General features: G+C 72.8%; 35 protein-coding genes and 1 tRNA gene (1 of these 36 running past the window's edge). 21 read left to right on the top strand and 15 right to left on the bottom strand.

Features of this window, described 5'->3' with window-relative positions; all coding sequences use genetic code 11:
• Together AC1DW8_RS10265 and AC1DW8_RS10260 are read left to right on the top strand one after the other, a co-directional pair.
• On the top strand, window positions 1-1,601 hold a 1,601-nt coding region (locus tag AC1DW8_RS10265), incomplete at its 5' end, for a RecB family exonuclease (protein WP_478093742.1).
• Window positions 1,598-5,098 (top strand): ATP-dependent helicase, encoded by a 3,501-nt coding sequence (locus tag AC1DW8_RS10260; RefSeq protein ID WP_478093740.1) that lies wholly within the window; start codon window positions 1,598-1,600, stop codon window positions 5,096-5,098. The genes AC1DW8_RS10265 and AC1DW8_RS10260, both read left to right, overlap by 4 nt.
• Window positions 5,099-5,270: 172 nt before the next feature.
• Here the strand turns inward: AC1DW8_RS10260 and AC1DW8_RS10255 are convergent, their stop codons facing one another.
• Complete coding sequence (locus AC1DW8_RS10255) at window positions 5,271-6,728, bottom strand: phosphotransferase (protein WP_478093738.1); 1,458 nt, start codon at window positions 6,726-6,728, stop codon at window positions 5,271-5,273.
• Window positions 6,729-6,846: 118 nt separating this feature from the next.
• On the opposite strand from AC1DW8_RS10255, the gene nudC reads away from it, so the two are divergent.
• Complete coding sequence (gene nudC / locus AC1DW8_RS10250) at window positions 6,847-7,824, top strand: NAD(+) diphosphatase (RefSeq protein WP_478093736.1); 978 nt, start codon at window positions 6,847-6,849, stop codon at window positions 7,822-7,824.
• A gap of 19 nt (window positions 7,825-7,843) precedes the next feature.
• Here nudC and AC1DW8_RS10245 read toward each other — a convergent pair whose 3' ends face one another.
• Window positions 7,844-8,113 carry a mycoredoxin gene (locus tag AC1DW8_RS10245; RefSeq protein ID WP_020143062.1) on the bottom strand — a complete coding sequence of 90 codons (270 nt, stop codon included), beginning with the start codon at window positions 8,111-8,113 and terminating at the stop codon, window positions 7,844-7,846.
• A gap of 83 nt (window positions 8,114-8,196) precedes the next feature.
• Here AC1DW8_RS10245 and ppk2 point away from each other — a divergent pair, with 83 nt between their 5' ends.
• The 6 genes from ppk2 (at window position 8,197) to AC1DW8_RS10215 (ending at window position 12,813) form a co-directional block, all read left to right on the top strand.
• A complete protein-coding gene (ppk2, locus tag AC1DW8_RS10240) occupies window positions 8,197-9,036 on the top strand; it encodes a polyphosphate kinase 2 (protein ID WP_235508577.1) in 840 nt (279 codons plus the stop codon).
• A complete protein-coding gene (locus AC1DW8_RS10235) occupies window positions 9,033-11,162 on the top strand; it encodes an ATP-dependent DNA helicase UvrD2 (protein ID WP_478093754.1) in 2,130 nt (709 codons plus the stop codon). Before ppk2 ends, AC1DW8_RS10235 begins: the two co-directional genes overlap by 4 nt.
• Window positions 11,163-11,317: 155 nt before the next feature.
• Window positions 11,318-11,581 carry a hypothetical protein gene (locus AC1DW8_RS10230; RefSeq protein ID WP_056824147.1) on the top strand — a complete coding sequence of 88 codons (264 nt, stop codon included), beginning with the start codon at window positions 11,318-11,320 and terminating at the stop codon, window positions 11,579-11,581.
• Window positions 11,582-11,870: 289 nt separating this feature from the next.
• On the top strand, window positions 11,871-12,158 hold the full coding sequence (locus AC1DW8_RS10225; protein WP_020143058.1) for a WhiB family transcriptional regulator: 288 nt from the start codon (window positions 11,871-11,873) through the stop codon (window positions 12,156-12,158).
• A gap of 74 nt (window positions 12,159-12,232) precedes the next feature.
• Window positions 12,233-12,367, top strand: coding sequence for a hypothetical protein (locus AC1DW8_RS10220; protein ID WP_255358381.1), 135 nt, complete (start codon window positions 12,233-12,235; stop codon window positions 12,365-12,367).
• Between the two features lie 215 nt (window positions 12,368-12,582).
• Complete coding sequence (locus AC1DW8_RS10215) at window positions 12,583-12,813, top strand: hypothetical protein (RefSeq protein WP_056770712.1); 231 nt, start codon at window positions 12,583-12,585, stop codon at window positions 12,811-12,813.
• Window positions 12,814-12,868: 55 nt separating this feature from the next.
• Here the strand turns inward: AC1DW8_RS10215 and AC1DW8_RS10210 are convergent, their stop codons facing one another.
• From AC1DW8_RS10210 to AC1DW8_RS10200, 3 genes are all read right to left on the bottom strand, one after another.
• The gene (locus AC1DW8_RS10210) at window positions 12,869-14,200 is read right to left on the bottom strand and encodes an ABC1 kinase family protein (RefSeq protein ID WP_442275075.1); all 1,332 of its coding nucleotides are present in this window, start codon (window positions 14,198-14,200) and stop codon (window positions 12,869-12,871) included.
• Between the two features lie 170 nt (window positions 14,201-14,370).
• Window positions 14,371-15,345: a hypothetical protein gene (locus AC1DW8_RS10205; RefSeq protein WP_478093732.1), complete on the bottom strand. Its 975-nt coding sequence runs from the start codon at window positions 15,343-15,345 to the stop codon at window positions 14,371-14,373.
• Between the two features lie 250 nt (window positions 15,346-15,595).
• Complete coding sequence (locus AC1DW8_RS10200) at window positions 15,596-15,757, bottom strand: DUF5679 domain-containing protein (protein ID WP_020143053.1); 162 nt, start codon at window positions 15,755-15,757, stop codon at window positions 15,596-15,598.
• A 189-nt stretch (window positions 15,758-15,946) separates the two neighbouring features.
• Here AC1DW8_RS10200 and AC1DW8_RS10195 point away from each other — a divergent pair, with 189 nt between their 5' ends.
• Entirely contained in the window at window positions 15,947-16,498 is a 552-nt protein-coding gene (locus AC1DW8_RS10195) for a M48 family metallopeptidase (RefSeq protein WP_056772564.1), read from the top strand.
• Between the two features lie 73 nt (window positions 16,499-16,571).
• Here the strand turns inward: AC1DW8_RS10195 and AC1DW8_RS10190 are convergent, their stop codons facing one another.
• Window positions 16,572-17,195 carry an NUDIX hydrolase gene (locus AC1DW8_RS10190; protein WP_478093730.1) on the bottom strand — a complete coding sequence of 208 codons (624 nt, stop codon included), beginning with the start codon at window positions 17,193-17,195 and terminating at the stop codon, window positions 16,572-16,574.
• Between the two features lie 20 nt (window positions 17,196-17,215).
• Complete coding sequence (locus tag AC1DW8_RS10185; protein ID WP_478093728.1) at window positions 17,216-19,018, bottom strand: zinc-dependent metalloprotease; 1,803 nt, start codon at window positions 19,016-19,018, stop codon at window positions 17,216-17,218.
• Window positions 19,019-19,214: 196 nt separating this feature from the next.
• On the opposite strand from AC1DW8_RS10185, the gene AC1DW8_RS10180 reads away from it, so the two are divergent.
• Both AC1DW8_RS10180 and AC1DW8_RS10175 read left to right on the top strand, forming a co-directional pair.
• Entirely contained in the window at window positions 19,215-19,664 is a 450-nt protein-coding gene (locus AC1DW8_RS10180; RefSeq protein WP_056770703.1) for a molybdenum cofactor biosynthesis protein MoaE, read from the top strand.
• 14 nt (window positions 19,665-19,678) lie between these two features.
• On the top strand, window positions 19,679-20,797 hold the full coding sequence (locus tag AC1DW8_RS10175; protein WP_478093725.1) for a YlbL family protein: 1,119 nt from the start codon (window positions 19,679-19,681) through the stop codon (window positions 20,795-20,797).
• 26 nt (window positions 20,798-20,823) lie between these two features.
• On the opposite strand, the gene AC1DW8_RS10170 is transcribed toward AC1DW8_RS10175, so the two are convergent.
• On the bottom strand, window positions 20,824-21,354 hold the full coding sequence (locus tag AC1DW8_RS10170) for a PPA1309 family protein (protein ID WP_082588521.1): 531 nt from the start codon (window positions 21,352-21,354) through the stop codon (window positions 20,824-20,826).
• A gap of 294 nt (window positions 21,355-21,648) precedes the next feature.
• On the opposite strand from AC1DW8_RS10170, the gene AC1DW8_RS10165 reads away from it, so the two are divergent.
• The 3 genes from AC1DW8_RS10165 to AC1DW8_RS10155 all read left to right on the top strand — a co-directional run bounded on the left by AC1DW8_RS10165 (window position 21,649) and on the right by AC1DW8_RS10155 (window position 25,535).
• Window positions 21,649-24,666, top strand: coding sequence for a UPF0182 family membrane protein (locus AC1DW8_RS10165; protein WP_478093723.1), 3,018 nt, complete (start codon window positions 21,649-21,651; stop codon window positions 24,664-24,666).
• A 144-nt stretch (window positions 24,667-24,810) separates the two neighbouring features.
• Window positions 24,811-24,884: transfer RNA gene (locus AC1DW8_RS10160), tRNA-Met, on the top strand.
• Between the two features lie 144 nt (window positions 24,885-25,028).
• Entirely contained in the window at window positions 25,029-25,535 is a 507-nt protein-coding gene (locus AC1DW8_RS10155; RefSeq protein ID WP_156415377.1) for a hypothetical protein, read from the top strand.
• Window positions 25,536-25,598: 63 nt separating this feature from the next.
• Here AC1DW8_RS10155 and AC1DW8_RS10150 read toward each other — a convergent pair whose 3' ends face one another.
• On the bottom strand, window positions 25,599-26,159 hold the full coding sequence (locus AC1DW8_RS10150; protein ID WP_478093720.1) for a DUF1990 family protein: 561 nt from the start codon (window positions 26,157-26,159) through the stop codon (window positions 25,599-25,601).
• A 105-nt stretch (window positions 26,160-26,264) separates the two neighbouring features.
• Between AC1DW8_RS10150 and AC1DW8_RS10145 the strand changes: the two genes are divergently transcribed.
• The 4 genes from AC1DW8_RS10145 to AC1DW8_RS10130 all read left to right on the top strand — a co-directional run bounded on the left by AC1DW8_RS10145 (window position 26,265) and on the right by AC1DW8_RS10130 (window position 32,106).
• Complete coding sequence (locus AC1DW8_RS10145) at window positions 26,265-27,731, top strand: 3' terminal RNA ribose 2'-O-methyltransferase Hen1 (protein ID WP_478093718.1); 1,467 nt, start codon at window positions 26,265-26,267, stop codon at window positions 27,729-27,731.
• The gene (locus AC1DW8_RS10140) at window positions 27,728-30,304 is read left to right on the top strand and encodes a polynucleotide kinase-phosphatase (protein WP_478093716.1); all 2,577 of its coding nucleotides are present in this window, start codon (window positions 27,728-27,730) and stop codon (window positions 30,302-30,304) included. The genes AC1DW8_RS10145 and AC1DW8_RS10140 overlap by 4 nt, the downstream gene beginning before the upstream one ends.
• A gap of 381 nt (window positions 30,305-30,685) precedes the next feature.
• Window positions 30,686-31,087, top strand: a complete 402-nt coding sequence (locus AC1DW8_RS10135) for a hypothetical protein (RefSeq protein WP_478093714.1) — start codon at window positions 30,686-30,688, stop codon at window positions 31,085-31,087.
• 119 nt (window positions 31,088-31,206) lie between these two features.
• Entirely contained in the window at window positions 31,207-32,106 is a 900-nt protein-coding gene (locus tag AC1DW8_RS10130; RefSeq protein ID WP_478093712.1) for an NADP-dependent oxidoreductase, read from the top strand.
• Window positions 32,107-32,124: 18 nt separating this feature from the next.
• Here AC1DW8_RS10130 and AC1DW8_RS10125 read toward each other — a convergent pair whose 3' ends face one another.
• Both AC1DW8_RS10125 and AC1DW8_RS10120 read right to left on the bottom strand, forming a co-directional pair.
• Complete coding sequence (locus AC1DW8_RS10125) at window positions 32,125-33,825, bottom strand: aminotransferase class V-fold PLP-dependent enzyme (RefSeq protein WP_478093710.1); 1,701 nt, start codon at window positions 33,823-33,825, stop codon at window positions 32,125-32,127.
• Window positions 33,826-33,909: 84 nt separating this feature from the next.
• Window positions 33,910-34,248 (bottom strand): hypothetical protein, encoded by a 339-nt coding sequence (locus tag AC1DW8_RS10120; RefSeq protein ID WP_156415375.1) that lies wholly within the window; start codon window positions 34,246-34,248, stop codon window positions 33,910-33,912.
• Between the two features lie 151 nt (window positions 34,249-34,399).
• Here AC1DW8_RS10120 and AC1DW8_RS10115 point away from each other — a divergent pair, with 151 nt between their 5' ends.
• Together AC1DW8_RS10115 and AC1DW8_RS10110 are read left to right on the top strand one after the other, a co-directional pair.
• Entirely contained in the window at window positions 34,400-35,734 is a 1,335-nt protein-coding gene (locus tag AC1DW8_RS10115; protein ID WP_478093707.1) for a M16 family metallopeptidase, read from the top strand.
• Window positions 35,731-37,119: a M16 family metallopeptidase gene (locus AC1DW8_RS10110; protein WP_478093705.1), complete on the top strand. Its 1,389-nt coding sequence runs from the start codon at window positions 35,731-35,733 to the stop codon at window positions 37,117-37,119. The genes AC1DW8_RS10115 and AC1DW8_RS10110 overlap by 4 nt, the downstream gene beginning before the upstream one ends.
• Before the next feature lie 54 nt (window positions 37,120-37,173).
• On the opposite strand, the gene AC1DW8_RS10105 is transcribed toward AC1DW8_RS10110, so the two are convergent.
• The 4 genes from AC1DW8_RS10105 to aroA all read right to left on the bottom strand — a co-directional run.
• Window positions 37,174-37,800: an N-acetyltransferase family protein gene (locus AC1DW8_RS10105; protein WP_478093703.1), complete on the bottom strand. Its 627-nt coding sequence runs from the start codon at window positions 37,798-37,800 to the stop codon at window positions 37,174-37,176.
• A gap of 171 nt (window positions 37,801-37,971) precedes the next feature.
• Window positions 37,972-38,763, bottom strand: a complete 792-nt coding sequence (gene hisN / locus AC1DW8_RS10100) for a histidinol-phosphatase (RefSeq protein ID WP_056770676.1) — start codon at window positions 38,761-38,763, stop codon at window positions 37,972-37,974.
• A 65-nt stretch (window positions 38,764-38,828) separates the two neighbouring features.
• Window positions 38,829-39,875 carry a ribosome small subunit-dependent GTPase A gene (rsgA, locus tag AC1DW8_RS10095; protein WP_020143035.1) on the bottom strand — a complete coding sequence of 349 codons (1,047 nt, stop codon included), beginning with the start codon at window positions 39,873-39,875 and terminating at the stop codon, window positions 38,829-38,831.
• Window positions 39,872-40,729, bottom strand: the 3' portion of a protein-coding gene (gene aroA, locus AC1DW8_RS10090) for a 3-phosphoshikimate 1-carboxyvinyltransferase (RefSeq protein ID WP_056770675.1). Its footprint extends 525 nt past the window's final position; the window shows 858 of its 1,383 coding nt (coding positions 526-1,383); its start codon lies beyond the right edge, outside the window — the gene reads right to left on this strand; its stop codon occupies window positions 39,872-39,874. Before aroA ends, rsgA begins: the two co-directional genes overlap by 4 nt.

Below are 40,729 nucleotides of genomic sequence, written 5' to 3'. Positions count from 1 at the left end.
CCGCGGCGGCGCGCGTCGCCGACGACGGCCGGTGGGCGCGCGGGGTCACGGCCGAGTCCGTGCTCTGGGCCATCTGGCAGGGCGCGGGGGTCGCCGACGGGTGGCGGCGACAGGCGCTCTCCGGAGGCACGTCGGGCGAGCGGGCCGACCGCGATCTCGACGCCGTGCTCGCGCTCTTCGACGCGGCGGGCGCGTTCGTCGACCGGCTGCCGACCGCCGGCCCCGACAAGTTCCTCGAGCACATCCAGGGTCAGGACGTCCCCGGCGACACCCTGCTCGTCGGCGGTCAGTCCGGGGGCCGGGTCGCGCTGCTGACGCCGCAGACCGCCGCCGGCCGGCAGTGGCGCATCGTCGTCGTCGCGGGGGTCCAGGAGGGCGTGTGGCCCGACCTGCGCCTGCGCGGCTCGGTCCTCGGGTCCGAGGACCTCGTCGACGTCGTCGCCCAGCGGCCGCTCGGCTTCCGCGCCGCCCAGGCCGCGGTGCGCTACGACGAGACGCGCCTCTTCCTCGTCGCCGTCACCCGCGCCACCGAGCGGCTGCTCGTCACCGCCGTCGGCAACGAGGACGAGCAGCCGTCGGTCTACCTCGACCTCGTCGACCCGCCTGCCACGACGCGTCTGGCCGACGAGGTGCGCCCGCACTCCGAGGTGGCGCGCACCATGACCCTGCCGGGGCTCGTCGGAGAGCTGAGGCGCGAGGCCGTCAGCCCCGACCCGGGCGTCGCCGAGCCGGCCCTCAACCTGCTCGCAGCCGCGGCGCGCGAGGGCGTGCGCGGGGCCGACCCGACCTCGTGGTGGGCGCTCCGGTCGGTCACGAGCGAGCGTCCCGTGCGCCGACCCGACGAGCCCGTGCCCGTGTCGCCGTCGAAGGTCACCTACTTCGCCGAGTGCGGGCTGCGCTGGTTCCTGACGTCGGTCGGTGGCGAGGGCGTCTCCCTCGGCGCAGCCTCCGTCGGCACCTTCGTCCACGACATCGTCGCCGAGCTGCCCGACGCGCCGCTCGAGGAGCTGAAGCACGAGGTCGACGCACGGTGGGGACGCCTGGGGCTCAAGCCCGGCTGGGTCACCGACCGCACCCACCAGGAGGCGCACGACATGGTGGCGCGGTTCGGCGCCTACCGGTCCGCCGCCGAGCGCGACTGGGAGCGCGTCGGGATCGAGTCCGACTTCCGGGTCGAGGTGGGGCGCGCCGTCGTGGCCGGGCGCGTCGACCGCATCGAGCGCGACGCCGAGGGTCGCCTGCGCATCGTCGACCTCAAGACCGGCAAGACCAAGCCGACCAAGGCCGAGCTGGCCCAGCACGGCCAGCTCGGGGCCTACCAGGTGGCCGTCGAGGAAGGCGGGTTCCCCGCGCTCGGAGACCGCAGTGCCGGGGCGGCGCTCGCCTTCATCGGCAAGGGAGGGCTCTCCGGGCTCAAGCCGAGCGTGCTGCCACAGCCACCGCTCGCGAGCAGCGACGACCCGACGTGGGCACGGACGCTCGTGCAGCAGACCGCCGAGGGGATGGGGGCGGCCGAGTTCCGGGCTGCGCAGGGCAAGGCCTGCGAGACCTGCCCGGTGCGGTCGTCGTGCCCCGTCCAGCCCGAGGGAGACGCCCTGTGACGACGACCGAGGCGCGCCCCGCGACGGCGGTGGCGCACAGTGCGTTCGACATCGCGACGGCGCTCGAGATGCCGCCGCCCACGGCCGAGCAGGCCGCCGTCATCGAGGCGGGTGCCCGCCCGCTGCTCGTCGTCGCCGGCGCGGGCTCGGGCAAGACCGAGACGATGGCGGCGCGCGTCGTGTGGCTCGTCGCCAACGGCCTCGTCGACCCCGACCAGGTGCTCGGCCTGACTTTCACCCGCAAGGCCGCGGCCGAGCTCTCCCAGCGCATCGCCAAGCGCCTGCGAGGCCTCGAGCGGGCCGGCATCTGGAGGCCGCCCGCCGACGACGGCACGGGCGCCGAGGTGCTCGGCGGCACGCCGACCGTCTCCACCTACCACGCGTATGCCGGCCGGCTCGTCCGCGAGCACGCCCTCCGGGTGGGCATCGAGCCGGAGTTCCGCATCCTCACCGAGGCCGGGGCGTGGCAGCTGGCTGCCGAGGCGGTGTCGCGCTGGGACGGCCCGATGGACGACGTCGTCAAGAGCGAGGCGACCGTCATCCAGGCCGTCATGGCGCTCGCCGGCGAGATGGCCGAGCACGTGCGCACGCCCGTCGACGTGATGGACCACCTCGACGCCGTGCTCGCGCGCCTCGACGCCCTGCCCGACGGCGAGGGCCGTGGGTCGCTCACCGCCGCGCGAGACGCGGTCGCCGTCCTGCGCGAGCGCCGCACGGTCCTGCCGATCGTCGAGGCCTTCCTCGCGCTCAAGCGCGAGCGCGAGTCCCTCGACTTCGCCGACCAGATGGCCATCGCGGCCCGGCTCACCCGTTCGGTGCCGGCCGTCGGCCAGATCGAGCGCGAGCGGTTCCGGGCCGTGCTGCTCGACGAGTTCCAGGACACGTCCGAGGCGCAGCTCGAGCTGCTCCGCTCGCTCTTCCACCACCCCGGGGTGGCGCTGACCGCCGTCGGCGACCCCAACCAGTCGATCTACGGCTGGCGTGGCGCGAGCGCCACCACCCTGCTGCGCTTCCCGTCCGAGTTCGGCGGCGACGAGGGCCCCGCCGACGTCCTGCCGCTGTCGACGAGCTGGCGCAACGACTCGCTCATCCTCGATGCGGCCAACGCCGTGGCCGCGCCGCTCGCGACCGAGCACGTGCAGCCGCTGCGGCCTCGGCCGGGCGCCGGGGTGGGGACGATCGAGGTGGCCCGGCTCGGGACCGCCGAGGAGGAGGCCGACCACCTCGCCGCCTGGATCGCCGCGCACTGGTTCAGCCCGAGCGGCCGGCGCACCGGCCGCAGCGCGGCCGTGCTGTGCCGGCGACGCTCGACCTTCCCCGTCGTCCTCGAGGCGCTGCGCCGCCACCAGCTGCCCGTCGAGGTCGTCGGCCTCGGTGGCCTGCTCGTCACCCCCGAGGTCAGCGACCTCGTCGCCGCCCTCTGGGTGGTGCAGGACCCCAGCCGCGGCGACCAGTTGATGCGCCTGCTGACCGGGCCCGTCGTCCGCCTCGGCGCGGCCGACCTGGCCGGGCTGTGGGCGTGGGCGCGTGAGCTGCACCGGCGAACGCCCCGCGTCGGGGCCGCCACCTCGACCGCACCCGACCAGCCGGCGGCCGGCAGCCCCGGCGCAGTCGCCGCGCAGGGGAGCCCGGGATCCGGGCCCTCCGGAGGCCGGCCACCCACGGGCGACGGCGCCCCGGCGGACGGCGTCGTGGCGGAGGTGGCGGGTGCCGATGGCGGCACGGCATCAGCCGATGACCGCCGGGGCTCCGACCTCGCGGCCGACAGTGCCGACACCGCCACGCTCGTCGAGGCCCTCGACGACCTGCCTCGCGCCGGGTGGACCGGACGCGACGGCGCCCGCATCGGCGACGAGGCGCTGGCCCGGCTGCACGACCTCGGCGACGTCGTGCGGCGGCTCCGTCGGCTCACGGCGCTGCCCCTCGTCGACCTCGTCGCCGAGGCCGAGGTCGCCATCGGGCTCGACATCGAGGTGCTCTCGCGGCCCGAGCACACGGCCTCGACCGCCCGCGTGCACCTCGACGCCTTCGCCGACGTCGCGGCGCGCTATGCCACGACTGCCGATCGACCCACCCTGTCCGGCTTCCTCAGCTGGCTCGACGCCGCCCGCGACCAGGAGCGCGGCCTCGACGCCGGGCACACCGAGTCCGACGCCGACGCCGTCCAGGTCCTGACCGTGCACGCGGCCAAGGGGCTCGAGTGGGACGTCGTCGCCGTCCCGACCCTCGTCGAGGGAGTCTTCCCGGCGCACGGCGCGACCGCGGTGGCGCCCGTCGCCGACAGCGAGCCCACGGCATACTCCTGCTCGGGTGACGTCAAGGACAAGGGCTGGCTCATCGGGCTCGACTCGCTGCCCTACGACCTGCGCGGCGACCGAGCCGGCCTGCCGCACCTCGACTGGCGCGGGGTGCCCGACCGCAAGGCGCTCAGCGCTGCCATCGACGCGTTCGTCCTCGACGGCGGGCGGCATGCCGTGGCCGAGGAGCGGCGCCTCGCCTACGTCGCGCTGACCCGCGCACGCGCCTCGATGCTCCTGACGACCCACCTCTGGGGTGCCACGAAGAAGACCCTGTCGGTGCCGTCGCGCTTCCTGACCGAGGTCGAGGAGACCCTGCCCGGGTCCGTCGTGCGCACCGCCTGGGCGCCGGACCCCGAGCCGGTCCTCGACGACAAGGGCAAGGCGTCGGCGCCGACCAACCCGCACCTCGCCGTCCCGATCTCACAGCTGTGGCCCCACGACCCGATGGGGGCGAGGCGCGCAGGCCTGCTCGACGCGCACCGACGGATCGCCGCCCTCGTCGACGCGGGTCCAACTGTGCCGCAAGGGGATCCGCGCGTCGACGACCTCCGCATCCTGCTCGCCGAGCAGGCGGCCCGGCGGTCTCGTGATGAGTCCGTCGTCGACGTCCCGCGCCACCTCTCGGCGTCCGCGGTCGTCTCGCTGGCCCGGGACGCGGAGGCGTTCGCGATGTCCCTCCGGCGTCCGATGCCGAGCCCGCCGGCCGTCGCCGCGCGGCAGGGCACGGCCTTCCACGCGTGGATCGAGGAGCACTACGCTCGCGCCGCGTTCGTCGACCTGCTCGACCTCCCGGGCAGCGCCGACGAGGGGGCGGCCGACGACGGCGACCTGGACGGGATGAAGGAGCGCTTCCTCGCCAGCGAGTGGGCCGACCGCATCCCCGAGGAGATCGAGATGTCGATCGAGACGGTCATCGACGGGATCGCCGTCCGCGGCCGGGTCGACGCCGTCTTCCCTCGCGACGACGGCGGTTGGACGGTCGTCGACTGGAAGACGGGTGCCAGGCCGACCGGGCGCGACGCGACCGTCCGCGCGCTCCAGCTCGCGGCGTATGCCGTCGCCTTCGCCCGGCTGCGCGGCGTCGACCCGTCGCTCGTCGACGCGGCGTTCTACTACGCGGGCGAAGGTGTCACGGTGCGTCCCGACCTCCCGGGCGAGGCCGCCCTCGTCGACCTGCTCCGCACCCTCCCCGACTAGCCCCCTCGAGTGAGCGCCCCGTCCCACTCGAGTGAGCGCCCTGTCCCACTCGAGTGGCCCCGTCGTCACACTCGATCCGGTCCGTCGGTGTGGGACCGGTGGGGTTCCGGGGCCACTCGACGGGAGTGACGGGTGGGGTCTCGGGGCCACTCGACGACGCGGCTTGGGCCCGTCAGCTGCGCGCGTCGTGGGCGGGGTGCTCGGGACGGTGCTCGACCGGCACGAAGTCGGAGGCGCCCTCGTGGAGGTCGAGCACGCCGTCGGCGTCCTCGGGCAGGGCCTCGACCTCGTCGATCTCGAAGGTGGAGGCGTCGGCGTCCGCGGCCGTGAGCGGCACGGGCTGGGACTCCTCCACGGCCTCGGCGTGCCACGGTGACCGGTCCGGCCCGGCCGTGCCTCCGGGGACCGCTGGCACGTCGTCGGCGGCGACGGCGTCACCCGGTGCGGCATCGGCCGTCTCCGGCGACGTCGTGGGCGGCTCGGCGTCCCCGGCGGTCCAGTCATCGGGGACCTGCGGCTCGTCGAGCAGCGAGGTCATCGAGATCGCCTGGGTCTCGCCGAGCATCGGGAAGGGCACGTGCGGCTGGGTCGCGTCCCACTCGGGCTCGGGCCGCTCGGGGTCGTCGGGGTCGAGGACCGCTGCGGCACGCTCTCGCGACTGTCGGGTGCGCTCGCTGCGCTCGGCGTCATCCTGCGCGTGACGACGGTCGTCGTCCTCGACCCGGCCGTCGAGGGCGCGCAGCTCGTCGGCGGTGCGCTCGACGACGTCGAGCTGGCCCGACGCGAGGGCGTGGAGCAGGGTCCGCAGCGGCGCCATCTCGGCCGCGAGCCGGGCGCGGCGCACGAGGTGCACGTCAGGTCGCTCGATGCGCGACTCGGCGTAGGCCTCGAGCACGGCATCGAGCGTCTCGGCCGGCGCCAGGCTGGCGAGCTCGGCGAAGTCGTCCGCCGGGTCGCCGACGCGGCTTGCCTCCCAGGCCAGGACGCCACGCACGTGACCGCTCGACGAGTCGTCATCGTCGTCGAACGACGCGAGGACGTTCTCGCCGGTGAAGGTGCCGTGGACCGTGGTCGGGGCGAAGCGCCACAGCGAGACGTCCTCGAGTGCGTGCTCCCAGCGCGTGAGGAGCCCGGTGGGCACGTGCCCCGTCGCGGCGGCCCGGTCGAGCTCGGAGAGCTGGCGGCGGCGGTACGCCTCGGCGTCGTACGAGGGTCGCCCGGCCTCCTCGTAGAGCAGGTGCTCGACATTGTGGATGTGCGCGAGGGTGCGACCCACCTCGGCCGTCAACGGGCCCGGACGGAGCCCCGCGAAGTCGAGGGGTCGACCGGGGACGCGCAGGTAGACGGCCGCTCGGCCCTCCGGCACCTGGGCGAGGCCGCGGACCATGGGCATGGCCACGTCGAGCCGGCGCCCGAGCAGGCCGGACAGGGCGGAGATGTCGTCGAGCATCGCGCCGGCCGCCGACGTGCACGGCGCCTTGACGACCCAGCGGCGGTCCTGGCTGTCCTGGACGTAGGCGATCTCGAAGAGGTCGCCGGGACGGCCCGGGACACCCTCCACCGTCACTGGGTCGAGGCCCGGCACGGCCGAGCTCGCCAGGGCGGCGAGGAAGAGCGGGCTGCGCGTCACGTGTCCACCGTAGGTCGAGCAGCGCGCCGAGCGTGGGAGGCGACGCCCGCGCCGGTCGGTTCGGTGCAGGCTCGACACCGGTGCGCCGGTGCCGGCTCGCCGCCCTAGGGTGGGTCGCGTGGCAGTGACCGACGAGACCCTGGCCGACCTCGCGCTCTCGCGCAGCTCACTGGACCGGGTGGCGCTCGAGCGTCGGCGGCCCGAGGTCCTCACCGAGCTGCTCGACGACCCGCGGACCCGCGTCGCCGAGGTCCGGGGTGACCGCATGCAGGTGTCGGCCCCAGACGGCGCACAGGTGGCCGGTGACGACGGGCTGACGCTCGTCCTGCGCGCCCCCGAGCCCGAGGACCACGCCCGGCTCGGACTGCACCTCGGCCGCGACGGCGACGGGACGGCATACGTGGGCGTCGTCTCGACGGACGACGGGAGCGCGGCCGACGAGGACCGGCCGCCGGAAGGCTGGCTCACGCTGCGGCAGGCGGGCGAGGCGCTCGCACCCCGCGACGCTGGCGTCTTCACGACCGCGCTGGCGCTGGCCCACTGGCACGCGACGCACCGCTTCTGCCCCCGCTGTGGCGCCCCGACCCATCCCCGACAGGGTGGCTGGGTGCGGCGCTGCGAGCGCGAGGGCAGCGAGCACTACCCGCGCACCGACCCGGCGGTCATCATGTCGGTCGTCGACCCCGACGACCGGCTGCTGCTGGGCCGGGGGGCGCACTGGCCCGAGGGTCGTTTTTCCGTGCTCGCCGGCTTCGTCGAGCCGGGGGAGTCGTTCGAGTCCGCGGTCGCCCGCGAGGTCGCCGAGGAGGTCGGCATCTCCGTCGAGGCGGCGCGCTACCTCGGCAACCAGCCGTGGCCGTTCCCCTCGTCGGTGATGATCGGTTTCCAGGCGACGACGCGCGAGACCGAGCTGACGATCGACCCCGTCGAGATGGCCGAGGCGCGCTGGGTGAGCCGTGAGGAGTACCGCGACCTGCTCCGCGACGGCTCGATCCGCACGCCGAGCGGCATCTCGATCGCCAAGCGGATCATCGAGCACTGGCTCGGCCAGACGGTCGAGTCCGTCGTCGAGCCGGGCACGGGGACGAGCTTCTGAGCCTAGTCGGCGCGGCCCGTCAGCCCGCGAGGCGCGAACGGACCTCGGCGAGCGAGGGGTTCGTCGCGGCCGAGCCGTCGGGGAAGACGACGGTCGGGACCGTGCGGTTGCCGCCGTTGACGTGCTCGACGAAGTCGACGTGCTCGGGATTGGCCTCGAGGTCGATCTCGGTGAACGGCACGCCCTCGCGGGTCAGCTGGCCCTTGAGGCGTGTGCAGTAGCCGCACCACGTGGTCGTGAACATCGTGATCGAGCCCTCGTCGGGCGTGACCTGCGTGGACTGGGGCATCGGTTCCTACTCGTGTCGCGACGTCGTGCGTGGTGGTGGGGACGGCCCCCACGGGCGTCGTCCCTCGGTGCAAGGATGACCCCATGGCCAAGCGCGGCGCAAAACGATCCCCCAGGATGGACCTCGACGTCTACGAGACCGAGGTCCGTCGGCTGCAGGCCGAGCTCGTCGCGTTCCAGGAGTGGGTGCGTTCGACGGGTCAGCGGGTCGTCGTCGTCTTCGAGGGGCGCGATGCCGCCGGCAAGGGATCGGCGATCAAGCGGATCACCGAGTACCTCAGCCCTCGCGTCGCCCGGATCGCGGCCCTCCCGGCGCCGACCGACCGCGAGAAGACGCAGTGGTACTTCCAGCGCTACATCGCCCACCTGCCCGCGGCCGGAGAGATCGTGCTCTTCGACCGGTCCTGGTACAACCGCGCCGGCGTCGAGCGGGTCATGGGGTTCTGCACCGACGAGCAGTACGCCCGGTTCCTCGAGCAGGCCCCGCTCTTCGAGCAGATGCTCGTCGATGATGGTGTCATCGTGCGCAAGTACTGGTTCAGCGTCTCCGACGTCGAGCAGGAGCGCCGGTTCCGCAGCCGCGCCAAGGACCCCATGCGCCAGTGGAAGCTCTCGCCGATGGACCTCGAGTCCATCACCCGCTGGGAGGACTACTCCGAGGCCAAGGACATCATGATGGCCGCGACGAGCACCGACTGGGCGCCGTGGCACGTCGTCGAGTCCGAGGACAAGCGGCGCTCGCGGGTCAACGTCATGCACCACCTGCTCAGCTCCATCCCGCACGCCGCGGTGGCGCCCGTCGTGCCGCCCGTCCCCAAGCGCCCGGCTCCGCGCGGCTACGAGCGGCCGCCGCAGCACGAGCAGAACTACGTGCCGGACCACGCCGCGAGCGTGCTGGCCGCCTCGAAGGGTGATCGCTCCTGAGCGCAGTACCGTCCGCCGACGAGATCCTCGCCGGGCTCGACCCGGAGCAGCGCGAGGTCGCGATGGCCCCGCCGGGCCCCCTGTGCATCCTCGCGGGTGCCGGCACGGGCAAGACGCGCGCCATCACCCACCGCATCGCGTATGCCGTCCACTCGGGTGCGCAACAGCCGCAGCGGGTGCTCGCGCTGACCTTCACGGCCCGCGCCGCCGGTGAGATGCGCACGCGCCTGCGTGGGCTCGGGGTGCAGGGCGTCCAGGCCCGCACCTTCCACGCCGCCGCGCTCCGGCAGCTGCATTTCTTCTGGCCGCAGGCCATCGGCGGCGCCGCCCCCGAGGTGATGAGCCACAAGGCGGCGGCCGTCGCCGAGGCGGCGAGCCGGCTGCGCATGCAGTTCGACCGCACGACCGTCCGCGACCTAGCAGCCGAGATCGAGTGGGCCAAGGTCAACCTCCTGACGCCGCAGTCGTATGCCGCCCGCGCCCGTGAGCAGCGACGCGAGCCCCCGGGCCTCGACCTCACCGCCATGGCACGGCTCTTCGAAGCGTACGAGGACGTCAAGCAGCGTCGCGGCGTCATCGACTTCGAGGACGTCCTGCTCCTCACCGTCGGCATCCTCGACGAACGCGAGGACATCGCCCGCACCGTCCGCGGCCAGTACCGCCAGTTCGTCGTCGACGAGTACCAGGACGTCAACGACCTCCAGCAGCGGCTCCTCGACCAGTGGCTGGGGGAGCGCAAGGACCTCTGCGTCGTCGGCGACCCGGCCCAGACGATCTACTCCTTCACCGGGGCCAGCCCGCGACACCTCGTCGGCTTCCCCCAGCGCTTCCCGGGGGCGCAGGTCGTGCGTCTCGTGCGCAACTACCGCTCCACACCCCAGATCGTCGGGCTCGCCAACACCATCGTCGCGTCCGGCACCCAGGCGGCGCGCGACGGGTCGGTGCGCCTCCTCGCGCAGTCCGAGCCGGGTCCCGCGCCCGAGCTGACGAGCTATACCGACGACCCGGCCGAGGCTGCCGCGGTCGCCGACCGCATCCGCACGCTCGTCACCGGCGGGCACCAGGCGGCCGAGATCGCCATCCTCTTCCGCACCAACGCCCAGTCCGAGGCCTTCGAGTCGGCTCTCACCGACGCCGGGGTGGCCTACCTCGTGCGGGGTGGCGACCGCTTCTTCGCCCGCAAGGAGGTGCGCGATGCGGTCCTGCTGCTGCGCGGCGCCGCCCGCAGCGACGACGGCGAGAAGCCGCTCGGCGAGATCACCCGCGACGTCATCACCGGTGCGGGCTGGTCGCATCAGCCCCCGTCGGGCAGCGGGGCCACCCGAGAGCGGTGGGAGTCGCTGACCGCGCTCGCGACGCTCGCCGACGACATCGCGGCAGCGGCCCCCGACGCCCGGCTGCCCGAGCTCGTCGCCGAGCTCGAGCGGCGGGCGGCCGAGCAGCACGCGCCGGCCGTGCAGGGCGTGACGCTCGCCAGCCTGCACGCCGCCAAGGGCTTGGAGTGGGACACCGTCTTCCTCGTCGGCGCCTCCGACGGCCTCATGCCCATCTCGATGGCCGAGGGTCCCGACGCCGTCGAGGAGGAGCGACGTCTGCTCTACGTCGGGCTCACGCGCGCCCGCAAACAGCTCTTCCTGTCGTGGTCCGGCGCCCGCACGCCGGGAGCCCGGGCCACCCGCCGCGTCTCGAGGTTCCTCGCGCCGGCGGCCGACATCCTCGGTCAGGGCGCCCGCAGCGAGGCGAGGTCGGGCGGCTCCAAGCGGTCCGCGCCGAAGGTGGCACCCCTCGCGCACTGCCGCGGCTGCGGCGCCGAGCTCGTCTCCGCGGCGCAGCGCAAGACCGGCCGCTGCGACGACTGTCCGCCCACCTACGACGAGGCGACGTTCGAGCGGCTGCGCACGTGGCGCCTTGCCGTCGCGCGCGAGGCGAGCGTGCCGGCATTCGTCGTCTTCACCGACGCGACGCTCACCGCGATCGCCGAGGACGCGCCCTCCGACGAGGGTCGTCTGTCGGTCATCAGCGGCGTCGGTGCGCGCAAGCTCGAGCAGTACGGCAGCGACGTCCTTGCCATCCTGGCCGGTGCCGACCCGCAAGAAATCTTCGAAAGCCGTTCTGCGGCAAAGTAATCCGCGGGTTAGACGCATTGGCCCAAAATAAGTTCGGAAAACTTCGTTAAATCAGTTGTTCGCCCGCGAGGCGCACGCGTACCCTTGACGAAGTCAAGCCCAGTGGTCTCGGTGGCCGGCTGGGGCCCGTGAGCAGAAGTGAGGAGGTCGGCCTGATGGACAACACCACGATGACGATGAGCGCAGTCTCCTGCGTCCTTTCCGTCCGTCTGCGGCCGACCACCGGCGATGTCCGCCTGGCGGCCACGCGCGCTCCGGAGCAGGGGACCACTGTGTCCATCGCCGCCGTCATGGGCGGCCGTGTCGCCGACTTCCGCGCCCCGATCCAGGGAGACGTCTCGGTCACCGGCCTCACGTCCGCCCCCGCCTACAAGACCCTCGATGTCGTTCGCTCCCGTTCTGGGAGGCCACCGGTCTGACAAGACCCGAAGCCTCACCTCCAGGCCGCGAACCCGACATCACCGGGTCCGCGGCCTTCGTGTTACCCGGGGGAGTTCCCCGGCCGAATGCCGCTCCCACACCGCACCAACCGACACCGACAGATGAGCACCCGACCGGGTGCCTGACAGATCAGGGACACAGATGACTCCCCGGATGCCGAGCAGCAGGACCGAGACCCGCACCACCGGTGCAGGCCTGCGGACCAAGCCAGACACGAGTGAGCAGGGGCACCCCACCACGGGCGCCCAGGAGACGGAGGTGAGAACGATGCAGCTGAGCGAACTGATCGACATGAGAACCGAGGCGGAGCAGGTCGGCGAGACCATTCCGTGCCGCGACTACGACGCGGAGCTCTGGTTCGCCGAGCGACCCGAGGACGTCGAGTTCGCCAAGACGCTCTGCGGGCTCTGCCCGGCGCGGGTCCAGTGCCTCGCCGGCGCCCTCGAGCGCCAGGAGCCGTGGGGAGTCTGGGGCGGGCAGCTGCTCGTCCAGGGCGCCATCGTGGCTCGCAAGCGGCCCCGCGGCCGTCCGCGCAAGCACCCCGTGGCTGCCTGAGCCTGCGTGACCACGCATGACCCAGACGCCCACGGCCACCACCAGCACTTTTCTTCACAGACCAGGAGATCGTCATGAACCAGCTCGAGATGCTGGCTCGCGACCGGATCAACCAGCGCAGTCAGCGCCAGGAACGCAGCGGCATCCGTCGCAGCGCCCGGCTGATCGCCCAGGAGATCCGGGACAGTCGACGCCACAGCCAGAAGTGAACGACCGCGCCACGAGGCGCGTTGCAGGACAACTGAATCGAGTGAGCGAGCCGCGGGTGACGCGCACGTCACCCGCGGTTCCGCACGTCCGGGGCCGTTCGCCCAGCTCCTGAACCCCCTGCCCAGCTCCCTCCTTGCCCGGGCCGAGATCCCGCGTGGCGCCACGAACCACCCCCGCGTCGGCGGATACTCGAAGAAGGAGAAGGGAGAACCCCGTGAACACCTCTACCGAAGCGGCGAGCGAACCAGCTACCGACGCCGCAGCCAGTGACGAGTCCCTCGTCTGCTCCGGGTGCGGCACGACCCCGCGGCCCGAGGACCGGTCCGCAGCCCGGCTCACGTGGAGCCGAGGCGCCGACGCCGGGCGCACGACCTGGACGTGCGAGCGATGCAGCCGCGAGAACCTCCGCTCGATCGAGAGCAAGCTCGACCCCGTCTGGTGGTGACGAGCAAGGCCGTGTGAGCGCGACCGTCCGGGCGAACGTCCGTCAATGGCGTCCGTCAGTCGGCGTCGCCCACGGGCGGTAAGTCCGCCCCGGGGAGCAGCTCGTCGACGATGGCGCGCCCGTGGACGGTGCCGCCGAGCTGGCTGAGCACGCCGATCCCGCCACCCCACACCCGGTGGATGAGGAGGTATTCCGGCGGCAGGTTGAGCTTGTAGGCCACGGCGTAGTTGGGCTGGCGCGGGTCGTTGATGTGCGCGAAGACGCCCCGGAGCCAGTCCCGGCTGAAGGTGAACGTGTCGGTGCGGAACGGCGCCATGAAGGGCTCGAGGTAGTCGAGGAGCCGCTGGGGGTCGAGGTCGATGTTGTCCTTGACGAAGCCGATCCCGCGCAGACCCTCGAGCACGTCCTCGGCGCTGCCCTCGAGGCCGGTGGTGAGCAGCGGCCCGATCTCGGGCGGCATGCCGTTCGGGAGCCGGTTCACGGCCCCGAAGTCGATGACGCCCAGGCGCCCGTCGGGCGTCATGCGGAAGTTGCCGGGGTGCGGGTCGGCGTGCAGCAGCCCGGCTCTGGCAGGCCCCGCGAGCAGGAAGCGCAGGTACAGCTGCGAGGCGGTGTCGCGCTGCTCCTGGGTGCCCTCGGCGATGATCCGCGAGAGGGGGAGCCCGTCGAGCCACTCCGAGACGATGACGTGCTCGCGGCCGTCGACGACGTGCGGCACGGCGAAGTCGGGGTCGCCGTCGAAGGCGGCAGCGAAGGTCGCCTGGGACTCGGCCTCGAGGCGGTAGTCGAGCTCCTCGGCCATCCGGTCGCGCAGCTCGTCGAGGATCGGGCCGAGCTCGATGCCGGGCACCCAGCTCGCCGCGACCTTGGCGACCCGGCTGATCTGCCGGATGTCGCTCATCAGCGCGGCGCCGGCGCCGGGGTACTGGATCTTCACCGCGACGTCGCGACCGTCCTTCCAGACGGCCCGGTGCACCTGCCCGATCGAGGCGGAGGCCACGGGGTGGTCGTCGAAGGACTCGAACCTGCTGCGCCACCGTGTGCCCATCTGGGCGCGGAGCACGCCGTGCACGGAGGTGGTCGGCATCGGCGGGGCGCTGTCCTGCAGCTTGGTCAGCATGGTCCGGTAGTGCACGGCGAGGTCCTCGGGCAGCGCGGCCTCGAAGATCGAGAGCGCCTGCCCGAACTTCATGGCGCCGCCCTTGAGCTCGCCGAGGACCTGGAAGAGCTGCTGCGCCGTGCGGGCCTGCAGCTCCGCGGCCACGATCTCCGCCGGGCGACCACCGAGCCGTTTGCCGAGGCCGAGGGCGGTCCGACCGGCGAAGCCGAGCGGCACCGAGGCGAGCTTGGCCGAGCGTACGACGGCCTTGCGTGGCAGGTCGGTCACGGCGCACCTCCTCGGGCGGGTCGACGGTCTCGTGCGGGCGCGAGTGGTCGGTCCGGCGCCGGTGAACGAGACAACATCGCGCGGCGGCGGGTCGAGCCCACCCTCGACTCTATGTGTACCCGCCCGGGCGGGTACGCCCGACCATCTGTCCAGCCTTGGCCCTGCGTCGGTCACGCCCCGCGGCGGAGCGACGCATCCCCGGTGCCAGTCCACGCGCCGCCGTGGCCGCTCGTGCCGCCTGAGGCAGGGTGCGCCGGGCAGAGCGGGTGCGTCGGCCAGCGTCGGTGGTCCATCCGCGGCCACGGTGGGCTCACCTCGACCGAGACCCCGGGCGGGGGAGGGTGGCCCTCGAGGACCCCGTTCACGAGGAGCGTCACGCTGCCGACGACGAGATGGGACAGGCCCGGAGCGAGGCCGTCGTGCTCGCCCTCGGGCGACCCGGCCGGCGCGAGGGCCCGTGTCGGCGTCGCCTGGCTCATCAGTGTCGGCCACGCGTCGTCGCGGTCGGCCCGGTGCCGGTCGAGGCACCAGAGGCACGGCGCGCCGGCAGAGCCGTCGACGAGCGGACCGATCACCGTACGGGGCCCGGCCGGGGCCACGGGCAGGTGCGGGACGCCATGACGCAGCCAGAGATCGCCACGACGAGGGTCGACGACGGGCGACCCCACGAGGACGACGAGGTCGGGCCGTGGGCGCAGCGGCGCGGCGACCGCTCTGTCGACCGCGGTCCGGCCGTGCACGACGAGCGTGCCGGCGTGCGCCAGCGCCGCGGCGATGTCGGTGGCGACGTGGCCACAGCCATCGACGACGACCCGCCCGGAGGCGCTGGCGCGTGCAGGGGCAGCGGAGCCGGACGACGACACCCCCGCCGGGTGCCGGTCGGTGAGCACGCCGAGCTCGGCGACGAGCTCGAGCAGGGCACGCCATCGTGCTGGAGCGATGCCGGCGTCGGCCGCCACGCGCTCGGTCGAGACGAGGGGGAGGGCGCCGTCGAGACGGGCGAGCAGGGCGGCCTCGGTGTCGCTGACCCCCGTGACGACAGGACCGCCCGGGAGCACGCCGAACTGGACCTCGCCGCGTCGTCTCGTCAGCGGACGCAGCCAGACGGGCACGCGGGGGTGGGGTGGGACGGCAGCAGCGGACATCGGACCTCCAGACCCGGTGGCGCCACCAGCCTGCGCCACCCTCGGTCGTCAGGCTCGCAGCCGCCCGGGTGCGGCGGTGCTCGTCGTCCACAGCCCCTGACGGCGGGTCGAGGACCTGACGCCTCCGGTCGGGCGTCGGCGGGGCCTGAGTCGGCCCGCGGGCCGGCTCGAGGCGGGTACGCGCGAGGGGGCGGGACCGTGTGGTCCCGCCCCCTCGATCTGCAGCGTCAGCGACGCCGCCGCGACCTGGTCAGGCCTTGCCCAGAATGCGGTTCAGGTTCGTGCCACAGACGGGGCACTGTCCCTTGGCCATGCGGCGACCGTTGTCAGAAACGACAACCTTGCCCTCGGCCTCGCGCTTCTCCTTGCACTTCACGCAGTAGAACTCGCCCTTGTAGGTCTCGTCAGCCATTGATGTCTCCTTGTAGATGGCACCCATCCGACGGGTGCCTCGACTCGTTCAACCCTAGAGCACGCTGAGCACGAAATCATGCTCATCCCCGCTTGGCGCGCCCGTCCGCGATGAGGTATGACGCGCGAGCGCGGCCGTGTCGGGCCCGTGCTCCGGGGCGTTGTCCCCACGCTGGCCTACCCTGCCCTCATGGCGACGGTGCGACGTGAGGTGGTGCACACGGTGGTCGACGGGGTGACCGTCGAGGTCCGCCGCAGCGCCAAGCGTCGCCGCACCGTGTCGGCCTATCGCCAGGAGGGGCGCCTCGTCGTCCTCGTCCCGGCGCGGATGAGCCGCGCCGAGGAGGGGGAGTGGGTGCGCACCATGGTCGCTCGGGTCGCCGCGTCCGAGCAGCGCCGCCAGCGCAGTGACGGCGACCTCGAGCAGCGCGCGCTCGCCCTGTCGCGCGAGCACCTCGGCGGGCGCGCCGTTCCCGCGAGCGTTCGGTGGGTCTCCAACCAGAACTCCCGCTGGGGTTCGTGCACTCCGGCCGAGGGCTCGATTCGCTTGTCCGACAAGCTCCGTGGCATGCCGAGCTGGGTCGTCGACTACGTCCTGCTCCACGAGCTGGCCCACCTGCTGCAGCCGGGGCACGGCGCGGAGTTCTGGGCCCTGCTGCAGGGCTACCCGCGTCTCGAGCGTGCCCGCGGCTACCTCCAGGGCGTCTCGGCCGCTGCTGGGCTCGACCTCAGCGACGAGTGAACGCGGCGGCGCGCTCCGCCTGACGGCATACGACCACGTATGCCGTGACGCCCTGCGCGCGCCGGCCCGTCGGTCAGCGTTGGTGCAGTCTCAGGCCGGCATCCACGAGGGGGCGCAGGTCCGCTCGTGTCCCCTCGGGGAGGGCGTCCACCGGCCACCACCGGACGTCGATCGACTCGGTGCTGACAGCCGACTCGGCCGACTTCGGGGTGCGCGCCGCGAAGCGGATGTCGAGGTGCTCACGGCACGTGCCGAAATCTCCGGAAAGAAGATGTCGATCGAGCTGCGCGATCTCCGGAAAGGCCGTGATGTCCGCAATGCCTGACTCCTCACGCGCCTCACGAGTGGCCGCGTGCCACACCGACGCGTCGCCGGGCTCGAAGTGTCCGCCGAACTGGAACCACGCCCGCGCCCGGCGGTGCAGGGTCAGCAGCGCGGCGTCGCCGTCGTCGTCGAGCACGATGACGCTGCCCGTGAGGTGTGCCGGCGGTCCGGCCTTGCTCATCGCGTCCGGATGGGCCTGGAGGTGGTCGAGGAACTCCCTGCGAAGGCGCTCCTGCCGCTCGTCCGGCGCAGCCCACGACTCCAGCCGTGCGACGGCGTCGTCGTGCAGGCGGCGCCAGGCGGCCGCGTTCGGCCCCTCGAGGGGCTCGAGGGGCTCGAGGGGCTCGCGGGACCCGCGCGGGTCCCGCGGCACCGGCGGGCGGTGCGCCCCCGTCACCGCTGAGGGCCGGCGCCGGTGTCGCCACCGGTGTCGCCACTGGTGTCGCCGTCGTCGCCCGTGTCGGTGCCTGTGTCGGTGCCGCGCTCGCGGTCGGCCTCCTCGAGGATGCCCTGGAGCACGGAGTCGAGGTCCGCGCCCAGGTTGTCGCCGCCCTCGGGCAGCGCGCTCGTCGAGGAGGTGCCGGTCGCCCGCTCGACGTAGCCGATCGGGTCGTCGAGGTCGGCCGACGTGGGGGCGAGGTCGGGGTGGGCCCAGCGGCCGTCGCGGAGGGTCGCCCCGCCGGCGCTCTCGAGCGCGGCCCAGAGGTTCGCGGCGTCGCGCAGCCGGCGCGGGCGCAGCTCGAGCCCGACGAGCCCGGCGAACGTCTTCTGGGCCGCTCCGCCCACCCGACGCCGGCGGATCGTCTCGGCCAGCGCCGCCGACAGCGGCAGGTGCCGGGCCGTCGTGCGGTCGGTCACGTGGTCGACCCAGCCCTCGGCCAGGGCGAGGAGCGTCTCGAGCCGGTCGAGGGCGGCGCGCTGTGCGGGGGTCGGCTGCGGCCGGAAGAGGTTGCCCTGCAGGGCCGTGCGCAGCGCCTCGGGGTCCGAGGGGTCGATGGTCGACAGGGCCGACTCGATGGCGTCGGTGTCGATCGTGATGTTGCGGGCGTAGTCGGAGACGGCCGAGAGCAGCTGCGGCCCGAGCCATGGCACCTCGGAGAAGAGGCGGACGCGGGCCGCCTCGCGGACCGCGAGGTAGAGGCGCACCTGCGCGATGTCGATCTCGAGCGACTCGGCGAGTTCGGCGACGTTGCCGGGAAGCAGGGCGACGACGCCCGGCTCGGTGAGGGGGAGGCCGACCTCGGTGCCGGTCACGACCTCGGTGGCGAGCGTGCCGACGGCCTGGCCGAGCTGGGCCGAGAACATCTGGCGGCTGAGGTTGCCGAGCATCGGCGCCCACTGCTCGACCATCTGCCGCGGGTCGAAGCCCTCCGGCAGCCCCTCGGGCAGGGCCTCGCCGAAGGCCTCCGGGCCGAGCTCGCCGACCTGCTTGCGCATCGCGTCGGACGTCGCGGCGGTGACGCCGTCGGAGACCGGCTCGATGAGCTCGAACCAGCGCGGCATCGTCGCCTCGACCCACTCGGCGCGGCTCAGGCCGGTCGCACGCCAGGCGGGGGAGGCCAGCGTCGTCTGCTCGTCGAGCCACAGGGTCGCCACGGCGACCGCATCGGCGACTGCGCGTGCGGCGGCCTCGTCGTGCACGTCGTTGCCCTGCGCGGCCATCACGTGTCGGCGGGCGACCTCGGTCGCCAGGTCGCGCGAGCCGGTCGGGGAGTCCTGCGCAGCCATGAAGGTGCCGAGCTGGGCACGCATCGCGGCCTGGGTGGCCGGGTCGCGGGGGTCGACGCCCATGCTCTTCATCGCCTCGGCGAGCTCGGGGTTGTCGGCAGCCTCGCCGAGCACCTTCTCGAGCATGGCCCCGAGGTCGGACGGGTCCATCCCGCCGAGGTCCGGCAGGCCGGGGAAGCCCTCACCGAAGCCGCCACCGAAGCCGCCCCCGAAGCCGCTGCCGAAGCCGGCCGGGCCGGCTCCCGAGCCGGGTGAGCCGCCGCCAGGCCGGTTCAGCGGCAGGCCGAAGGGGGACTCGCCGGGCGCCCGGCCCGCATCGGGCTGGCCGACCTGGTCGCCGGCGTCGCCCGGCTGGCCCGCGTCGGCCTGGCCGGCGTCGCCCTGCTGGCCCGCGTCGCCCTGCTCCTCGCCGGACACGTCGTCCTTGTCGCTGTGGTTGTCGTCACCGCGTCCACGGTCGTCGGCCATGCCTGCTCATCCCCACTCGAACGGATCTCGTGCCGGCCGTCTGGCCGTACACCAAGACAACCACGGATCGACCTCGTTGGTTCCCCACCCCGGGCACGGGCGCGGGCACGGGCGCGGGCACGGGCGCGGGCACGGGCGCGGGCATGGGCGCGGGCGCGGAACGCGAGGGCCCGCGCGGCGGCATACGATTGCGGGCGTGACGGTCACCCTTGCCGAGATCCGTGAGACACCTCTGTCGGTCGACGAGGTGCTCACGAGCGTCTCCTCGCCCAAGGCGGGAGGCGTCTGCCTCTTCGTCGGCACGGTGCGCGACCACGACGGGCCCGCCGGCGACGTCGCCGAGGAGACCGCGGACAAGACGGTGGCCGCCCTCGACTACTCCGCGCACCCGCAGGCGGCCGAGGCAGCCCGTGCGCTCGCCGCCCGTCTCGCGGCCGATGGACGCTCCGTCCGGCTGGCCGTCGTCCACCGGGTGGGTCACCTCGAGGTCGGTGACGTCGCGGTGGTCGTCGGCGTCAGCGCCGAGCACCGCGGCGAGGCGTTCGACGTCTGCCGCGAGCTCATCGACGAGTTCAAGGCGACGATCCCGATCTGGAAGCACCAGCGCTTCGCCGACGGTGCCGACGAGTGGGTCGGCCTGCCGTGAGGACGATCAAGCGCGTGCCGGAGCAGCCCACCGGTACCGACCTGCCCACTCGTGCCGAGGTGCTCGAGGGTGAGGACACCGGCAGGCTCACCCGCGGCAACAAGGCGGTCCTGGCGGCGTTCTTCGTCGCCCTCGTCGTCATGGTCATCGGGTCGGTCGTCCACCTGCCGTATGCCGTCATGAGCCCCGGGCCGACGCAGGACACCCTCGGCACGTCCGGCGCCCAGAACAAGCCGATCATCGCGATCTCGGGGTTGCCGACCTACCCGACCGACGGCGCGCTGCGCTTCACCACGGTGCGCGTCGAGGGCGGACCGGGCTACCCCGTCGACGCGTGGGACATCCTGCAGGCGTGGGTCGACCCCGCCCGCGACGTCTTCCCCGTCGACGACGTCTTCGACCCGCAGGTCACCCAGGAGCAGGTGGCCGAGGCGAACGCCGTCCAGATGGAGGGCTCGCAGGAGGAGGCCACGGCCGTCGCGCTCCGCGCGATCGGCAAGGAGGTGCCGACCCACGTCGCCATCGCCGGCATCACCGACTCGTCGAAGGCCAAGGGTCTGCTCAAGGTCGGCGACCGTCTCGACAGCATCGACGGCGAGCCCGTGACGACGACGCAGGCCCTGCGCGACGCACTCCAGAAGAAGAAGCCCGGCGAGAGCGTGTCCCTCACGGTCACGCGCGCCGGGAAGGAGGTGACGGTCGACGTCCCGACCGTCGAGGGCCAGGGTGGCCGCACGGCTCTCGGGGTCCTCCTCGGGCTCGACCACGACTTCCCGGCCAAGGTCACCATCGATGCCGGCGCCATCGGCGGTCCGTCTGCGGGACTCATGTTCTCCCTCGGCATCTACGACAAGCTGACGCCCGGCCCGCTGGCCGGGGGTCACCAGATCGCCGGCACCGGCACGATCGACGACGAGGGCAAAGTCGGCCCCATCGGCGGCATCCGGCAGAAGCTCGCCGGTGCCCGCTCGGACGGCGCCGCCTACTTCCTCGCCCCGGCCGACAACTGCAACGAGGTGGTGGGCCACGTGCCCGACGGCCTCGACGTCTTCAAGGTGGGCACCTTCGACGAGGCTCGCACCGCGGTCGAGGCCATCGCCAAGGGCCAGACGGGCTCGCTGCCCCGCTGCTGACGTCGCGGGAGTGAGCCCTCAGGTGCTCAGTCCTCGAAGGTCGCCTTGAGGGCCTCGACGAGCCCGGGCGCGATGTCCTTGCCGGTCGCGACGGCGTCGTCCGAGTCGTGGTCGCGCTGGCGCAGCAGGCAGATCGAGGTGCCGTCGCGCAGGACGGCCACGACGAGCCGTACGTCCTTGCGGTCCGGGTGGGCCGCGAGGTGGTCGACGGCGTCGTCGCCGCGGGAGGGCAGCTCGCGCTCGGCCTCCGGCGGCACGACCATGCGCTCGATCGCGAAGGCGCAGCCGTCGACCTCGTCGGGCCAGGCGAGCCGGCCGAGCAGCGTCTCGAGCGAGCTCGTCGTGGGCAGGCCCTCCTGCTCGATGGCGGTCAGGGCGCCGTCAGCGAGGTCGGAGGGCCCCATCTGGTCGCGCAGCTGCGGCTCGCGCTCGAGCAGGTCAGCCGTGCGCACGAGCGCGAAGAGCCGGGCGGGCTGGTCCCAGCCGGAGGCCGCGACGTGCCGCTCGGTGTCGAGGGCGGCGATGGCGAGAGGGTCGATGACGGGCTGTGCGTTCACGCCCCCATGCTGCCGTATGCCGTCGGGTGGCCGGTGCTGACCCGGCGCTGACCCGGCGCTGACCCGGCGCTGACCCGGCGATGACGCGGCGCGGACCCGGCGCGGACGGGGCGCCGCCCCCGGGACGGGCCCAAGGCATACGCCCTCGACGCTCGGGGTCTCGTGCCGGTCACGTTGCGGTATCGCGCCGCGGGTGCCGCACGAGCGCGGGTTATGGTTGCCGCAGGCGGCCTCAGGAGGCTGCCCACGGGTCCGCCCGACCACCTGCCCGCCCCAGCACCCAAGGCACTCCACGTGAGCGACAGCAACTTCGGCCCCCCGCCGGGCAACTTCAACGACGACGACTCGGGCTCGCCCCGACGCCCCGACGCGGCCACGCTGCCGCCCACCCGACGCCCGCTCGTCACGTCCCTCGTCGTGGCGGCGGCGCTGCTCGTGGTCATCGCCATCGCGGCGCAGTTCTGGACCGAGGTGCTGTGGTACCAGTCGGTCGGCTTCGCGGGGGTCTTCAGCACCCAGATCGTGACGAAGATCCTGCTGGGTCTCGTCGGTGGGCTGCTGACAGCGGCGATGGTGTGGTCGAGCATCCACTTCGCCTTCCGCAACCGTCCGATCTACGCCCCGTCGCCCGACACGCAGGCCATGGAGCACTACCGCCAGCTCGTCGAACCGATGCGTCGCACCGCGACGATCGCCGCACCGCTCGCGGTCGGCCTCTTCGCCGGTCTGTCGGCAGCGACGCAGTGGGACACCTTCCTGCTGTGGCGCAACGGCAGCCCGTTCGGCACCACCGACCCCGAGTTCGGCCTCGACATCGGCTTCTTCGTCTTCGACCTGCCGTGGATCAACTTCGTCGTCGCGTTCCTGACGATGATCCTCGTCATCGGCTTCATCACGGCCGCCTTCACGCACTACCTCTACGGGGGCATCGTCGCCGGCAACAAGATGCGCTCGACCCAGGCCGCCCGCGTGCACCTGTCGGTCATCGCGGCGGCCCTCGTGCTCGTGCGCGCCGTCGCCTTCTGGGTCGACCGCTACAACCTCGCGACCGCGCAGTCGACGAAGATCACCGGCATCCAGTACACCGAGTCGCACGCGATCATCCCGACGAAGGGCATCCTCGCGCTGGCCGCCGTCATGTGCGCGATCATGTTCCTCACGACGATCTGGACGCGCTCGTGGCGCCTGCCGCTCGTCGGCGTCGCCGTGCTGGCGGTCATCGTCGTCGCGGTCGGTGGCATCTACCCGGCCCTCGTGCAGTCGCTCAAGGTGCGTCCGTCGGAGAAGTCCCTCGAGGTCCCGTACATCCAGCGCAACATCAACGCGACCCGGGCGGCCTACGGCTTCAGTGCGATCAAGGTCGACTCGTACGACACGAAGACCGTCGCGGCGCCCGGCCAGCTGCGTGGCGACGCGGCCACCGTGCCGGGCATCCGACTCATCGACCCCAACGTCGTCGGCCCGACGTTCAAGCAGCTCGAGGCGAGCAAGGGCTACTACCAATTCGCCGACGTGCTCGACGTCGACCGCTACCAGATCGAGGGCAAGTCCCAGGACACCGTCATCGCGGCCCGCGAGCTCGACCTCAGCGGCGTGCCCGACGGCCAGCGCAACTGGCTCAACGACCACACCGTCTACACCCACGGCTACGGCGTCGTCGCGGCCAAGGGCAACACGCGGGAACCCGACGGTCGTCCGACCTTCATCGAGTCGCAGATCGGCACCGAGGGTGCGCTCGGGAAGTACGAGCCGCGCATCTACTTCGGCGAGAACTCGCCCGAGTACTCCATCGTCGGCGGCAACAAGCAGGAGTTCGACTACCCGGACCCCCAGGGCACCGGGCAGATCAACTACACGTACGCCGGCGTGGGTGGCGTGCAGCTCGACGCCGTCCGGCGCCTTGCGTATGCCGTGAAGTACCGCGAGATCAACTTCCTCCTCTCCGACGCGGTGACCAACGACTCGCGCGTCCTCGACCACCGAACGCCGCGTGAGCGCGTGCAGCGGGTCGCGCCGTGGCTGACGCTCGACGGCAACGCCTACCCCGCGGTCGTCGACGGTCGGGTCCAGTGGATCCTCGACGGCTACACGACGTCGGCGAACTACCCGTACTCCCAGACGACGACGCTCGACACGGCGACCGAGGACGCCGTGACGAGCACCCGCAACTCGGTGCGTGCTGTGCAGGCCGGCCAGGTCAACTACGTCCGCAACTCCGTCAAGGCGACGGTGGACGCCTACGACGGCACGGTGACGCTCTACCAGTGGGACGAGCAGGACCCGGTGCTCAAGGCGTGGATGTCGATCTTCCCGGGCACGGTCAAGCCGCTCAGCGACATCAAGGGCTCGCTCATGGCGCACCTGCGCTATCCGGAGGACCTCTTCAAGGTGCAGCGCACGCTGCTGGAGAAGTACCACGACCAGGACGCAGCGTCGTTCTACGGCGGCCAGAACTTCTGGCGCGTGCCCGACGATCCGACGCAGCCCGCCGACAACCTGCTCCAGCCGCCGTACTACCTCTCGCTCGCGATGCCCGACCAGTCGAGCCCGGCGTTCTCGCTGACCTCGACCTTCATGCCGACCGGTGACCGCAACGTGCTCTCGGGCTTCCTCGCCGTGGACGGCGACGCGGGCAGCCAGGACGGCAAGAAGTCGTCGGCCTACGGCAAGATGCGCCTTCTCGAGACGACGGGTGGGTCGGTCAACGGCCCCGGTCAGGTCTACAACGACATGCGGACCTCGACCGTCACCTCCAACGACGCGTCGCTCGGTCGCCAGCTGACCCTCGCGCAGTTCATCTCGACGACCTCGTCGACCGGGGCCAGCGTCATCTTCGGCAACCAGCTGACCCTGCCGGTCGGTGGGGGACTGCTCTACGTCCAGCCGATCTACGTCCAGGCCCGATCGAGCGGCTCGGGTACCTACCCGCGCCTCTCGGCCGTGGCGGTCGCCTTCGGCGACAAGATCGCCTGGGCCGGCTCGCTCGATGCGGCTCTCAACGACCTCTTCGGTGGTTCGTCGGGTGCGCAGGCCGGTGACACCGGCACGACTCCGACTCCGACCCCGACTCCGACACCGGGCAGCACGGCGACGCCGACGCCGACGCCGTCGTCGACCGCGACGCCCGGGAGCCCGGACGCGGCGGCGCTGTCGAAGGCGCTCAAGGACGCCCAGGCGGCGTACGTCGAGGGCGAGGCAGCTCTCAAGCGGGGTGACTTCGCCGCCTACGGTCAGGCGCAGGCCAAGCTCAAGGAGGCCCTGACGCGCGCGGTCCAGGCCTCACCGCGGTCGGCGCCGACCGCGACACCCTGACCGACCGATCTCGATCACGACCTGTGGCAGCACGCGAATCGCGTGCTGCCACAGGTCGTTCCGGCGTCGATCACGCTGGATCGGAGCACGACCGGGCCTCGATTTGGTCCTGCGCGAGGTTTCGCGTAACGTTGCTCTTGCCGACGCGGGGTGGAGCAGCTCGGTAGCTCGCCGGGCTCATAACCCGGAGGTCGCAGGTTCAAATCCTGCCCCCGCTACTGATCGCGTCAGCGACACGAAGGGCCCCAGAGAGATCTGGGGTCCTTCGTCGTTCCCGGGCGGAGCCACTGGCGCGACGACGTCCCGTCGCGGCAGGCTGGGCCCGAGGCGCCGCGTCCGGTGGTGCACGCTGAGGGGGCACCGTGGTGGAGGAGACAGCCCGGGAGCGGGCCACGAGACTCATCGCCCGGGGCAACCCGGCTGGCCTGCTCTACGGCGCCATCATCACCGGCGCCGTCATGAGCGCGACCGCGAACCACGCACCGTCGACGGGGCGCGTCGTCGTCGCGGCGGTCTTCGTCCTCGTCGTCTACTGGCTCGCCGACGTCTACGTGCGGGCCTTCTCCGACCAGTTCATCCACGCCGGGTCGCCGTTGCCCCGGCGGATGGCCGCCGCGGTGCGCCACGAGTCCCGGGTGCTCCTCGGGGGCGTGCCCGCCCTCGTCGTCGTGCTCGTCGCGACCCTGCTCGGCGCCGATACCGCCCTCGCGGTGAACCTCGCCCTGTGGCTCACCGTCGTCGAGCTGGGTGCGGTGGGCTACCTCGGGGCGCGCGCCGTCGGCTCGAGCCAGCGCACGGCCTTCCGGGAGTCGCTCGCTGCAGCGCTCCTGGGCGTCGTCATGGTCGCGGCCAAGACGTTCCTGCACTGAGCTCCGCCACCGGTCGCCGGCACTCCGCCGGAACCCTCTGCGGAGCGCGACGCGCCGCGAGGTTCAGGACCCCTGGACCAACGACCCCAGGGACCTCAGGTAGCGGCCCGCGAGGAGGCGCTGGGCCCGGCGCCCGACGGGGCCGCTGAGGCGCGCCAGGGCGCCGTCCGGGCGTGAGAACGCGCGCACCGTGAAGGTGACCGCGCCGTCCTCCCCGAGCGACACGACGAACGACTCCTCGCCCGCCTCCGGGTGTCCCGGGAGCGTGCCGTAGGCGAAACCGCGACGCCGCGGTCCCTCGACGACGTCGACGACGCGTACGGGGGCCCGGAGGGACAGCGGCCCGGGGCCGAGGCGCAGGTCGGCGACGACGGCGGGCAGCACGAGGGGGCTGGAGGCGACCACGCGCACGCCGGCGCCGCGCTGGACGGCCCACCCGAGCAGCGCCTCCGTCGCACGGTCGAGGGCGTCCGGGCCGTGGCCGACGACGGCGCGCCGTCGCAGGTGCCCGTAGCCCGCCGGGAGGGGTCCCTTGCGCAGGCTGGCGCCCACCTCGGGATAGGTCAGCGGCGCCAGCGCCAGCTCAGCGAGGCGGTCGCCCGCGAGGAGGAGGGGCCCGTTCATGCGCCCAGCATGCCCGATCGTCGCGGTCGTGCGACGAGGACGGCTCATCCACAGGAGGTCCGCGCGTCGCCCGGCCTCACCCCTCGTTGCGTGCACAATGAGCGCGTGCTGCTGACCATCACGACGACGGCGACGGGGACCACGGTCGCGAGCGACCTCGGCTACCTGCTGCACAAGCACCCGGACCGTGTGCAGGCCTTCGAGCTGCCGGTCGGCACGGCACACGTCTTCTACCCCGAGTCGAACGAGCAGCGGTGCACCGCAGCGTTGCTGCTCGAGGTCGACCCCGTCGGCATCGTCCGGGGCAAACGCTTCGGCGGCGACGGCTTCGCGCTCGCCCAGTACGTCAACGACCGTCCGTATGCCGCGTCGTCGATGCTCGCGGTGGCGCTCGGCAAGGTGTGGGGCACGGCGCTCAAGGGACGGTGTCCGGCCCGACCGGACCTCGAGGGCGCCGCCCTCCCGCTCACCGTCGCCGTGCCGGCGCTGCCCTGCTCGGTTGGCGTGGACCTCGTCCGGCGGCTCTTCGCGCCCCTCGGCTGGCAGGTCCGGGCCGACGCCGTCGCGCTCGACCCCGAGGTGCCGCGGTGGGGCGACTCGCGCTACGCCGACGTGACGCTGACGGGCACCATGCCGCTCGCCGACGCCCTGAGCCACCTCTACGTGCTCCTGCCGGTGCTCGACGGCGCGAAGCACTACTGGGTCAGCACCGACGAGGTCGACAAGCTCGTCCGGAACGCCGGCGCATGGCTGGGCAGCCACCCGGAGCGCGACCTCGTCACCCGTCGCTACCTCAAGCACCAGCGCGTGTTCGTCGCGGAGGCCACCGAGCGCCTCGACGCGCTCGACGACGTCGCCGCCGAGTCGCTGCAGCCCGAGCCGACCACCGTCGGTGACGGTGTCGAGCCGGCGACCCCGCTCGTCCGACTCCGGTCCGCCGCCGTCCTCGCCGCCCTGCGCGACACGGCCTCGCACCGCGTCGTCGACCTCGGCTGCGGCGAGGGCGCGCTGCTGCGCGAGCTGCTGGCCGACCCCGCGTTCACCGAGGTCGTCGGCGTCGACGTCGCGGCCGGTGCCCTCGAGCGTGCCGAGCGCCGGCTGGCGCTGGAGCGGATGCCCGACAGCGTCCGTGCGCGCCTGACGCTGCGCCAGTCGTCGGCCACCTACCGCGACCGCGCGCTCGAGGGCTTCGACGCCGTCGTCCTCATGGAGGTGGTCGAGCACCTCGACCCCGACCGGCTGCCGGCCCTCGAGCGCAGCGTCTTCGGCCACGCGCGCCCGATGGCGGTCGTCGTGACCACGCCGAACGCCGAGTTCAACGTGCGTTACGAGCGTCTCGAGGCCGGCGCGATGCGCCACCCCGACCACCGGTTCGAGTGGACCCGTGCCGAGTTCGGGCAGTGGGCCTCGGCCGTCGCCGAGACCCACGGGTATGCCGTCGAGCTGCGTCCCGTGGGCGAGGTCGACCCGGAGGTCGGGTCACCCACCCAGCTCGCCCTCTTCCGACGCGTGGACCTCCGTCCGGACTCCACGGCCGACGCCGGCCTGACGAGCGAAGGTGGTGCGGCATGACGACGATCGCGATCCCGGAGCTCGCCCTCGTCGCCCTCGTCGGGGCATCCGGGTCGGGCAAGTCGACGTTCGCGGCACAGCACTTCGGCCGCTTCGAGGTCATCTCGAGCGACTTCTGCCGTGGCCTCGTGTCCGACAACGAGAACGACCAGGCGGCCTCGAAGGACGCCTTCGACGTGCTCGCCTACATCGCCGGCAAGCGGCTCGCCGCCGGACGGCTCACGGTCATCGACGCGACCAACGTCTCGAAGGACGCTCGGCGCCAGCTCGTCGAACTCGCCAAGGCGCACGACGTGCTGCCCGTCGCCGTCGTCCTCGACGTGCCGGTGGCTGTCGCCGTCGAGCGCAACCGCGAGCGGCCCGACCGCGACTTCGGCGCCCACGTCGTCAGACGGCACCACGACCAGCTCCGTCGGTCACTCAAAGGCCTTGGGAGAGAAGGCTTCCGCAAGGTTCACGTGCTGAGCGGCGTCGACGAGATCGCCTCGGTCGAGGTGATCCGCGAGCGACTGCTCAACGACCGTCGCGACGAGCACGGCCCGTTCGACGTCATCGGCGACGTGCACGGCTGCCGGGTCGAGCTGGAGCAGCTGCTCGACCGGCTCGGCTACGCGATGGTCCGCGACGACGAGGGGCGAGCCGTCGACGCCGTGCACCCCGAGGGCCGCCGTGCCGTGTTCGTCGGCGACCTCGTCGACCGGGGTCCCGACACCCCGGGGGTGCTGCGCCTCGCCATGGGCATGACGGCGGCGGGGCACGCCCTCGCGGTCCCGGGCAACCACGAGCACAAGCTCGTCCGCGCGCTCGACGGCGCCCGCGTCCAGGTGAGCCACGGGCTCGAGACGACGCTCGCCCAGCTCGAGCAGGAGCCCGCCGAGTTCCGCACGGCCGTGCGCGACTGGTGCTACGGCCTGGTGTCGCACCTCGTGCTCGACGACGGCCGGCTCGTGGTCGCCCACGCGGGGCTCAAGGAGGCCTATCACGGACGGGCCTCGGGGCGGGTCCGGTCCTTCGCCCTCTACGGCGACACGACGGGGGAGACCGACGAGTTCGGGCTGCCCGTCCGCTACCCGTGGGCGCGCGACTACCGCGGCCGGGCGATGGTCCTCTACGGCCACACGCCGACGCCCGACCCCGAGTGGGTCAACAACACGATGTGCCTCGACACCGGGTGCGCCTTCGGCGGTCACCTCACGGCCCTGCGCTACCCGGAGAAGGAGGTCGTGCAGGTCGCCGCCGAGCAGGTCTGGTACGCGCCGTCCAAGCCGTTCCCGGTCGCCGGCGGGGGCACCGGAGCTGCGGACGACACCCGCGCCGGGCAGGCCCGTGGCGACGACGACCTCGACCTCACGGACGTCCTCGGGCGCCGCGTCGTCGAGACGGCCCACCACGGGCGCATCTCGATCCGCGGCGAGAACGCCGCCGGCGCGCTCGAGGTGATGAGCCGCTTCGCCGTGCACCCGCGCTGGCTCGGCTACCTGCCGCCGACCATGGCGCCGGTCGCGACGTCGCGGCGCCCCGACCTGCTCGAGCACCCCGACGAGGCCTTCGGTGCCTACGCCGAGGCCGGCGTGGGTGAGGTCGTGTGCGAGGAGAAGCACATGGGCTCGCGAGCCGTCGTGCTCGTGTGCCGCGACGCCGCCACGGCAGCCCGGCGCTTCGGGGCCCGGTCGGGCGAGACCGGGGTCGTGCACACCCGCACGGGTCGGTCGTTCCTCGACGGCCCGCTCACCGAGTCCCTCCTCGCGCGGGTGCGGACGGACGTGGGGGAGGCCGGGCTCTGGGACGAGCTCGGGACCGACTGGCTCCTGCTCGACGCCGAGCTCCTGCCGTGGTCGCTCAAGGCCGAGGCGCTGCTGCGCGAGCAGTACGCCTCCGTCGGCGCGGCGGCACGCGCCGCGCTGCCGGCTGCCGTCGACGTGCTCGAGCGGGCTGCCGGCCGCGGTCTCGACGTCGCGGCCCTGCTCGGTCGCACCACGGCACGACGGGCCAACGCCGAGGCGTTCACGGCGGCATACCGCCGGTACTGCTGGGACGTCGACGGTCTGGACGGCGTGCAGCTCGCGCCCTTCCAGCTGCTCGCGGGCGAGGGCAGCACGTGGCACGACCGCGGGCACCGGTGGCACCTCGACCGCATCGACCGCCTCGTCGACGCCGACCCGACGACATTCCGCACGACGCGCCGTCTCGTCGTCGACACCGCCGACCCGTCGTCGGTCGCGGCCGGGGTGCGGTGGTGGGAGGACCTCACCGCCTCGGGTGGCGAGGGCATGGTCGTCAAGCCGGCCGCCGGCCTGCTGCGCACCCGCGCGGGTCTCGTGCAGCCGGGCCTCAAGGTGCGCGGCCGGGAGTACCTCCGCATCATCTACGGACCCGACTACACGGTGCCGCACCACCTCGAACGGCTCCGGGAGCGCAACCTCGGGCACAAGCGGTCCCTCGCCCTGCGCGAGTACGCGCTCGGGCTCGAGTCCCTGGAGCGACTGGCCCGGGGCGAGCCGCTGTGGCGCGTCCACGAACCCGTCTTCGCCGTGCTCGCCCTCGAGTCGGAACCGGTCGACCCCCGACTCTGACGCATTCCCCTGCCACGCCGGGCACACGTCTGGGACATCCGCTGTCTCGGGGTCCGGCACGCAGGAGGTGCGTCATGACAGCGAGCACGCGTCAGACAGCCGTGCGTCGGCCGTCCCACCTCACTCGGGACAGCGGCCGCCCCGGGGTGCGCGCCCGGCTCTCCGCCGCGGCTGCGATGCTCGTGCTCATGCTCGGATCCGTGGTGCTGTCGGCGCAGTCGTCGGCCGCAGCCACGAGCTCGGGCCGCGCGATGTGGGTGTGGTCGTGGGCCGACGCGGGGTCCGTGGTCCAGCTCGCCCAGTCCCGTGGCGTCGGGACGCTCTTCGTGGGCGTGCCGCCCGACCTCGCGACGAGCCCGCCTCACCCTGCTCGACCGGCCCGTGGCCGCCAGTGGTGGCCGCCCCGTCGAGGCGGACATCCCCTTCTGGTTCGGCCAGGTCGAGGCCGGCAAGAAGTCGACCCTCGACACGGAGACGATGGGGCGCGTCTGGGCGGTGACGATCATGGCCTACCGCAACACGGCCGCCGGCCCGGACGGCACCCTCGCCATCGCCGCCGCCGAGCTCAGGACCGCAGCGGCGCTCGGTAGGCCCGTCCGGATCGGCCAGGAGACGAACGACCTCGGGACCGACCCCACCGAGGTCAAGCAGACCTTCTACGGCCAGACCCTGACTCGGATGAACGACCAGCTCGCCCAGGTCGACTCGGGCGCCGCGGCCTACGCGACGTACGCCGGCGTCGCGGTCCACCACGCGACGGGGTATGCCGCGATGGCGCCGTGACGGCGGACAGCGCTGGGAGCCGCGGTGCCCAGGGACCGGACGCGGCGGCATACGCGAGCGGTCCACGTCGTTGTCCCGGTGACGTCGCCCGTCGGGCGGCCCGGGCAGCAGGAGGCACCATGAAGGCCATCGTCATCGACCGGTTCGGCGGACCCGAGGAGCTGCACGAGGCACAGCGGCCCGACCCGCAGCCGGCCCCCGGTCAGGTCCGGGTCCGGGTCGAGGCCGTCGGGGTCAACCCCGCCGACGGCAAGGCCCGCAGCGGCCTCATGGCCTCGCCGGACACGACGTTCCCGCTCGTGCCCGGTCTCGAGGCGGCCGGTGTCGTCGACGCGCTGGGGGACGGCGTCACCGACGTCGCCGTGGGCGACCGGGTCGTCGGCTTCGCGGAGGGCGGTGCCTACGCCGAGCTCGCCGTGCTGAGCACGTATGCCGTCATGCCCGACGCGCTCGACGCCACCGTCGCGGTGTCGCTGCCCGTCGCGGGCGAGACGTCCCGACGCGTCCTGCGCCTCCTGGGCGTGCAGCCCGGCGAGACACTCCTCGTGCACGGGGCCAGCGGGGTGGTCGGCGAGGTCGCGACCCAGCTCGCCGTCGCGGGCGGTGCCACCGTCATCGGCACGGCCTCGGCCGCCAACCAGGAGCGTGTCGCGGCCCTCGGCGCCACGCCGACGACGTACGGCGACGGCTGGCTCGACCGCGTGCGCGCCCTGGCGCCGAACGGGGTGGACGCCGTGCTCGACGCGAGCGGCGCCGGAGTGCTCGACCAGTCGGTCGAGCTGCTCGGCAGCCCCGACCGGCTCGTCACGATCGCCGACCCGGCCGCCTTCACCACGGGCATCACCTTCAGCGGCACGTCGCAGCGTTCGGCGCAGGAGCTCGCCGACCTCGTGGCCCAGCGGGCGTCCGGCGCCGTCACGACGACCATCTCGCGCGTGCTGCCGCTCGCCGAGGCGGCCGCGGCGCAGGCGCTCAGCGACAGCGGCCGCGCCGGCGGCAAGCTCGTGCTCGTCCCCTGACCTCGGGCACCCTGCGCCTCAGCGCGAGAGGCTGCGGACGGGCAGCTCGAACCACCTGAGGTGGTCGAAGTCGACGTTGACGTGCGCCTCGTCGCACCGCTCCGGCGTCGCAGCGGCGAGGACGGCACGCGCGTCGTCGAGGTGTCCGGCGAGTGCGTCCTCCCCAGCCCGCTCGAGCTGCGCCGGGTAGGTCAGGTGGCCCTGCTCGAAGCTCACCTGGTGCAGCCGTAGCGGGGGCTCGACAGGCCCGTCCTGGTGGCGCCAGAGCCCTGTCGCGGGCTCGAAGTCGTAGTCGCCGAGCAGTCGCCAGCCGTCGCGGGCCACGAGGCGGACGGCCTCGATGACGTAGTCGGCGACGACGTCGGAGATGAAGTAGTTGAAGTTGACCCGAACCCAGCCGGGCTTGATGCCCTCGCAGCCGCGCCCGATCTCGCGCTCGAACTCGTGCGAGCGCTCGAGGTCGATGCCCAGGAGGTAGTGGCCGTAGGGCCCCGCGCACGAGCAGCCGCCGCGGGCCTGGATGCCGAAGAGGTCGTTGAGCACGGCGACGACGAAGTTGTGGTGGAGGTAGCGCTCGCCCTGCGCGTGGACGACGAACGACACGATGGACAGGCGCTCGGCCTCGAGGTTGCCGAGGATCTCGATGGCGGGCTCGTCGCGCCAGGCCGTGACCGCGCGCTGGAGGAAGTGGTCCTCGCGGGCGCGGATGGTCTCCACGCCGACGGCCTTCTTGAGCTTGAAGACGAGCCCGGCGCGGATGGCCTCGATGATGGCGGGCGTGCCGCCCTCCTCCCGGTGCGCGGGGTCGGTGAGGTAGTCGTGGGCGTCGGGGTTGACGTAGGCCACGGTCCCGCCGCCGGGCACGTCCGGCACCCGGTTGGTCATGAGTTCGCGGCGCACGACGAGGACGCCGGGCGTGCTCGGGCCACCGATGAACTTGTGCGGGCTGAGGAAGATGGCGTCCTTGTATGCCGTCGGGTCGGCGACGCCCCGGCCGCCCCGGCCGTACATCTCGATGTCGACGTACGGCGCGGCCGCGGCGTAGTCCCAGAACGCGAGCGCGCCGTGCGCGTGGAGCAGGGAGGAGATCGCGTCGGTGTCGGTGACGATGCCGGTGACGTTGCTCGCGGCCGAGAACGAGCCGATGAGCAGGGGCCGGTCGGCGTGCTCGACGAGACGCTCGCGGAGCACCTCGATGTCGACGTGCCCGTCGAGGTCCTGCGGGATGACGACGACGTCGGCGACGCACTCGCGCCACATCACCTCGTTGGAGTGGTGCTCGTAGGGCCCGATGAAGATGACGGGCCGCTGATCGGCGGGCACGAGATCGCCGGCGTGCCAACGGTCCTCGAAGTTCGACGGGATGCGCAGGCCGAGGATGCCGACGAGCTTGTCGATGGCCCCGGTGCAGCCCGAGCCGGCGAAGACGACGACCGTCTCGTCGTCACCACCCACGGCGTCGCGGATGGTGCGCCGGGCGTCCTCGCGCAGCCGCGTCGTCTGCAGCCCGGTGCCAGAGCTCTCGGTGTGGGTGTTGGCGTAGCGGGGGAGCACCTCGTCGCGGATGAAGTCCTCGATGAAGGTCAGGCCGCGGCCCGACGCGGTGTAGTCCGCGTAGGTGACGCGGCGTGGGCCGTAGGGGCCGTGCATCACCTGGTCGTCGCCGACGACGCTCGCGCGGATCGTGGTCAGCAGGTCGTTCTCCGGGGCTCCAGCCATGACCCAAGCATACCTCATGGTGATGCTAGCCAAGAAGAGCATAACTATTAGTTACATGAGATGGAGAGCGCGTCGAGGGTGCGGTTATGTGAGCGGCACGACGCACACGACCGTCCCGGTGCCGCCCTGCGACACGGCACTCGTGAACGCGCGCGTCGAGCCGTGATCGGCGCAGATGCGGCGGACCGAGGAGTCGTCGGTGAACGCTTCTCGCTGCACGAAGACGACCCTGCCCAGAGCGGACGGGTCCGAGCAGTCGACGGCCCGCACGTCTCGCGCCGGGTCCGCAGTGACGCACTGGCCCGTCGAGATGTCCTGGGCGGCATCGTCGGAGGTCACGGCGCGGAAGACCAGAAAGGCCAGGACCGCAAGCAGTAACGGGCCGAAGCGCCGGAGGCTCGAGGCGTGTGCAGGCTTCGGCATGGAGCCGTCCTGTGGCGAGTCGGTCAACCTGAGGACTCCAGTCGTGGCGGGTGGTGGCGGGAGGTGGCCCCCGCATTCTGCACGTACTCGACGCCCAGGTGTTGCGTTCACGACTCGTCACCTCCCGCGCTCCGTCGCATAGGGTCGATCCGTGACAGCGATCTCCTATCCGCTCGCGGAGCACACGCTCGCCAACGGCCTGCGCGTCATCGTCAGCGAGGACCACACGGTGCCCAACGTCGCGGTGAACCTGTGGGTCGGCGTCGGCTCCCGCCACGAGACCCCTGGACGCACCGGCTTCGCCCACCTCTTCGAGCACCTGATGTTCCAGGGCAGCCGCGACGTCGCGTCGGGCGAGCACTTCTCGGCCCTCATGGACGAGGGTGCCCGGCTCAACGCCACGACGTGGTTCGACCGCACGAACTACTTCGAGACGGTGCCCACCGGTGCACTCGAGCTCGCGCTGTGGCTCGAGGCCGACCGGCACGGCCACCTCCTCGACGCCGTGACGCAGGAGAACCTCGACAACCAGCGCGACGTCGTCAAGGAGGAGAAGCGCCAGCGCTACGACAACGTGCCCTACGGCTCGGCGCTCATCGACATCTACGCGACCGCGTTCCCCGAGGACCACCCCTACCACCACCCGACGATCGGGTCGATGGAAGACCTCGACGCCGCGACGCTCGAGGACGTCCACGCCTTCTTCCGCGCGCACTACGGGCCGAACAACACCGTCCTCACCCTCGTCGGCGACGTGACCCCGGAGGAGGGCTTCGCCGCTGCCGAGACGTACTTCGGCGGCCTCCCGGCCATCGAGCTGCACCCGCGGGAGCGGCACGCGCAGCTGCCACCGCTCTCCGAGCCGGTCCGGCTCGACCGCGTCGGTGACGTCCCCAACGACCGGATCTACGTCTCCTTCCGGCTCCCCGTCGACACGACCCCCGACTACCTCGCCTGCCAGGTCGCCGTCGACGTTCTCGGCGGCCTGGCGAGCTCTCGGCTCGTGCGCCGTCTCGTCCGCACCGACGAGACCGCCGTGGCCGTGGGCGGCTGGACGATGGGACTCGTCGACGGTGTCGGCCTCGGCACCATCACCGTGGACGTGTCCGCAGGCGCCGACGTCGAGAAGGTCGAGGCCGCGGTGTGCGAGGAGATCGGCCGCTTCATCGACGAGGGGCCGGATGCCGCCGAGCTCGAGTCGGTCATCGCCGACACCGAACGCTCGTGGCTGAGCGCGCTCGCGAGCATCGAGGAGCGCGCCGACCACATCAGCCACCACGCGCTGCTCACGGGCGACCCGGCATACGTCAACACCTTCGTCGAGCGCATCCGCGCGGTGACCGCGGAGCAGGCCCGCGCCGCCGCGGCGGCGTGGCTCTACCCCGCGTCGCGGGCGGTCGTGCGCTACCTCGCCGAGACGAGCAAGGACGCTGACCAGTCCGACGACACCGACCGCACCGACAAGGACTCGGAGGAGGCCGCATGACCGCCGTCGCCCGCCCCGTCGTCGCACCGCCCGAGCCGTGGGACTTTCCCGAGGGCAGCGCCCACGACCTGCCCAACGGCCTGCGCCTGCTCACCTACGACGTCCCCGGCCAGTACGTCGTCTCGGTGCGCCTCGGCCTGCCCGTGTCGCTCCGGGACGAGCCGCGCGAGCGCGAGGGGGTGGCCTCGATCATGTCCCGCACCCTCGACGAGGGCACCGACGAGCACACGGCCGAGGAGTTCGCCCGGCTGCTCGAGCGCAAGGGTGTCAGCTTCGGCGCGGGGATGGCGGACGCCGGTCTCTCCCTCGACCTCGACGTCGTCAAGGGCAACCTCGAGCCCGCGCTCGACCTGCTCCGGCAGATCCTCACCGAGCCGGCCTTCCCGCAGACCGAGGTCGCCCGCCAAGTGCGCACCCGTCTCGCCGAGATCGAGCAGGAGCGCTCGGTCGCCGCGCACCGCGCCGGGCTCGAGTTCGTCCGCACGTTCTACGCCTCCGACGACCGCTCGTCCCGGCCCACGGGCGGCACGCGCGAGACCGTCTCGTCGATCACGCGAGACGACGTCGTGGACTTCCACGCGGAGCACGTCGTCGCCGCCGGCGGCACGGTGGTCGTCGCCGGGGACCTCGACGGGCTCGACGTGCCGGCCCTCGTCGAGGCCGCCCTCGGTGGGTGGGCCCACGGTCCGCGGGACCGGGAGCGCTACCTCCAGCACGCCGCCGTCCTCGCGCCCGACCGCGGTCGCATCGTCCTCGTGTCCCGCCCGGGCTCGGTGCAGACCGAGTTCGTCATCGGGGCGCCAGGACCCGACCGCTCCGTCGAGGGTGGGTGGGCGCCCTACCCGGTGCTCGGCTTCGTCCTGGGAGGCTCCCCGAACGCCCGCATCGACGCCGTCCTGCGCGAGGAGAAGGGCTACACCTACGGCATCCGGTCGAGCTTCCGCCCGCGGCGTCGCGGCGGTGTGTTCCTCACGTCCGGCTCCGTGCGCGCCGACTCGACCGCGGAATCTCTGAGGCTCCTCGTCGAGATCCTCGAGAGCGGCCGGGACGGGTTCAGCGACAAGGAGATCCGCTCCGGTGTCGACTTCATCTCCAAGACCGCGCCGGGTCGCTACGCCACAGCTGACTCCATCGCCGACGAGGCGGTGGGCATGGCTCTCGACGGTCGCACCACGGCGTTCACGACCGACAACCTCCGCGACCTCGCAACCGTCGACCGCAGTCGGGTCGAGGCGGCCTACGCCCGCTTCGCCGGAGGAGCCGGCATCGGCAGCGGCGAACCCGGAGCCGGGTGGACGATCGTCGTCGTCGGCGACGCCGCGGCCCACCTGCCAGCCATCGAGGCCCTCGGCCTCGGCGACGTCACCGTCGTCACCGACGCCTGACCCCAGAACGACCTCGCGGTCGAGGTGATGCCGACACCCGGGTGCGTCTCGGCATCACCTCGAACCGGGGGACTGTGTGTCGGTCGGCTGGAGCGGGCGCTCCATGACGTAGTCGTCCTCGTACACACCGCCGACGAGGAAGCGCTTGGTGCCGACTCGGTCGAAGCCGCTCTTGCCGTAGAAGCGCTGGGCGCGCTCGTTCTGCTGGTTGACGCCCAGCCACACGCCGGCGGCGCCGGAGTCGCGTGCCCAGTCCAGGGCCCGGCTCATGAGCAGCGCGGCAGCGCCCGTGCCATGAGCCTGCGGCAGGACGTAGATCTTGGACAGCTCGACGGTCGGGCGGATCCGGATCGCGGCGCTGACGTCCTCGTCCCGTGGGTCGCCGGCGACGAGCATCGCGTACCCCAGTGCGGTCCCGTCGCGCTCGGCCAGGAGGACGTGGCGGTGGGCGTCGGTGACGTAGTCGGTGAAGCGGGCGGGGGAGAGGACCTCCTCGACGAACGCCTCGACACGGTCACGCGTCATCGACGGCGGACACGCGAGCACGAACGTCGCTGCGGCGACCTCGGCCAGCGCTGGCACGTCAGCCTCGCGGGCAGGGCGGACCGATGCGACGGGGACCGCCGGGGCGGGTACCGCGGAGTCGGAGGAGTCGGCGGGGTCGGGGGAGTCGGTGCTCATGCCGAAAGGCTATGCCGCCCAGTGCATCCCGCCCAGTGCATCCCGCCCCAGTGCATCCCGCCCAGTGCATCCCGCCCCAGTGCATCCCGCCCAGTGCATCCCGCCCAGTGCATCCCGCCCAGTGCATCCCGCCCAGTGCATCCCGCCCAGTGCATCCCGCCCAGCGCGGCCTCAGGCAGGCGAGGTGCCGATGCGCGAGAGCACCTCGTCGTGCAGCAGGCCGTTGGTCGCGAGCGCGTTGCCGCTCCAACAGCCGTCCTTGCCGTCGAGTCCGGTGAACCGCCCACCGGCCTCCTGCACGATCGCGACGAGCGCGGCCATGTCGTGGACGGCGAGCTCGGGCTCGGCCGCGATGTCGGCGGCCCCCTCGGCCACGAGCATGTAGGACCAGAAGTCGCCGTAGGCACGGGTCCGCCAGCAGTCGTCCATGAGGTCGAGGAAGTCGTCACGCCGCCCGCGCACCCGCCAGCCGGCGAGCGAGGAGTACGACAGCGACGCGTCGCCGAGCCGTCCGACCTGGGACACCGAGATGCGCTTGGCCGACGACAGGGAGCGGCCGCTCCAGGCGCCTGAGCCGGTCGCGGCCCACCAGCGACGCTGCAGGGCCGGCGCGGCGACGAGGCCCAGCACCGGGACGTTGTCGACGACGAGGCCGATGAGCGTGGCCCACACGGGCACGCCGCGGACGAAGTTCTTCGTGCCGTCGATGGGGTCGATGATCCACCGCCGCGGACCGTGCCCGGTCGTGTCGAACTCCTCGCCCTCGACGGCGTCACGCGGGCGGGTGCGCTTGAGCTGCAGCCGGACGAGCTCCTCGGCGGCCCGGTCGGCGTCGGTGACGGGCGTGAGGTCCGGCTTGCTCTCGACGACGAGGTCGGCGGCACGGAAGCGTGCCATCGTCACCCTCTCGACGGCATCCGCGAGGACATGGGCCAGACGAAGGTCGTCGTCGTAGGAGGTCACCGGCTCAACCTAGCGGCATCGGTCCGAGCAGTGGCGCTGAGCCCGGCGACGAAGGTCGCTGCGGCTCAGTGCTCCTCGGTCGTGCTCCGGCTGCTGAGCAGGCGACGCAGCGACTCGAGACGTGACGCGCCGGCCGGTCCGGCGTGACCGTCGGCCACCCAGGCGTCGAGCGCGCACTCCTCCTCGTCGTGCGTGCAGCCGCGGGGGCAGTTGTCGGTGCCCTCGGCGAGGTCGGGGAAGTGGTCGATGATGTGGTCGACGTCGATGTGGGCGAGTCCGAACGACCGGATGCCCGGCGTGTCGATGACCCAGCCGTCGTCGGAGCCGTCGGCACCGTGCAGCCGCAGTGCCACGGCGTTCGTCGAGGTGTGGCGCCCGCGGCCGGTCGTGTCGTTGACGACGCCGGTGGCGCGCAGGGCGCCGGGGACGAGGCCGTTGACGAGAGTGCTCTTGCCGACGCCGGAGTGCCCGACGAGGACGGAGACCTTGCCGGAGAGCCTGGCGCGGAGGTCCTCGAGGCCGGAGAAGTCGCCGTCCTTCCACGACGTCACGACGTGCTCGACCTCGAGCGGCGTGTAGTGCGCGAGGAAGTCGCTCGGGTCGACGAGATCGGCCTTCGTCAGCGCGAGCAGCGGCTCGAGGTCCGCGTCGTAGGCCGCGACGAGGCAGCGGTCGACCATGCGCGGCCGCGGCTCGGGGTCGGCCAGGGCCGTCACGATGACGAGCTGGTCGGCGTTGGCCACGATGATCCGCTCGTAGGGGTCCGTGTCGTCGGCCGTGCGTCGCAGGACCGACCGACGCTCCTCGATGCGCACGATGCGGGCGAGCGCGTCCGGACCGCCAGCCAGGTCGCCGACGAGGGCGACGTCGTCACCGACGACGACCCTCGTGCGGCCGATCTCACGGGCCTTCATGGCCGTGACGACGCGCTCGGGCTCCTTCTTGCCGAGCGAACCCTTGGGGATGAGGCACGTGTAGCGGCCACGGTCGACGCCGATGACCATGGCGACGACGGCGTCCGCGTGGGCGGGCCGCTCCTTCGTGCGGGGCCGGGACCCCTTGCGACTGGGGCGGACCCGGATGTCTCCCTCGTCGAGGTCCCGCCAGCTCATCGAGTGAGCACCACCGGGCGTGAGCCGTCGAGCATGCCCTGCCACAGCCCGACGAAGTCGGGCAGCGTCTTGCGCGTCGTGTCGATGTCCTCGACGTGCACGCCGGGCACGCGCAGTCCGATGATCGCGCCTGCGGTGGCCATGCGATGGTCGTGGTAGGTGCGGAACCGGCCACCGTGCAAGGGTGCCGGCGAGATGCGCAGCCCGTCGTCGGTCTCGGTGACGTGCGACCCGACCCGACCGAGCTCTGCCGTGAGGGCCGCGAGACGGTCGGTCTCGTGGCCGCGGATGTGGGCCACGCCCCGGATCCACGTCGGCGTCGACGCGAGCGCTGCGAGAGCAGCCACCGTCGGGGTCAGCTCGGCCGCGTCGTGCAGGTCGATGTCGATGCCGACGAGCTCACCGCTCCCGACGACCGTGAGTCCCGAGCGGTCCAGGCGCACGTCGGCGCCCATGGTGTCGAGGATCTCGCGGAGGAGGTCACCGGCCTGGGTCGTGTGCTGGGGCCATCCGGGCACCCGCACCGTGCCGCCTACGACGAGGGCCGCCGCGACGAAGGGCCCGGCGTTGGACAGGTCCGGCTCGACCGACACGTCGAGGGCGTTGATCTCGGACGGCTCGACACGCCAGGTGTCGGGCTCGCTGTCGTCGACGATCGCGCCCGCGTCGCGCAGCGTCTCGACCGTCATGAGGATGTGCGGCTCGCTGGGCACCGGCTTGCCGTCGTGGTGCACCGTGACGCCCTCGTCGTAGCGTGCCCCGGCGAGGAGCAGCGCCGAGATGAACTGCGACGAGGCCGACGCGTCCATCGTCACCGACCCGCCCGGCACCCGTCCGCGCCCGTGGACCGTGAC

It is taken from the genome of Terrabacter sp. P2_E3 (assembly GCF_056403915.1).
Note: the sequence above shows the minus strand (reverse complement) of the source record. Positions and strands in the feature narration are given on the sequence as shown.

What these genes read in the sequence shown, in the direction of transcription:
- AC1DW8_RS10110 (WP_478093705.1), top strand. Translation starts at nt 35,731, where the DNA reads ATGACCGCCGTCGCCCGCCCCGTCGTCGCACCGCCCGAGCCGTGGGAC.
- AC1DW8_RS10200 (WP_020143053.1), bottom strand. Translation starts at nt 15,757, where the DNA reads ATGGCTGACGAGACCTACAAGGGCGAGTTCTACTGCGTGAAGTGCAAG.
- AC1DW8_RS10150 (WP_478093720.1), bottom strand. Translation starts at nt 26,159, where the DNA reads ATGAACGGGCCCCTCCTCCTCGCGGGCGACCGCCTCGCTGAGCTGGCG.
- AC1DW8_RS10130 (WP_478093712.1), top strand. Translation starts at nt 31,207, where the DNA reads ATGAAGGCCATCGTCATCGACCGGTTCGGCGGACCCGAGGAGCTGCAC.
- rsgA (WP_020143035.1), bottom strand. Translation starts at nt 39,875, where the DNA reads ATGAGCTGGCGGGACCTCGACGAGGGAGACATCCGGGTCCGCCCCAGT.
- AC1DW8_RS10195 (WP_056772564.1), top strand. Translation starts at nt 15,947, where the DNA reads ATGGCGACGGTGCGACGTGAGGTGGTGCACACGGTGGTCGACGGGGTG.
- AC1DW8_RS10220 (WP_255358381.1), top strand. Translation starts at nt 12,233, where the DNA reads ATGAACCAGCTCGAGATGCTGGCTCGCGACCGGATCAACCAGCGCAGT.
- AC1DW8_RS10225 (WP_020143058.1), top strand. Translation starts at nt 11,871, where the DNA reads ATGCAGCTGAGCGAACTGATCGACATGAGAACCGAGGCGGAGCAGGTC.
- AC1DW8_RS10105 (WP_478093703.1), bottom strand. Translation starts at nt 37,800, where the DNA reads ATGAGCACCGACTCCCCCGACCCCGCCGACTCCTCCGACTCCGCGGTA.
- AC1DW8_RS10120 (WP_156415375.1), bottom strand. Translation starts at nt 34,248, where the DNA reads ATGCCGAAGCCTGCACACGCCTCGAGCCTCCGGCGCTTCGGCCCGTTA.
- AC1DW8_RS10245 (WP_020143062.1), bottom strand. Translation starts at nt 8,113, where the DNA reads ATGCCCCAGTCCACGCAGGTCACGCCCGACGAGGGCTCGATCACGATG.
- ppk2 (WP_235508577.1), top strand. Translation starts at nt 8,197, where the DNA reads ATGGCCAAGCGCGGCGCAAAACGATCCCCCAGGATGGACCTCGACGTC.
- AC1DW8_RS10205 (WP_478093732.1), bottom strand. Translation starts at nt 15,345, where the DNA reads ATGTCCGCTGCTGCCGTCCCACCCCACCCCCGCGTGCCCGTCTGGCTG.
- AC1DW8_RS10185 (WP_478093728.1), bottom strand. Translation starts at nt 19,018, where the DNA reads ATGGCCGACGACCGTGGACGCGGTGACGACAACCACAGCGACAAGGAC.
- AC1DW8_RS10125 (WP_478093710.1), bottom strand. Translation starts at nt 33,825, where the DNA reads ATGGCTGGAGCCCCGGAGAACGACCTGCTGACCACGATCCGCGCGAGC.
- AC1DW8_RS10140 (WP_478093716.1), top strand. Translation starts at nt 27,728, where the DNA reads ATGACGACGATCGCGATCCCGGAGCTCGCCCTCGTCGCCCTCGTCGGG.
- AC1DW8_RS10230 (WP_056824147.1), top strand. Translation starts at nt 11,318, where the DNA reads ATGGACAACACCACGATGACGATGAGCGCAGTCTCCTGCGTCCTTTCC.